The organism is Actinokineospora alba, assembly GCF_004362515.1.
Classification (GTDB): Bacteria; Actinomycetota; Actinomycetes; order Mycobacteriales; family Pseudonocardiaceae; genus Actinokineospora; species Actinokineospora alba.
Map to the genome: position 1 here is coordinate 4,163,981 of NZ_SNXU01000001.1, position 57,147 is coordinate 4,221,127.

52 protein-coding genes are annotated in these 57,147 nt (G+C 70.6%); 28 read left to right on the plus strand and 24 right to left on the minus strand.

The features are described from left to right. Positions 1 to 4 precede the first annotated feature (4 nt). The 3 genes from C8E96_RS19225 (at position 5) to C8E96_RS19235 (ending at position 3,975) form a co-directional block, all read left to right on the plus strand. Positions 5 to 1,840 carry a Xaa-Pro dipeptidyl-peptidase gene (locus C8E96_RS19225; RefSeq protein WP_091371587.1) on the plus strand — a complete coding sequence of 612 codons (1,836 nt, stop codon included), beginning with the start codon at positions 5 to 7 and terminating at the stop codon, positions 1,838 to 1,840. 115 nt (positions 1,841 to 1,955) lie between these two features. Beyond that, positions 1,956 to 2,798, plus strand: a complete 843-nt coding sequence (locus tag C8E96_RS19230) for a M23 family metallopeptidase (RefSeq protein WP_091371586.1) — start codon at positions 1,956 to 1,958, stop codon at positions 2,796 to 2,798. Positions 2,799 to 2,925: 127 nt separating this feature from the next. Continuing rightward, on the plus strand, positions 2,926 to 3,975 hold the full coding sequence (locus C8E96_RS19235) for a DUF4192 domain-containing protein (RefSeq protein ID WP_091371583.1): 1,050 nt from the start codon (positions 2,926 to 2,928) through the stop codon (positions 3,973 to 3,975). A 263-nt stretch (positions 3,976 to 4,238) separates the two neighbouring features. On the opposite strand, the gene galE is transcribed toward C8E96_RS19235, so the two are convergent. Then, on the minus strand, positions 4,239 to 5,195 hold the full coding sequence (gene galE / locus C8E96_RS19240) for a UDP-glucose 4-epimerase GalE (protein ID WP_091371582.1): 957 nt from the start codon (positions 5,193 to 5,195) through the stop codon (positions 4,239 to 4,241). Between the two features lie 110 nt (positions 5,196 to 5,305). Next, positions 5,306 to 6,436 (minus strand): galactokinase, encoded by a 1,131-nt coding sequence (galK, locus tag C8E96_RS19245; protein WP_091371580.1) that lies wholly within the window; start codon positions 6,434 to 6,436, stop codon positions 5,306 to 5,308. A 313-nt stretch (positions 6,437 to 6,749) separates the two neighbouring features. Here galK and C8E96_RS19250 point away from each other — a divergent pair, with 313 nt between their 5' ends. Next, positions 6,750 to 6,932, plus strand: coding sequence for a hypothetical protein (locus C8E96_RS19250; RefSeq protein WP_091574724.1), 183 nt, complete (start codon positions 6,750 to 6,752; stop codon positions 6,930 to 6,932). A 34-nt stretch (positions 6,933 to 6,966) separates the two neighbouring features. Here the strand turns inward: C8E96_RS19250 and C8E96_RS19255 are convergent, their stop codons facing one another. Next, positions 6,967 to 7,659, minus strand: coding sequence for a metal-dependent transcriptional regulator (locus tag C8E96_RS19255; protein ID WP_091371577.1), 693 nt, complete (start codon positions 7,657 to 7,659; stop codon positions 6,967 to 6,969). Between the two features lie 100 nt (positions 7,660 to 7,759). Here C8E96_RS19255 and C8E96_RS19260 point away from each other — a divergent pair, with 100 nt between their 5' ends. From C8E96_RS19260 to C8E96_RS19280, 5 genes are all read left to right on the plus strand, one after another. After that, positions 7,760 to 8,623 carry a sulfurtransferase gene (locus C8E96_RS19260; protein ID WP_228769740.1) on the plus strand — a complete coding sequence of 288 codons (864 nt, stop codon included), beginning with the start codon at positions 7,760 to 7,762 and terminating at the stop codon, positions 8,621 to 8,623. Positions 8,624 to 9,112: 489 nt separating this feature from the next. Beyond that, entirely contained in the window at positions 9,113 to 10,288 is a 1,176-nt protein-coding gene (locus tag C8E96_RS19265) for an acetoin utilization protein AcuC (RefSeq protein ID WP_091371574.1), read from the plus strand. Between the two features lies 1 nt (position 10,289). After that, on the plus strand, positions 10,290 to 12,971 hold the full coding sequence (locus C8E96_RS19270) for a bifunctional acetate--CoA ligase family protein/GNAT family N-acetyltransferase (RefSeq protein WP_091371572.1): 2,682 nt from the start codon (positions 10,290 to 10,292) through the stop codon (positions 12,969 to 12,971). 238 nt (positions 12,972 to 13,209) lie between these two features. Next, positions 13,210 to 13,953: a GntR family transcriptional regulator gene (locus C8E96_RS19275; protein WP_091371569.1), complete on the plus strand. Its 744-nt coding sequence runs from the start codon at positions 13,210 to 13,212 to the stop codon at positions 13,951 to 13,953. A 14-nt stretch (positions 13,954 to 13,967) separates the two neighbouring features. Then, positions 13,968 to 14,735, plus strand: a complete 768-nt coding sequence (locus tag C8E96_RS19280) for an SGNH/GDSL hydrolase family protein (RefSeq protein WP_091574726.1) — start codon at positions 13,968 to 13,970, stop codon at positions 14,733 to 14,735. A 215-nt stretch (positions 14,736 to 14,950) separates the two neighbouring features. Here the strand turns inward: C8E96_RS19280 and C8E96_RS19285 are convergent, their stop codons facing one another. Then, the gene (locus C8E96_RS19285) at positions 14,951 to 16,141 is read right to left on the minus strand and encodes an acetyl-CoA C-acyltransferase (RefSeq protein WP_091371565.1); all 1,191 of its coding nucleotides are present in this window, start codon (positions 16,139 to 16,141) and stop codon (positions 14,951 to 14,953) included. A gap of 84 nt (positions 16,142 to 16,225) precedes the next feature. Here C8E96_RS19285 and C8E96_RS19290 point away from each other — a divergent pair, with 84 nt between their 5' ends. The 5 genes from C8E96_RS19290 (at position 16,226) to C8E96_RS19310 (ending at position 21,072) form a co-directional block, all read left to right on the plus strand. After that, on the plus strand, positions 16,226 to 17,743 hold the full coding sequence (locus C8E96_RS19290; RefSeq protein ID WP_091371563.1) for a carotenoid oxygenase family protein: 1,518 nt from the start codon (positions 16,226 to 16,228) through the stop codon (positions 17,741 to 17,743). After that, positions 17,740 to 18,651, plus strand: a complete 912-nt coding sequence (locus tag C8E96_RS19295; protein ID WP_091371561.1) for a winged helix-turn-helix transcriptional regulator — start codon at positions 17,740 to 17,742, stop codon at positions 18,649 to 18,651. Before C8E96_RS19290 ends, C8E96_RS19295 begins: the two co-directional genes overlap by 4 nt. A gap of 57 nt (positions 18,652 to 18,708) precedes the next feature. Next, a complete protein-coding gene (locus C8E96_RS19300) occupies positions 18,709 to 19,158 on the plus strand; it encodes a hypothetical protein (protein ID WP_091371559.1) in 450 nt (149 codons plus the stop codon). A 95-nt stretch (positions 19,159 to 19,253) separates the two neighbouring features. Next, entirely contained in the window at positions 19,254 to 19,781 is a 528-nt protein-coding gene (locus tag C8E96_RS19305; RefSeq protein ID WP_091371557.1) for a hypothetical protein, read from the plus strand. 454 nt (positions 19,782 to 20,235) lie between these two features. Further along, positions 20,236 to 21,072: a M23 family metallopeptidase gene (locus tag C8E96_RS19310; protein ID WP_091371555.1), complete on the plus strand. Its 837-nt coding sequence runs from the start codon at positions 20,236 to 20,238 to the stop codon at positions 21,070 to 21,072. Between the two features lie 61 nt (positions 21,073 to 21,133). Here the strand turns inward: C8E96_RS19310 and C8E96_RS19315 are convergent, their stop codons facing one another. The 10 genes from C8E96_RS19315 to C8E96_RS19360 all read right to left on the minus strand — a co-directional run bounded on the left by C8E96_RS19315 (position 21,134) and on the right by C8E96_RS19360 (position 32,703). Then, entirely contained in the window at positions 21,134 to 22,795 is a 1,662-nt protein-coding gene (locus tag C8E96_RS19315) for a fumarate hydratase (RefSeq protein WP_091371553.1), read from the minus strand. A gap of 101 nt (positions 22,796 to 22,896) precedes the next feature. Beyond that, the gene (locus C8E96_RS19320; protein WP_407642638.1) at positions 22,897 to 24,129 is read right to left on the minus strand and encodes a YeeE/YedE family protein; all 1,233 of its coding nucleotides are present in this window, start codon (positions 24,127 to 24,129) and stop codon (positions 22,897 to 22,899) included. Positions 24,130 to 24,332: 203 nt separating this feature from the next. Then, positions 24,333 to 24,551 (minus strand): hypothetical protein, encoded by a 219-nt coding sequence (locus tag C8E96_RS19325; protein WP_091371548.1) that lies wholly within the window; start codon positions 24,549 to 24,551, stop codon positions 24,333 to 24,335. Between the two features lie 30 nt (positions 24,552 to 24,581). Then, positions 24,582 to 24,797, minus strand: coding sequence for a hypothetical protein (locus C8E96_RS19330; RefSeq protein ID WP_133794586.1), 216 nt, complete (start codon positions 24,795 to 24,797; stop codon positions 24,582 to 24,584). A gap of 29 nt (positions 24,798 to 24,826) precedes the next feature. Further along, positions 24,827 to 26,539 (minus strand): serine/threonine-protein kinase, encoded by a 1,713-nt coding sequence (locus C8E96_RS19335; RefSeq protein WP_091371544.1) that lies wholly within the window; start codon positions 26,537 to 26,539, stop codon positions 24,827 to 24,829. A 2-nt stretch (positions 26,540 to 26,541) separates the two neighbouring features. Beyond that, complete coding sequence (locus C8E96_RS19340; protein ID WP_228769739.1) at positions 26,542 to 28,371, minus strand: selenium-binding family protein; 1,830 nt, start codon at positions 28,369 to 28,371, stop codon at positions 26,542 to 26,544. Positions 28,372 to 29,007: 636 nt separating this feature from the next. Then, positions 29,008 to 29,982 (minus strand): sigma-70 family RNA polymerase sigma factor, encoded by a 975-nt coding sequence (locus C8E96_RS19345; protein WP_091371542.1) that lies wholly within the window; start codon positions 29,980 to 29,982, stop codon positions 29,008 to 29,010. A 176-nt stretch (positions 29,983 to 30,158) separates the two neighbouring features. Continuing rightward, positions 30,159 to 30,584, minus strand: coding sequence for a D-aminoacyl-tRNA deacylase (dtd, locus tag C8E96_RS19350; protein ID WP_091371540.1), 426 nt, complete (start codon positions 30,582 to 30,584; stop codon positions 30,159 to 30,161). Continuing rightward, positions 30,581 to 32,071 carry a DUF7782 domain-containing protein gene (locus tag C8E96_RS19355; RefSeq protein WP_091372794.1) on the minus strand — a complete coding sequence of 497 codons (1,491 nt, stop codon included), beginning with the start codon at positions 32,069 to 32,071 and terminating at the stop codon, positions 30,581 to 30,583. Before C8E96_RS19355 ends, dtd begins: the two co-directional genes overlap by 4 nt. Before the next feature lie 47 nt (positions 32,072 to 32,118). Beyond that, on the minus strand, positions 32,119 to 32,703 hold the full coding sequence (locus C8E96_RS19360) for a class I SAM-dependent methyltransferase (protein ID WP_091371537.1): 585 nt from the start codon (positions 32,701 to 32,703) through the stop codon (positions 32,119 to 32,121). Between the two features lie 102 nt (positions 32,704 to 32,805). Here C8E96_RS19360 and C8E96_RS19365 point away from each other — a divergent pair, with 102 nt between their 5' ends. Continuing rightward, complete coding sequence (locus C8E96_RS19365; protein ID WP_091371535.1) at positions 32,806 to 33,120, plus strand: DUF3099 domain-containing protein; 315 nt, start codon at positions 32,806 to 32,808, stop codon at positions 33,118 to 33,120. On the opposite strand, the gene C8E96_RS19370 is transcribed toward C8E96_RS19365, so the two are convergent. Next, a complete protein-coding gene (locus C8E96_RS19370) occupies positions 33,102 to 33,971 on the minus strand; it encodes a carbohydrate kinase family protein (protein WP_091371533.1) in 870 nt (289 codons plus the stop codon). The two genes, C8E96_RS19365 and C8E96_RS19370, sit on opposite strands and share 19 nt — an antisense overlap. Positions 33,972 to 34,070: 99 nt before the next feature. Between C8E96_RS19370 and C8E96_RS19375 the strand changes: the two genes are divergently transcribed. Genes C8E96_RS19375 through C8E96_RS19385 form a run of 3 tightly spaced genes read left to right on the plus strand, consistent with a single transcriptional unit; the run spans position 34,071 to position 36,596 of the window. Beyond that, entirely contained in the window at positions 34,071 to 34,859 is a 789-nt protein-coding gene (locus tag C8E96_RS19375) for an ABC transporter permease (protein ID WP_228769738.1), read from the plus strand. Between the two features lie 7 nt (positions 34,860 to 34,866). Continuing rightward, positions 34,867 to 35,652: an ABC transporter permease gene (locus C8E96_RS19380; RefSeq protein ID WP_228769737.1), complete on the plus strand. Its 786-nt coding sequence runs from the start codon at positions 34,867 to 34,869 to the stop codon at positions 35,650 to 35,652. Further along, positions 35,649 to 36,596: an ABC transporter ATP-binding protein gene (locus C8E96_RS19385; protein ID WP_091371527.1), complete on the plus strand. Its 948-nt coding sequence runs from the start codon at positions 35,649 to 35,651 to the stop codon at positions 36,594 to 36,596. Before C8E96_RS19380 ends, C8E96_RS19385 begins: the two co-directional genes overlap by 4 nt. Here the strand turns inward: C8E96_RS19385 and C8E96_RS19390 are convergent. Next, complete coding sequence (locus C8E96_RS19390) at positions 36,581 to 37,525, minus strand: pseudouridine-5'-phosphate glycosidase (RefSeq protein ID WP_166658052.1); 945 nt, start codon at positions 37,523 to 37,525, stop codon at positions 36,581 to 36,583. The two genes, C8E96_RS19385 and C8E96_RS19390, sit on opposite strands and share 16 nt — an antisense overlap. A gap of 169 nt (positions 37,526 to 37,694) precedes the next feature. After that, on the minus strand, positions 37,695 to 38,489 hold the full coding sequence (locus C8E96_RS19395; RefSeq protein WP_091371525.1) for a sporulation protein: 795 nt from the start codon (positions 38,487 to 38,489) through the stop codon (positions 37,695 to 37,697). 66 nt (positions 38,490 to 38,555) lie between these two features. Here C8E96_RS19395 and C8E96_RS19400 point away from each other — a divergent pair, with 66 nt between their 5' ends. Continuing rightward, positions 38,556 to 38,798, plus strand: coding sequence for a DUF3039 domain-containing protein (locus C8E96_RS19400; RefSeq protein ID WP_228769736.1), 243 nt, complete (start codon positions 38,556 to 38,558; stop codon positions 38,796 to 38,798). Here C8E96_RS19400 and C8E96_RS19405 read toward each other — a convergent pair. The 3 genes from C8E96_RS19405 to C8E96_RS19415 all read right to left on the minus strand — a co-directional run bounded on the left by C8E96_RS19405 (position 38,795) and on the right by C8E96_RS19415 (position 43,709). Continuing rightward, entirely contained in the window at positions 38,795 to 39,343 is a 549-nt protein-coding gene (locus C8E96_RS19405) for a GNAT family N-acetyltransferase (protein WP_091371521.1), read from the minus strand. The genes C8E96_RS19400 and C8E96_RS19405 overlap by 4 nt on opposite strands. Positions 39,344 to 39,409: 66 nt before the next feature. Beyond that, complete coding sequence (locus tag C8E96_RS19410; protein WP_091371519.1) at positions 39,410 to 42,517, minus strand: efflux RND transporter permease subunit; 3,108 nt, start codon at positions 42,515 to 42,517, stop codon at positions 39,410 to 39,412. Positions 42,518 to 42,647: 130 nt separating this feature from the next. Next, positions 42,648 to 43,709 carry a YihY/virulence factor BrkB family protein gene (locus C8E96_RS19415; RefSeq protein WP_091372784.1) on the minus strand — a complete coding sequence of 354 codons (1,062 nt, stop codon included), beginning with the start codon at positions 43,707 to 43,709 and terminating at the stop codon, positions 42,648 to 42,650. Positions 43,710 to 43,881: 172 nt separating this feature from the next. Here C8E96_RS19415 and C8E96_RS19420 point away from each other — a divergent pair, with 172 nt between their 5' ends. The 5 genes from C8E96_RS19420 (at position 43,882) to C8E96_RS19440 (ending at position 50,409) form a co-directional block, all read left to right on the plus strand. Beyond that, a complete protein-coding gene (locus C8E96_RS19420) occupies positions 43,882 to 45,618 on the plus strand; it encodes a DEAD/DEAH box helicase (RefSeq protein ID WP_091371517.1) in 1,737 nt (578 codons plus the stop codon). Between the two features lie 202 nt (positions 45,619 to 45,820). Then, positions 45,821 to 46,945 (plus strand): sugar ABC transporter substrate-binding protein, encoded by a 1,125-nt coding sequence (locus C8E96_RS19425; RefSeq protein ID WP_091371516.1) that lies wholly within the window; start codon positions 45,821 to 45,823, stop codon positions 46,943 to 46,945. Between the two features lie 62 nt (positions 46,946 to 47,007). After that, a complete protein-coding gene (locus C8E96_RS19430; RefSeq protein ID WP_091371515.1) occupies positions 47,008 to 47,781 on the plus strand; it encodes an ATP-binding cassette domain-containing protein in 774 nt (257 codons plus the stop codon). Between the two features lie 8 nt (positions 47,782 to 47,789). Continuing rightward, positions 47,790 to 49,217, plus strand: coding sequence for a sugar ABC transporter permease (locus tag C8E96_RS19435; protein ID WP_091371512.1), 1,428 nt, complete (start codon positions 47,790 to 47,792; stop codon positions 49,215 to 49,217). Between the two features lie 25 nt (positions 49,218 to 49,242). Then, on the plus strand, positions 49,243 to 50,409 hold the full coding sequence (locus C8E96_RS19440) for an ROK family transcriptional regulator (RefSeq protein WP_091371510.1): 1,167 nt from the start codon (positions 49,243 to 49,245) through the stop codon (positions 50,407 to 50,409). Positions 50,410 to 50,474: 65 nt separating this feature from the next. Here C8E96_RS19440 and C8E96_RS19445 read toward each other — a convergent pair whose 3' ends face one another. Continuing rightward, the gene (locus C8E96_RS19445) at positions 50,475 to 50,657 is read right to left on the minus strand and encodes a DUF7455 domain-containing protein (RefSeq protein WP_091371508.1); all 183 of its coding nucleotides are present in this window, start codon (positions 50,655 to 50,657) and stop codon (positions 50,475 to 50,477) included. A gap of 525 nt (positions 50,658 to 51,182) precedes the next feature. Between C8E96_RS19445 and C8E96_RS19450 the strand changes: the two genes are divergently transcribed. Then, the gene (locus tag C8E96_RS19450) at positions 51,183 to 51,698 is read left to right on the plus strand and encodes an ATP-grasp domain-containing protein (protein ID WP_228769774.1); all 516 of its coding nucleotides are present in this window, start codon (positions 51,183 to 51,185) and stop codon (positions 51,696 to 51,698) included. Positions 51,699 to 52,037: 339 nt separating this feature from the next. After that, complete coding sequence (locus C8E96_RS33745) at positions 52,038 to 52,460, plus strand: hypothetical protein (protein WP_176926736.1); 423 nt, start codon at positions 52,038 to 52,040, stop codon at positions 52,458 to 52,460. 4 nt (positions 52,461 to 52,464) lie between these two features. Here C8E96_RS33745 and C8E96_RS19460 read toward each other — a convergent pair whose 3' ends face one another. The 3 genes from C8E96_RS19460 to C8E96_RS19470 are packed head-to-tail and all read right to left on the minus strand — an operon-like array spanning position 52,465 to position 54,718. Next, on the minus strand, positions 52,465 to 53,262 hold the full coding sequence (locus tag C8E96_RS19460) for a DNA-formamidopyrimidine glycosylase family protein (protein WP_091371506.1): 798 nt from the start codon (positions 53,260 to 53,262) through the stop codon (positions 52,465 to 52,467). Next, a complete protein-coding gene (locus C8E96_RS19465; RefSeq protein WP_091371504.1) occupies positions 53,262 to 53,876 on the minus strand; it encodes a LysE family translocator in 615 nt (204 codons plus the stop codon). Before C8E96_RS19465 ends, C8E96_RS19460 begins: the two co-directional genes overlap by 1 nt. Further along, positions 53,873 to 54,718 carry a ParA family protein gene (locus C8E96_RS19470; protein ID WP_091371502.1) on the minus strand — a complete coding sequence of 282 codons (846 nt, stop codon included), beginning with the start codon at positions 54,716 to 54,718 and terminating at the stop codon, positions 53,873 to 53,875. Before C8E96_RS19470 ends, C8E96_RS19465 begins: the two co-directional genes overlap by 4 nt. 34 nt (positions 54,719 to 54,752) lie before the next feature. On the opposite strand from C8E96_RS19470, the gene C8E96_RS19475 reads away from it, so the two are divergent. Together C8E96_RS19475 and C8E96_RS19480 are read left to right on the plus strand one after the other, a co-directional pair. Further along, positions 54,753 to 55,478: a methyltransferase domain-containing protein gene (locus C8E96_RS19475; protein ID WP_091371500.1), complete on the plus strand. Its 726-nt coding sequence runs from the start codon at positions 54,753 to 54,755 to the stop codon at positions 55,476 to 55,478. Positions 55,479 to 55,508: 30 nt separating this feature from the next. After that, the gene (locus tag C8E96_RS19480; protein ID WP_091371498.1) at positions 55,509 to 56,786 is read left to right on the plus strand and encodes a DNA polymerase IV; all 1,278 of its coding nucleotides are present in this window, start codon (positions 55,509 to 55,511) and stop codon (positions 56,784 to 56,786) included. Positions 56,787 to 57,147 lie beyond the last annotated feature (361 nt).

The window sequence follows — 57,147 nt, forward strand, 5'->3', positions numbered from 1 at the left end:
AACCATGAGACGTGCGCGACCCGCCGTCACGGCCCTGGCCGCCTTACTCGCCGTTCCCCTGCTCACCAGCAGCGCCTCCGCCCAGGTCGACCCGCCCAAGCCGGTCTTCGCCGACGGACAGGCGCAGCCGGTCTTCGACCCGAAGGACGTCGTCCGCCAGTCCCTCTGGGTCTCCGCGCCGGTCGACTCCGACTTCGACGGCAAGGACGACCTCGTCCACGTCGAGGTCGTCCGGCCCAAGGCCACCGAACTCGGTATGAAGGTGCCGGTCATCTACCAGGCGAGCCCGTATTACGCGGGTGGCAACGACGTGCCCAACCACGGCGTCGACCAAGAGTTGTACGTCCCCGGCAAGCCCGGAAACGGCGGCCACAAGACCGCTTCGCGCGGGTTGTCCGACGAGCGCGTCACCGCCGCGATGGGACCGAACGCGCCGATCACCTGGCGCTACGAGTCCTACTTCACCGCGCGCGGCTTCGCCGTGGTCTACGCCGAGTCGCTCGGTTCCGGGCTCTCCACCGGCTGCCCCACCAGCGGCGGCCGCAACGAGACCATCGGCGCCAAGTCGGTCGTGGACTGGCTCAACGGCCGTGCCCCCGGTGCCGACGCGGCGGGCGCACCGGTCGCCGCGGACTGGACCACCGGCAAGGTCGGCATGATGGGCGTGTCCTACAACGGCACCCTGCCCAACGCGGTCGCCACGACCGGTGTCGAGGGTCTGGAGACCATCGTCCCGATCGCGGCGATCTCCAGTTGGTACGACTACTACCGGGCCGACGGTCTGGTCGTGGCGCCCGGGACGTTCCAGGGTGAAGACCTCGATGTGCTCGCGGACTACGTCTACACGCGCGAAGACCGCGAGATCTGCAAGCCGGTGATCGCCGAGATCCTGACCGAGCAGGACCGGGTGACCGGTGACTACAGCCCCTTCTGGGACGAGCGGAACTACCTCAACGACGTCGGGAACGTTCGGGCTTCGGTGTTCGCCGTGCACGGGCTCAACGACTGGAACGTCAAGATGACCCACGTCGAGCAGTGGTACACCGCGCTCAAGCGGCACGGGGTCGAGCACAAGATCTGGCTGCACCAGTCCGGCCACGCCGACCCGTTCCGGCTGCGCCAGGCCGAGTGGATGGTGGCGCTCAACCGGTGGATGTCGCACTACCTCTACGCGATCGACAACGGCGTCGAGGACGAGCCGAAGTCGACCGTCCAGCGTGAGGACATGACCTGGCACGACGAAGCCGACTGGCCCGCGCCGGGGACCATGTCCGCCCGGCTCTACCCGTCCGTGGGCGGTTCGGCCCACGGTGGGCTGAGCGCGCGTCCGTCGTTCGGTCGCCCGGTGGTCGAGTCGCTGACCGATGACGTGGCCAAGACCGCGGAGGAACTCGCGGCCGCGGCGGCGTCGGACAACCGGCTGTCCTACGTGACCCGCCCCGCCGCGCAGCCGCTGCGGATCAGCGGCGTCGTCCGGGCCGACCTGCGGCTGTCGTTCAGCAAGCCCGCGGCGAACGTGACCGTGCTGCTGGTCGACCGCGCGCCGGACGGCAAGACGTCGATCGTGACGCGTGGATGGACCGACCCGCAGAACCGGCAGTCGCCGAGCCAGACCAAGCCGATCCAGCCGGGCAAGGCTTACGACATCCAGGTGGACCTCGTCCCGGACGACTACGTCCTGGCTGCGGGCCACAGCCTCGCGGTGGTAGTCATGTCCAGCGACTACGACTACACGCTGCGCCCACGCCCGGGTGCGGGGATCTCCCTGGACCTGTCGCACAGCTACCTGACCCTGCCCGCAGTGGGAGGTCAGGCGGCCGTCCGCGCCTCCGTTGGATAGTCCCCTAATGAACCCCTAGCCAGGAAACTGTTCACCGTCGAGTCGTCTGTCGAGCCTTTCGCGCCGACATACGTCGTGGTCCGATCGATGTATCGGATCTTCGCGGAGGTGTCAGATGAACAGGTACTTATCCCTGGCGTGCACCACAGTCGTCGCGGCGGCGCTCCTCGTGTTGGGCGAGGGCGTCGCCGCGGCCGCTCCGGGCTTCCAAATGCCATTCCCCTGTGGGCAGGTCTGGTCCGGGCAGACCCGCAGTGACCACAGTCCGGCGAACGCGGTCGACTTCAACCGCACCGACGATCTCAACGACCCGGTGGTCGCGTCCGCGGGCGGCACGGTCAGCCGCTCGGAGAGCGAAGGCGACGTCAGCTACGGGCAGTGGATCGAGATCGATCACGGCTCCGGCTGGCGGACCCGCTACGCGCACCTGTCGGTGCGGCGTGTCTCGGTCGGGCAGTCCGTCTCGATCGGCCAGCTCATCGGCAACGTCGGCAGCACGGGTGGGTCGTCCGGGCCTCACCTGCACTTCGAGCAGCGGCTCAACGGAGTCGCGCAGAAGATTGTGTTCAACGGCAGCCAGATCTTCTACTGGGGCACTCGCAGCTACACGAGCAACAACCGGTGCGGTGGCGGGAATCCGTACACGCCGCAGGAAGTGTGCGGCAGCGGCTACAGCGTGATCGACTCCGCGGCGCTGGGCACGTCGGGTCGGACCTACCTGCTCTACAACTCCGGCAACGGGTACAACTGCGTCGCCACGATCAAGTCGGTCAACATCGGCACGGCCTCCGCGGTCTCGGCGTTCCTCGAGGTCGCGGGCGGTACGCGAACCACGGACTCCGGGTCGTACAAGTACTACGCGGGACCGGTGAAGCGGTCCGCGCCGGGCAAGTGCGTGAAGTGGGGCGGGTCGGTCGGGTCGGCGTCCTACGCCAGCCCGTTCGAACACTGCGGCTGAAGAGGGTAACGCGGGGGCCCGACGAAACCACGGTCTCGTCGGGCCCTTGTCCACAGTGGTCAATGCGCTATCCACAGTGGAATCACGGTGGGTGTCCCGGCGGCCGGATCCGCCGCACAGTGGTCCCATGACGCACCTCCACGCCACCATCACCCTCGCCGACGAAGGCGACTTCGTAGCGGCCGTGCCGACGCTGCTCGGCTTTCACCCGGTCGACTCGATCACCATGCTCACGGTCGTCGACGACGGTCCGCGCTGCCGGATCGGCCAACTGATGCGCTCGGACCTTCCCGAGCCGGGCGACGAACTGCCGCTGGCGCGGTACCTGAGCCAGGCGTGCGCCCAGAACGGCGGCCGTCGCGTCTTCGTCCTGGTCACCGGAGGCGGTCCGGGCCCGTTGCCGCGGAGCCCTTTCGTCGACTTGGTCCGCGCCGCGTTCGAGGAGGAAGGGGTGGCGGTCGAGCGGGTCGTCTGGGCCCAGTCCGCCAAGGTGGGGGAGAAGTGGTGGTGCTACGACGATCCTGAACGGTCGGGGGACGTCCCCGATCCGGACAGCGCTCCGGTCGCCGCCGCGCTGGCGGTCGCGGGACTGGTGAAGTACCCCACCCGTGAGGCCCTGGCCGCGACGCTGGCACCCGACCCTCCCGACGCCATACGCCGCCGCGCCGTGCTGATCCACGCTCTGGCCCAAGACCACGCCGGGAAGTGCGATCCCGAAGCCTTCTCCCGGGACTGGACCCTGGTCGAAGCGGCGCTGGAGGACTTCGCGCCATCCACAGTGGACTCATCAGGCCGCGCTGTGGAGCCTCGCTGGGACGACGAACGCATCGCCGCGTTGGCGTTGGCCCTGTGCCACAGCGACGTCAGGAGCGAATGCCTCAAGATCGCGCTGTCCGCCCGGGCGCCCGCGGCGGTACGCCTGTGGACCCGGCTGACCCGGTCGACCCCGGCTCCTGAACGCGCGCAACCCGCCGTGCTGCTGGCGATCGGCGCGTACCTCGGCGGGGACGGCCCGCTCGCGCAGATCGCCTTGGACGTCGCGATGGAGGCCAACCCCGGCCACTCCCTGGCCGTCCTCCTGCGCGCGGCGATCGGCCACGCGATCGCCCCGACAGAACTCCGCGAGATCATCACCCGCGCCGGCCAACACGCGACCCGGACCAGGGCGGCACCGTGAAACCACTGCGCGCCTGCAGCCGCTCGGCCCCCGAACCCGCGCGAACAGCAGTGCGGGCAAACATGCGACCCGCATCAGGGCGACGCCATGAATCCGAGACCTGGCGGCGTTCGTTGGGGTTCACCGTGGCGGCGGGCAACGCCCTGCTGGGCCCGCACCAGCCCATGAGCATGGCGGGCACCCGCAGTCAGTGCACCAGGTTCGCCGCGCGCGACATGGTTGACCGCGTTGGCTGCTTCCCGGGGACGGGCATCTGCGCCGGGTCAGCCTCGGGCGCGGGTGAACTCCCAGGCGTCGCTGACAATGGTGCGCAGGTCGGGGCGTTCGGGCTTCCAGCCCAGTCGCGTGCTCGCGGCGTCCGACGAGGCGACGAGGATCGCCGGGTCTCCCGGCCGTCGGTCGGCGAACTCCGCCGGGATGGCGTGGCCGGTGACCTCGCGGCAGGTCTGCACGACCTCGCGGTTGGAGAAGCCGGTGCCGGTGCCGAGGTTGAAGATCTGGTGCTCGCCCGCGACGGCGTGGCCCAGGGCGAGGAGGTGGGCCTCGGCGAGGTCGAGGACGTGGATGTAGTCGCGCACGCAGGTGCCGTCGGGGGTCGGGTAGTCCTCCCCGTAGATGGACAGCTTGTCCCGCTTGCCCATGGCGACCTGCAGCACGATCGGGATCAGGTGGGTCTCGGTGGTGTGCCGCTCGCCGAAGGAGCCGTACGCGCCCGCCACGTTGAAGTAGCGCAGGCTCACCGCGGCCAGGCCGTGGGCGGCGGCGTAGGAGGTGATGGCGTGGTCGATGGCGAGCTTGGTGGCGCCGTAGGTGTTGGTGGGGCGGGTGGGGGCGGTCTCGAGGATCGGGACCTGCTCCGGCTCGCCGTAGGTCGCGGCGGTCGAGGAGAACACCAGTCGAGGGGTGCCGTGCTCACGCATGGCGTCGAGCAGCCGAAGGGAGGTGAGGACGTTGCCGTTCCAGTACTTGCCGGGGTCCTGCATGGACTCGCCGACCAGTGACTTCGCCGCGAAGTGCAGCACGCCGTCGAACCCCTCGGCGAGCAGCTTGGGCGCCACCTCGGCGAGATCGCCCTCGACGAACCGGGCGCCCTCGGGGATGGCGTCCGCGTGCCCGGTCGACAGGTCGTCCACGACCACGACCTCGTGCCCGGTCTCCACCAGCCGCGCCGCGCAGACGCTGCCGACATACCCCGCTCCACCGGTCACGAGCAGCTTCACCGTGGTCCTCGCCTTCCTCGTCCTCGCGACGGCGTGTCTCGCCTTCGCGACGACCCTAGTGTCGCGCACGGCACACTCCGGCCGACGCCCCGCCTACCGCACAGCGACGCTCAGAAGTCCCGGCCCGCGCCCGCGGACGGCACCGCCGGGAACATTCGCGGCGGGACGAACGACCGGTCCGCGAACGCGGCCAGCACGGCCGACCGGACCCGCGCGACCCGGTCGACGGGCACCAGTGCGATGGCCGTGCCACCGAACCCGCCACCGGTCATCCGGGCGCCCAGGGCTCCAGCACCGACCGCGGCCTCCACCGCGACGTCGAGCTCCACGCACGACACGCGGTAGTCGTCGCGCAGGCTGCGGTGCGACTCCGTCAACAGGGCACCGATCCGCTCGGGGGCGTCCGCGCGCAGCGCCTCGACGGTTCGCAGGACCCGTTCGTTCTCGGACACCACATGCCTGGCCAGCGGCAGCAACTCGGGTGGAAGCCCGGACACGTCACTGGCATCACGGAGAGAAGGGAGGCCCAACAGCTCGGCCGCGTGCTCGCAGCCCTTGCGCCGGTCGCCGTAGGCCGAGTCGGCCAGCGAGTGGCTGACCCGGGTGTCGATCGCCAGGACTTCGAGGCCATGGGCGGACGCGTCGAACGGGATCTGTTCCTGCTCGCCGGAGCGGACGTCGACGAACAGGACGTGCGCGTCCACGCAGCACAGGGACGCGGTCTGGTCGAGCAGGCCGGTCGGGGCGCCGACGAAGTCGTTCTCCGACCGCTGGACCCAGCGGGCCAGTTCGGTCAGCGACGGCCGCTCACCGGACCCGAGGTCGAGCAGGGCGAGCGCGACCGCGCACTGCAGGGCGTGCGACGACGACAGCCCGGCGCCCGTCGGGACGTCGCCCGCGATGACCAGGTCGGCGCCGGTGTCGAAACCGTGGTCGCGCAGCACCCAGGCCACACCGCACGGGTATGCGGCCCACCCGGTCACCCCGCCGGGACGCAGATCCGCCACCGCGACCGGGCCCGCGTGCTGGGCGACACCGCCCTCGCCCACGGTGGTGGCGGTGAGCAGCCCGTCATCCCGCGGCGCCGCGGCGACGGCGATACGGAAGGGAAGGGCGAAAGGGAGGACGAAACCGTCGTTGTAATCGGTGTGCTCACCGATGAGATTCACCCGGCCGGGCGCGGACCAGACACCGGCAGGGGCACGGCCGTGCTCCCGCCGGAACGCGTCGGCCGCTCGCATGGCTGGGGTCGCCCCGACCGGACCGGCCGCAGTCGGACCGGTCCCGACCGGACCGCCTGCGTTCGGACCGCCTGCGTTGGGACCGCCTGCGTTGGGACCGCCTGCGTTGGGACCGCCTGCGTTGGGACCGCCGGCGTTCGGAGTGCCCGCGTTGGGACCGCCTGCGTTCGGAGCGGCCGCATTCGGCGCGGCCGTCGGACCGGCTGCATTTGGAGCGCCCGCCCTGGGAGCGCCCGCGCTCGCGCCTGGCTGCTCGCCGCTGGGGCGGTTGGGGTCGGAAGCCGATGACGACCGGTGGGATCCACTGGTCGCGGTGGCTCCCGGTGCTTCGCCGGTTCGGCTGCCGTCGGGCACGGCGCTGGACGTGCCAGTGCCGTGGCCGTCGGTGCTGGCGGCCACTGGCGTGTGCGGCATGCCCTCAGGTTCGACCGTGCCCCACGGTGGCGAGCTGCGGGGTGGGTCGAGCGGGCTGACCGGGGTGGTGCTGTGCCTGTAGTCGGGCAGGTTGGTGCCCTGGTCGAAGCCTCTGGTCACGTCGAGCGAGCCAGCACCGCGTGCAGGACGATCGGGGCCAGCTGGGCGGTGTTGCCCGCGCCGGTGATCTCGATGTTGCCTTCGCCCTTGGCCGCGCCGACGGCGATCATCTCGCCGGGCATCATCCCCACGGCCTTGAGCTCGCCCATCAGCTGCGAGTCGAGCTGCACGTGTTCGGCGATGCGGCGGACCTCCACGGTGCCGCCGCCGCGGCGGGCGACCTCGTCGAGGCGGACCAGGCCCGCTTCGACCGGGGGAGCGGGCTCGCCCTCGCCGAGTTCGTCCAAGCCGGGGATCGGGTTGCCGTACGGAGACGTCGTGGGGTGGCCGAGGAGCTTGACCAGCTTGCGCTCGACGGCCTCGCTCATCACGTGCTCCCAGCGGCACGCCTCGCTGTGGACCTGCTCCCACTCCAGGCCGATGACGTCGACGAGCAGGCGCTCGGCGAGGCGGTGCTTGCGCATCACGGCGATGGCCAGGGAACGGCCGTGGTCGGTGAGTTCGAGGTGGCGGTCGCCCGCGACGATGAGCAGCCCGTCGCGCTCCATCCGGCCCACGGTCTGGCTCACGGTGGGCCCGCTCTGGCCGAGGCGTTCCGCGATGCGGGCACGCAGGGGGACGACGCCCTCTTCCTCGAGTTCGTAGATCGTCCGCAGGTACATCTCTGTGGTGTCGATGAGATCGTTCACGCCGTTCCCCTTCGTCGGCTCCAATGGTAGTCGCTGCACCCGACAGGGCTGCGGCTATGTAGCCGTGAGTGATCACACGGCGGTGCGGCAGGATGGCGGGGTGACCGCACTCACCGGGCCCCTCATCTCCGCCGCCGACCTTCTGTCCTGGCTGGACAGTCCGAATTCGCCGGTGCTGCTCGACGTCCGCTGGCGCCTCGGCGGCCCTCCCGGGCGGGAGGACTACGCCGAGGGACACCTGCCGGGCGCCGTCTACCTCGACCTCGACGCCGATCTCGCCGCCGCGCCCGGCGCGGGCGGAAGGCACCCTCTACCAGCGGAGGAAGACCTGCAGCGGGTGCTGCGGGAAGCCGGTGTGCGCGCCGACCGCCCGGTCGTGGCCTACGACTCCGACAACGGCTCGATAGCCGCCCGAGTCTGGTGGCTGCTGCGCTGGGCGGGCCATGAGGACGTCGTTGTGCTCGACGGCGGCTACGCGGCCTGGGTGGCGGCAGGCAACCCGGTGACCACCGATGAGGTGACGCCCGAAGAGGGCGACATCGAGGTCCGCCCCGGCGGGATGCCGGTAGTCGACGCCGACGGCGCGGCCGACCTCGCCCGCGAAGGCGTGCTGCTGGACGCCCGCGCGCCCGAGCGGTACCGAGGTGACATCGAGCCCATCGACCCGCGCGCCGGACACGTGCCGGGTGCCCGCAATGCCCCGTTCACCGAGCACCTGCGCGACGGCAGGTGGAAGCCCGCCACCGAACTGGCCGAACGCTTCGAGGCACTGGGCGTGCGCCCGGGCGAGCCTGTCGGCGCGTACTGCGGCTCCGGGGTGACCGCGTCATCGGTGGTCCTCGCGCTGGAGGTCGCGGGCGTCACGACCCGCGAGCGGCCTGCCGCGCTGTACGCGGGCTCCTGGTCCCACTGGTGCGTCGACCCCACCCGCCCCGTGGCGACTGGCGACCAACCGGGCGAGTAGCCCCAGCGCGCCGCGAAAGGCGACATGGGGGGCGGCGAGGTGTGGGTGGTGTGGCTACCAGGCCACCACGCCCAGCCCGCGGTCGCCGGTCGCCGGACGGTCAAATGGTGGCGTGGACATCCGGGCCGCCACGCCTACGGACGCCGGTTGGGCCAGGTGGTGGCGTCGATACCCGGGTCGTCATGCCCAGCCCGCGGTCGCCGGTCGCCGGACGGTCGCGTGGTGGCGTGGACACCCGGGTCGTCATGCCCAGCCCGCGGTCGCCGGTCGCCGGACGGTCGCGTGGTGGCGTGGACACCCGGACCGCCATGCCCAGCCCGTGGCCGCCGGCGGCCGGACGACCACATGGTGGTGGCCCGGTGAGGTTCCCGCGGGTCCACCGACCGCGGCGACGCGCGGCGCGGGCCGGTCGATCGCGGCGGCCCGAGTGCGGCGGATCGCAGGGCTTCGGTGGCGACGGGAAGCGTGTCGGGACACTAGGGTCGGCATATGGGTGATCGAGCCGCCGTCGTCTGGGACTCCTCGCTGCTCGGTTACGACCTCGGCGGTGAGCACCCGTTCAATCCGATCCGCCTCGAACTCACCATGCGCCTGGCCTCGGCGCTCGGCGTGCTCGACGGGGTGGAGCTGCGGGTCCCCGAGCCCGCGACCGAGTCCGATTTGGAGCGGGTGCACGAACTCGGCTACGTGCGGGCCGTGCAGCAGGCGCCGACGGTGACGTGGGATGTCGGGCACGGACTCGGCACCGATGACAACCCCGTGTTCGACCAGATGCACGCCGCGTCCGCGCTGGTCGTGGGCGGGTCGCTGCTGGGCGCCCGGGAGATCGCGTCGGGCGCGGCCACCCGGGCCGTGAGCATCGCGGGCGGGCTGCACCACGCGATGCGGGACCGCGCCGCCGGGTTCTGCGTCTACAACGACTGCGCCGTGGCCATCTCCTGGCTGCTCGACAACGGCTTCGACCGCATCGCCTACCTCGACGTCGACGTCCACCACGGCGACGGCGTCCAGGCCGCGTTCTACGACGACCCGCGGGTCCTGACCGTGTCCCTGCACCAGAACCCGGCGACGCTGTGGCCGGGCACCGGGTTCGTCAACGAACTCGGCGGCCGCGAGGCCATGGGCTCCTCGGTCAACATCCCCCTGCCGCCGCACACGCGCGACCCGGCGTGGCTGCGCGTGTTCACCGCGGTCGTCCCGTCGCTGCTGTCGGCGTTCCGCCCGCAGATCCTGGTCACCCAGTGCGGCGTGGACACCCACGAGGAGGACCCGCTCGCCGACCTGTCCCTGTCGGTCGACGGCCACCGCGAGATCTACCGGACACTGCGCGGGCTGGCCGACCGGTACGCGGGCGGCAAGTGGCTCGCCACCGGCGGCGGCGGATACCAGCTGCTGCGGGTGGTCCCGCGCTCCTGGACCCACCTGATCGCCACCGTGCTCGACCGCGACGTCGCCCCCGAGACCCGGGTGCCCGCGGACTGGACGGCGACCGTGCGCAAGATAGCGCCGCACGCCGATCTGCCGACGACCATGAGCGACGGGCGCGACACCGCGTTCGACCCGTGGGGCGGCGGGCTGGACCGGCCGATCGACGCCGTGATCCGGGACGTGCGGCGGGCCGTGTTCCCGCTGCACGGGCTCGATCCGGACGACCCGAGGGACTGACGTGGCCGACACGCCCGCGTACGACCCGTACGACTATCCGCGCCGCTGGGAAGCCGATGTCGTGCTCTCCGACGGCCAGACTGTCCACTTGCGACCCATCGTGCCCAGTGACGGCGACGCGCTGGTCGCCTTCCACGCCAAGCTGTCCGACCGAACCCGCTACTTCCGTTATTTCTCACCGTATCCGCGCATCCCGGCGCGCGACCTCGTGCGGTTCAGCACGGTCGACCACCGCGACCGGGTCGCGTTCGTGGCCCTGCTCGGCGACGACATCGTCGCCGTGGGGCGCTATGAGCGGCTGCCCGGCCAGGACTCCGCCGAGGTCGCCTTCGTCGTCGCCGACGACCACCAGCGCCGCGGGCTCGGCTCGATCCTGCTGGAGCACCTGGCCGCCGCCGCCCGCGAGCGTGGGCTGAGCCGGTTCGAGGCCGAGGTGCTCTCCGAGAACGCCCAGATGGTCCGCGTCTTCCGTGACGCCGGCTACCAGGTGAGCCGCGAGTTCGAGGAAGGCGTGCTGCACCTGGAGTTCGCGATCGACCCGACCGAGGACTCGGTGCGCGTCGCGTGGGCGCGCGAGCAAGCCGCCGAGGCGCGCAGCGTGCACAACCTGCTCCATCCCCGGTCGGTCGCGGTGATCGGCGCGTCGACCGACCGCACCAAGGTCGGGTACGCCGTGCTGGGCAACATGCTCGGCGCCGACTTCGCCGGTCCGGTGTTCCCGGTCAACGCCGAGCACCCGTCGGTGCGCGGCGTCCGCGCCTACGCCACCGTCCTCGACATCCCGGACCCGGTCGACCTCGCCGTCGTCGCCGTCCCCGCCGCGCGGGTCGACGACGTCATGGACGCCTGCCTGGCCAAGGGGGTCAAGGCCCTGGTGGTCGTCACCTCCGGTTTCGGCGAGACCGGCTCGGAGGGGCGCGGCGCGGAGCGCAAGCTCGTCGACGAGGCCCGCGCGCACGGAATGCGCGTGGTCGGCCCGAACGCCCTCGGCGTGGTCAACCTGGACCCGAAAGTCCGGCTCAACGCCAGCCTCGCGCCGAAACTGCCCGGCCGCGGGCGCACCGGCTTCTTCTGCCAGTCCGGCGCCCTGGGCACCGCGATCCTCGCCGACGCGGCCGCGCGCGGTCTCGGACTGTCCACTTTCGTCTCGGCGGGCAACCGCGCCGACGTGTCGGCCAACGATTTGCTGCAGTACTGGGAAACCGACCCCAACACCGATGTGGTGCTCCTCTACCTGGAGTCCTTCGGCAACCCGCGCAAGTTCGCCCGGCTCGCCAGAAGGCTCGGCCGCAGCAAGCCGATCGTGGCGGTGAAATCGGGCCGCCACGCGGTGCTTCCCGCGCTCGCCGCGACCGGGGTCGCGATCGACGAGTCGAGTGTGCAGACGCTCTTCGAGCAGGCGGGCGTGATCCGCGTCGAGTCGATCGCGCAGCTCTTCGACACCGCGATCCTGTTGGCCCACCAGCCGCTGCCGTCGGGGGATCGGGTCGCGGTGGTCGGCAACTCCTCGGCCATCGGTGTGCTGGCAGCGGACTCGGCTTTGGCAACTGGGCTGGCCCTCGCGGGCGACCCGGTCGACGTCGGCGCGCAGGCGGGGCCGGAGGACTTCGCCGCCGCGGTCACCGACGCGCTTCGTCGCGACGATGTCGACTCGCTGATCGTCGTGTTCGTTCCGCCGCTGGCGATCCCGGGGACGGCGTACGCCCGTGCGCTGCGGGAAGCGGCGCTGGCCGACGCGAACGCCAAACCGATCGTCTCGACTTTCCTTGCCGCCGAAGGGATCCCCGCCGAACTGGCGGTCGCGGGCCCCGGCGGCGGACCGGGCCGCGGGTCGATCCCGTCGTATCCGAGCCCGGAACGCGCGGCGCTGGCGCTGTCGCGGGCGACGCGGTACGCGCGGTGGCGGTCGGCTCCGCTGGGCGAGTACCGCAGGCCCGAGGACGTCGACCCCCGCGAAGCCGCGGAGATCGTCGCCGCGGCGCTTGCCTCCGGCGGCGGGTCCGAAGTGGAGCTCACCGACGACCAGACCCGCCGGGTGCTCGGGTGCTACGGCATCCAGGTGATGCCCTACCGGGTCGTGGCCCGCGCGGCCGACGCGGTCACGGCCGCGACCGAGCTGGGTCTCCCGGTGGTGATGAAGACCGCCGACCGCCGGTTCCGCAGGCGCAACGACCTCGTCGGCGTCCGGCTCGACCTGACTACCGAGGACGCCATCCGCACCGCCTACGACCAGCTCCGCGAGGTGTCCGGCGTGGACGAGGTGTTCGTGCAGCGCATGGCGCCCAAGGGGAACTCCTGCTCCATCGGCCTGCAGGACGACCCGTCGTTCGGCACGCTGCTGTCCTTCGGGCTCGCGGGCATGATCAGCGACCTGCTCGGCGACCGCGCGTTCCGCGCCGTCCCGCTGACCGACGCCGACGCCGCCTACCTGGTCCGCGCGCCGCGCGCCGCGCCGCTGCTCGCCGGGTATGGGGGCGGCGAGCCCGCTGACCTGGCCGCCTTGGAGGACCTGGTTCTGCGGGTCGCCGCGCTGGCCGAGGACCTGCCGGAGATCCGGTCGATGCTGGTGGAGCCGATCCTGGCCTCGGCGGCGGGTGCGTTCGTCAGCGGCGGCCACGCGACCGTCGGCCCGCCGCCGTCGCGTCACGACGGCGGCCCACGCAGGCTGCGCGCGATGCTGTGACATGGCGCCGGCCCGCCGGCGCGGCTCGGTCGCTTTGATGGTGACGTTTCGGGGGTCCCGCACGAACACTGCCAACTTCGATGGCGTGTTCGTGCGGGACCCCCGAAACGTCACCGCGACCGAGCGGGGTGGGTCAGTCCGGGTTCGTGCGGGACTCCCGAAACGTCACCGCGACCTCGCGGATGATCGCCCGGTGAGATCTCCCGCCGGCGCGCTCGCGGGCCTATGCTCGTCGACCATGTCTGGCGAACGGCGTCACCCGAAGCAGGGCGAGGCGGTGCACGCGGGGATTCCCGAGCACGGCCGCGTCCCGCTGTATTTCGCCGTGCGGTCGCGCCTCCTCGACCTCATCCAGACCCTCGGCGAGGGTTCGGCGCTGCCCTCGGAGCGCGACCTCGCCGACCTGTTCGACGTCTCACGTCTTGCCGTCCGCCAGGCCGTTGGCGAGCTTGTGCTGGAAGGCAGGCTCACCCGCAGGCAGGGCGTGGGGACCTTCGTCGCGCCGCCGAAGCTGGTGCGGCGGATGGCCTTGTCGAATCTGGGCTTCGAGCCCACCCGCGCGCTTGTCACCCTCGAACACCTGCCCGCCGCCAACCCCTTGGCCGCCGAACTCGGGGTGCGGGTCGGCGCGATGATCGTGCACCTCGAACGGGTCGTCTCGGCCCACGGCGACCGGATCGGGCTGGAGTCCACTTACCTTGCCGCGGAACGGTTCCCCGGTCTCGCCGACCGGTTCGACCCCACCGGATCCCTGCACGACCACCTGCGCGAGGTGTTCGACGTGACCGTGGCCGACGCCGAGGAACGGGTCGAGACGATCTTGGCCACCCCGCGCGAGGCCCAGCTCATCGGCGTCAGCCAGGCACTGCCGATGCTCCTGCTCAACCGCCTCACCCGCGACGCCGACGGCAGGCCCATCGACCGCGCCAGGTCGCTGTTCCGCGGCGACCGCTTCAGCATCATCGCGACCCTGCGCGAGTGATCTACCGTGGGCACATGAACCGACGGTGGACGAAGTTCGTCGCGCTGGGGGACAGCCTCACCGAGGGCGTCGGCGACGAGGACGAGACCGGCAGGCCCCGCGGCTGGGCCGACCGCTTCGCCGAGGAGATCGCCCGCCGCCAGGGCGGCCTGCGCTACGCGAACCTCGCCGTGCGGGGCCTGGTGACCGCCGAGGTCCTGACCACCCAGGTCCCCGCCGCGGTGGCGCTGCGCCCGGACCTGGTCAGCGCGATCGTCGGGATGAACGACCTGGTCCGGCCCAACCTCAGCCTGCGCACGGTGCTGCGCGACTACGACACCCTGCTCGACCAGGTCGGTTCCACCGGCGCCACCATCCTCACCGCGACCCTGCCCGACCCCGGCGCCGTCCTGCCCCTGCCACCGGTGGTGCGGTCCCGGTTCGCGTCCCGGTTGAGCCGGTTCAACGACCACATCCGCGGCAGCGCGAGGAACAGGCGCGCCCACTGCCTCGACCTTGCCCGCCTCGCCGACGGCGACACCCACGCGTGGAGTGCTGATCGCCTACACCCGAGCCCTTACGGCCACCAGGTGGTCGCCGACGAGTTCCTGGCCCTCCTGACCGGAGTTCGGTCGGATCGCCCTGAGCCACGACCGGCCGACCCACCGCACGAACTCGCGGGCCTGGCCCCAAGCTTGCGCTGGCTCACCACCACCGCCGCGCCTTGGCTGCGCAGACAGTTCGGCGCTCCCGTGTCGGTGCCCAACCGTGCCAAGGCCCCGGACTACCTCGCCCTGACCTGACCGCGACAGATACCGATGCCACCCAGCGAAACGTAAGGGGCCCAACAGAACGGCCTGTTTGGGTGGTTCGCCTTGATTCGGGGGAAATGGGGCTAAACTCGCGGTGCGGGTGGGGTTCCTTCGCCCCGCCTTTTGACCCGCACAGCCCCATTTCGAGGGGTCCCCGAATCAAGGCGAACCACCCAAACAGGCACCCACCCCGAGTCAGCAGGGCATCACACCATCCGGGACATCACGAGACCGGCTCCCAACCCACCCGCCCCACTGACCCCAGCCACCCCAACCCGCCCAGAACACCGCTCCAAATTCTCCACACACTCCCCGACCATGATCGCCCCCGTGGCCCCCAACGCGTGCCCCGCCGCGAGCGTCCCCCCACACAGATTGAGCCGGTCCGGCCCAGCACCCAAGTCCCGCCGTAATCGCAGGCACAACGCCGCGAACGACTCGGCGAATTCGAAGACGTCCACCTCCCCGGGCCGGATCGCGGCCCGGCGCATCGCCGTGACCATCGCCTCCTGGCCCGCGGTCAGCATCGTGACCGGATCGTGTGCCACCACCGACGACGACACGATCCGGGCCCGTGGCGTGATGCCCAGCCTGCGGGCGGCGAGGGCGTCGCCGATCAGGAGCAGGGCGGCGCCGTCGGCCACCGAGGGGGAGGTGCCGACCGTGTGCCCGTGCTCGATTCGCTCCGGCCAGGCCCGGCTCGACAGGGCCAGCGCGTCCTGACCGTCGGCGCCGATCGCGGCGAACGCCGGTGTCAGGGCCGACAGTGACTCGCGGCTCACCCGCGGCCGCACCTGCTCATCGCGGTCGAGTCCGCCCAAGGGGACCAGCGACTGCGAGAACGCTCCAGCACGGTTGGCCGCCGCCGCTTTGTGGTGCGATTCCAAGGCATACGCGTCGAGGTCGGCGCGGGAGAACCCGTCGATCGTCGCGTTCAGGTCCGCGGCGACTCCCATGTGGACGGACCCGGCGGCGGCCACCACCTCCGCGTCAGTCCACAGTGGAGCACGGTCGCTGAACATCGGCACTCGCGACGTGCTCTCCACGCCGCCCGCGACCGCCAGGCTGAGTTCGCCCACCCGCACCCTGGCCGCGACCTGGGCGACCGCCTCCATCCCGGAGGCGCAGGACCGGTTGACCGTCATCCCGGGCACCTGGTCGCCCCAGCCCGCGAGCAGCACGGCCGTCCGGGCAAGGTTGCCGCCCTGTTCGCCGACCTGGGAAGCGCACCCGATCACCACGTCCTCGACCGTGCCCGGGTCGAAGTCCGTGCGCTCGACAAGGGCCCGCTGCAGGCCGGTGACCAGGTCCAACGCGCTCAGATGGTGCAGGCCACCCACGGTGGAGCCCCGGCCGCGGGCGGTCCGGACGTAGTCGAGCACGTAGGCCTCGTTCACCGGTTCCCCCTCCCGAGCGCCCCCGTTCTAGTTGTAGTCTCGTTTTCCCAGCGCAGGCAAGGGCTCGGCAAGGGGGGAACGCGCGTGGACGTCGAGATCCTCGGGCGCGCCCTGAGCACGCTGCCCGCGGGCGACGACCATCCCTACCGCAGCGGCCCGTGGCGGCCGCAGACCGTCGAGCGATCCGCGACCCGTCTCGACGTCGTCGGCGAGCTCCCGGCCGACCTGGACGGCGTCTACCTGCGTAACACCGAGAACCCGGTCCACCCGGCGCTCGCCGCCTACCACCCCTTCGACGGCGACGGCATGGTCCACGTAGTGGGATTCCGGGGCGGGGAAGCGTTCTACCGCAACCGTTTCGTCCGCACCGACGGCTTCGTCGCCGAGCAGGAGGCGGGCCGCTCGCTCTGGGCGGGCATCGCCGAGCCGCCCGAGGTGGCCCAGCGACCCGGGTGGGGCGCTAGAGGAGCGATGAAGGACGCCTCCAGCACCGACATCGTCGTGCACGCCGGGGTCGCGCTCACCAGCTTCTACCAGTGCGGCGAGCTCTACCGGCTGGACCCGCTCACCCTGGACACCCTCGGAAAGTCCACTTGGGAGGGACGGTTCCCCGGCCGCGGGGTCTCAGCGCACACCAAGGTCGACCCGGCCACCGGCGAGCTGCTGTTCTTCAACTACGGCAAGGAGAAGCCGTACCTCAACTACGGCGTCGTCGACGCGCGGAACCGGCTGGTCCACTACGGCGAGGTCGAACTGCCCGGCCCCCGGCTGCCGCACGACCTGGCGTTCACCGAGAACTACACGATCCTCAACGACTGCCCCCTGTTCTGGACCCCGGAGCTGCTCGCCCAAGGCAAGCACGCCGCCCGCTTCCACCCCGACCTACCACTGCGCCTGGGCGTGATTCCACGCCACGGCGGGAAAGTCACGTGGTTCGAAGCCGAGCCGACGTTCGTGTTGCACTTCGTCAACGCCTACGAGGACGGCGACGAGATCGTCCTCGACGGGTTCTTCCAATCCGACCCGGAAGGCCGCGACGCGACGTTCCCCGGCGATCAGCGCTACGCGCGGATGTTCCGGATGCTGTCCCTGGACGGCATGGGAACTCGGCTGCACCGCTGGCGGCTGAACCTGGCGACCGGGCGGGCCACCGAGGAACGCGCCACGGACACGATCACCGAGTTCGGTATGGTCAACCCTCGCAACGCTGGACGTCCCTACCGCTACACCTATGCCTCCACTGGCGAGCCCGGCTGGTTCCTGTTCGACGGGTTCGTCAAACACGATCTCCTGACCGGTCGTGAGGAGCGCTACCGGTACGGCGCGGGGGTGTTCGGCAGTGAGACGGCGTTCGCGGCGCGCGCGGGTTCCCAAGGTGAGGACGACGGTTACCTGATCACCATGACCACCGACATGAATGCCGACCGCTCCGAGTGCCTGGTCTTTGACGCGCGGCGGGTCACCGATGGGCCGGTGGCCCGGATCCGCCTCCCGGAACGGGTTTCCAGCGGGACGCACAGCACCTGGGCGCCGGGTGCGGCGCTGCCGGGGTGGGCCGACGCCGAGGATCCGGCGGTCGCGGTCGGGCTCGCCCAAGCATGATCCATCCGCCCGATCAGCCCACCGCGCTGCACGCCGGTGGCGACAACTCGATCGCGTTCCTCATCGGCGTCACCGCCGACGAGTGGACGCTGCTGATCCTGCGGCACGCGCTGCAGGGCGTCGACAGCTTCGACCAGTGGCTGGAGCTGCTGCCGATCTCCCCGCCGGTGCTCTCCGGCAGGCTGCGCCGCATGGCCGAACTCGGCATCGTCGCGGTGTCGGGGGACACCTACCCGCTGACCAGGCGCGGCGCCGCGCTGTGGCCGATGATCGTCACCCTCGCCGGGTGGGAGAAGGTGTGGGGCGACGACCACGTCGAGCCCCTCCCGCGGCTGCGCCACCTGCGCTGCGGCGCGGACTTCACCCCACTGATGGCTTGCGGCGCCTGCGGTGAGGTCGCCGCCGCCCGCGACGTCGTCGGCGAGTTCGGCCCGAGCGGCTCGTGGCCGAGGTCCGCGCCCAGCGCCGCGACCCGCAGGCCCGCCGGGGGGTCGGCGAACCTGGGACCCAGCTTCTTCCCGCAGAGCCGCGCCCTCATCGGCAACCGCTGGGCCGCGGCCATGCTCAGTGCCGCCTACCTGGGGGCGACCCGCTTCTCCCAGTTCCACCGCCAGGTCGGCGCCCCGGCCACGGTGATCGCCGACCGGCTGCGCGTGTTCCGCGAGGTCGGCGTGCTGCACGCCGAGGGCGACCAGGACCGCGCCGACCGGGCCACGTTCAGGCTGACCGACAAGGGACGCGCGTTCTTCCCGGTCGTGATGTCGGGCGTCGAGTGGAGCCAGCGCTGGTACGTCGCGCCGGAAGGCCCGGCGCTGGAGTTCCAGCACCGCGACCACCGGTTCTGGATGCTCCTGCTGTGTGCGGAGTGCGAGAAACCGCTGGCTGGTCGCGATATCGAGGTCGGTTAAGCACACGGAGTGAGATTTCCGTGCAACCCGCGGGGCGGTGGTGTCCGTCCTCCGGACATGAACCGAATCGGAACCGTGCTCGGCGCCGGCGCCCTCTTTGTCGCGTTGGCCGCCTGCGGCACCAGCGACAGAAGTCCGGAAATCCAGCCCGCGCCGTCCACCGCTCCGGTGGGCCAACCCGGCCGGACCCCGCCCGCGGACGCCAAACCCGTTGCGGGCCCGCAACTCGACGGCAGCGCGCTGCCCGCCGAGTTCCCCACGAAGGTCTGGACGGAGTCGGGCGGCAAGACGCTCGGCGCCACCGCGCAGGAGGGTGGCTGCGGCAAGGCGAGCGCCGAGGTGGCCGAGCAGTCGGCCGCGAAGGTCGTGCTCGTCCTGGTCGAGACCACGCCCGCCAACGCGGAGATTTGCACCATGGACATCCGCTTCCCGACCGTGACAGCGGAACTCGACCAGCCGCTCGGTGAACGCAAGGTCGTTCTGCGCGCCGAGCAACGCAAGTCCTAAAGATCCCTGTGCCCCCGGGTCGGCTCTGCCCCAGCCGCCCGGGGGCACCTTCTTGTTCATGCAACCGCGCACGTGCCTAGTAACGTCCTGACACCATGAAGACCTCGTTGTTTACCGCTGGAGCAGCCCTGGCCCTGCTCGCCCTGACGGCGTGTGGCCAGCAGCCCGAACAGGCCGGCGCCGCCCCGTCCAGCACGCCTGCGAGCACGACCGCGCAGCCCACCACGACGCCCTCGGCCACCCCCGGGACCTCGGTTCCGCCCACCACCGCGCCCACTGGGGCACCGACCGGCACCGCCGTCCCGCCGGACTTCAAGGAACTGCCGCCGGGGCAGGTCGAGTCGAAGTCGCTGCCGGAGGAGTACACCGAACGCCGGGTCTGGGCGTCGCCGGACGGCAAGACGCTGCAGCTCATCGGCTTGGCCCGCGACTCATGCGGCGGTGTGGAGGGTGAGGTGCTGGAGTTCTCGGCCTCGACCGTCCGCATCGGCCTGCGCCCGATGGCGCAGCCGCAGGGTGGCCCCGAGAGTCAGGCGTGCGCCATGGTGATCACCCCGCGGCCCGTCGTCGTCCCGCTGCGCGAGGCGCTTGGTAACCGCACTGTTGTCGTAATCGAAGGCTGACCGACGCGGCGCGAGCGGGTTGGTTGCCCGTTCGCGCCGCTCTGAAACAGTGGCCTTGGTCACACAGATCGCCTGTTCGAAACAGGCTTGATCGCGGCGCTTTCGTCGCCGCAGACGTGAGCCAGGTTGTTACTCGTGGGTAATTTTCCCGTTTCGCCACGACTTTGATCCCCGCTGGTGAGCCCGCGTTTCGGCCGGAATTCACCGAAGAGTTGATCATTAAACGATCTTCGCTTGGATCTTGCGAACACTCTGCGTAGTCGATCTCCAGGGCTTGTTCGCCCATTTCCTGCGGTTATTGACCCAGGTCACATCGTGTTTGCCTTCCTCGGTTGCGCACGGTTAGCGTCGCCGTCGAACGTCACGGTTCGGTTACGAGGGCTGGCCACTTGGCCGCCGGGATCCCCCGCCCGGTGCCCGACCGGATCTCCCCGAGACGGAAGGCACTACACGCATGTCCAGCTCCGACGGCTCTAAACGCGTCCCGGCACCGATTCCCGGTGTCGGGGGCGAGTTCATCCCGGCGCGGTCCAAGCCGCGCAAGCACCTCATGGCGGCCGCCCTGGCCGCCGGTGCGGTCCTGACGGTCGGTGCCCCGCTGATCTCAGGTTCGCCCGCCGAGCAGTCCGACACGCGGGTCCAGGAAGTCCTGCGGATGGCGTTCAGCGCGCCCACGGACAAGATCACCTCCGCGTACCCGGTCCTGGTGCCGCCGCGCGCCGCCGCGGCCGACCCCGGCGCCGAGGCCCGCAAGATGCAGCTGGCGCTGCAGCTCCAGGAGCAGCGCGCCAAGGCCGCCGAGGCCGAACGGCAGCGCGTCGCCGCCGAACAGCAGCGGCTGGCCGAGCAGAAGGCGGCCGAGCAGAAGAAGGCCGCCGCGGCCGAGGCGGCCCGCAAGGCGGCCGCGGGCTTCGCCCGACCCGCCGTCGGCAGGCTCACCTCCGGGTTCGGCGCCCGCTGGGGCACCACGCACTACGGCATCGACATCGCCAACAGCATCGGCACGCCGATCGTGTCCGTCGCGCCCGGCACCGTCATCGAGGCCGGACCGGCCAGCGGCTTCGGCCTGTGGGTCCGCGTCCAGCACGACGACGGCACCGTGACGATCTACGGCCACGTCAACGAGATCAAGGCGGGCAAGGGCACCCGGGTGGCCGCCGGTCAGCTGATCGCGACCATCGGCAACCGCGGCCAGTCCACCGGCCCGCACCTGCACTTCGAGGTGTGGCTCGGCGGCTCGAAGAAGGTCGACCCGCTCTCCTGGCTCCGCCAGCGCGGCATCTCGATCTGACACTGACGCGAAACGAAACGCGGTCCCAGGACTCCTGGGACCGCGTTTCGGCGTTGTCGGGCTAGCGGCGGAAGGTGACCTGGAGGGTCGGGGCGGAGGTGCCCGCGAAGAAGTCGTTGCCCTTGTCGTCGACGACGATGAAGGCGGGGAAGTCCTCGACCTCGATCTTCCAGACCGCCTCCATCCCCAGTTCCGCGTACTCCAGGACGTCGACCTTCTTGATGCAGTCCTGCGCGAGCCGTGCGGCCGGGCCGCCGATCGAGCCGAGGTAGAACCCGCCGTGGCTCTGGCAGGCGTCGGTCACCTGGCGAGACCGGTTGCCCTTGGCCAGCATCACCATGGACCCGCCCGCCGCCTGGAACTGCTCGACGTAGGAGTCCATGCGGCCCGCGGTGGTCGGGCCGAACGAGCCCGACGCGTACCCGGTGGGTGTCTTGGCCGGTCCGGCGTAGTACACCGGGTGGTCCTTGAGGTACTGCGGCATCGGCTCGCCCGCGTCGAGGCGTTCCTTGATCTTGGCGTGGGCGATGTCGCGGGCCACGACCAGCGGGCCGGTCAGCGACAGCCGGGTCTTCACCGGCAGCTTCGCCAGCGTCTCCCGGATCTCCGACATCGGCAGCGTCAGGTCGATCTTGACGACCTCGTCGGACAGGTCCTCACCGGTGACCTCGGGTAGGAACCGTGCCGGGTCGCGTTCGAGCTGCTCCAGGAACACGCCGTCCGGGGTGATCTTCGCCTTGGCCTGGCGGTCGGCCGAGCAGGACACGGCGAGCCCGACCGGGCAGGACGCGCCGTGCCGGGGGAGGCGGATGACCCGCACGTCGTGGCAGAAGTACTTGCCGCCGAACTGGGCGCCGATGCCGAACTGGCGGGTCATCTCGAGGACCTGCTGCTCGAGGTCGACGTCGCGGAAGGCGTGGCCCGCCGCGGAACCCTCGGTGGGCAGGTTGTCGAGGTAGCGCGCTGAGGCCAGCTTGGCGACCTTGAGGTTCTGCTCGGCCGACAGCCCGCCGACGACGATCGCCAGGTGGTACGGCGGGCACGCGGCCGTGCCCAGCGACCGCAGCTTCTCGTCGAGGAACTTCGCCAGGCGCGTGGGGTTCAGGACGGCCTTGGTCTCCTGGTAGAGGAACGTCTTGTTGGCCGACCCACCGCCCTTGGCCATGAACAGGAACTCGTACGACGGGTCCGTGCCGGGCTTGGTGTGCAGGTCGATCTGCGCGGGCAGGTTGGTGCCGGTGTTCTTCTCGTCCCAGAACGTCACCGGGGCCATCTGCGAGTACCGCAGGTTCAGCTCCTGGTAGGCCTCGAAGATCCCCCGGGAGAGGGCCTCCTCGTCGGTGCCGCCGGTCAGCACCGTCTCGGTGCGCTTGCCCATGATGATCGCCGTGCCGGTGTCCTGGCACATGGGCAGCACGCCGCCCGCGGCGATGCACGCGTTGCGCAGCAGGTCCATGGCGACGAAGCGGTCGTTGCCGCTGGCCTCCGGGTCATCGATGATCGCGCGCAGCTGGGCCAGGTGGGAGGGGCGCAGCAGGTGCTGGATGTCCTTGATGGCTTCCTTCGCCAGCAGGGTCAGCGCCGCCGGGTCGACTTCGAGGAACCGGCGTCCCGCGGCCTCGACGACCCGCACACCGTCCCGGGAGACCAGCCGGTACTCGGTGGTCCGGTCCGGGGCGAGCGGCAATACGTCGGTGTACTCGAAATTCGTGGTGGCGGTCACGATGTGCGGGCTCCCTTGCGCGCGTCCAAGTTGCCCATGAACGTACCCCGCCGCCGTCGCGAGCTTCGCCATTCCCCACGTGGCACTGACCACCTTCCGGCTCAGCAGGCGCTGTCGGCGGGCTTCGGGTTCGCCAGGCCGAACACGGGCCGCAGCGCGAGACCGATCCAGGTGCCGCCCAGGGCGAACACACCCCACAGCCAGCCGTGCAGGCTGCCCACGGAGATGCCGCCCAGGTAGGCGCCGATGTTGCAGCCGCCCGCCAGCCGGGCGCCGACGCCCATGAGGATGCCGCCGAGGACCGCCGCGAGGGCCGTGCGCCAGGGGATGCGGCGGTGGATCCGCCACACACCGGCCGCGGCGGCGGCGATGGCGGCGCCGATCATGATGCCGATGTTGGTGAGGCTGGTCTTGTCGACCCAGATCGGCGCGGCCAGCGCCTTGGCGTTGCTCGCGCTCTGCCAGAACTCCCACAGTTCCGGGTGCAGGCCGAGTGCCTGCAGGAGCTTGGCGCCCCAGAGGGCGAAGGCGAACGTGACACCCCAGATCCCGCCTGAGACGAGGAAGACCGCGGCGGCGAGCGTGCCTAGGACGGCGGCGCCGACGAGCATCGGCCAGGAGCCACGAACTATCCGGGCGAGGCCTTTCGCGGTGGGGACGCTGTCGACTGGGGGAGGGGTGCGTCGTTTCTGGACGACTTGGGTGACCGCGACGATCGCGGCGAGGGCGGCCACGGTGATCAGCCAGGAGCCGAGCCAGCCGACGTGGTCGGCGAGGACGACCGGGGCCAGCTGGGGCCAGCCGTCGAAGATCGGGAATGCCCACGTGTAGGCGACCGATCCGGCGATGAAACCGCCCAGGGTGAGCACGATCGCCGACTGGCCTGCGCCCACGGCGAAGAGGGTGCCGGAGGCGCAGGCGCCGCCGAGTTGCATGCCGATGGCGAAGAGGACCGCTCCGGCGAAGAGCGCCAAGCCGATGGGGCCGCCTTTGGGGGTGGGGCCTGAGCTGGTGACGACGATCAGGGCGATCAGGGTCGCTGCTGTGCCTAGCAGGAGGGTGTGGGCTCGTAGGCCCTGGCCGTTGCCTACCGCGATCAGTTGGCGCCAAGCCGAGGTGAAGCCGAAGCGGGAGTGGAAGAGGGTGATTCCCAGTCCTAGGCCGAGGATGAGGAGGGTGCCGGATTTGGGGCCGAAGGTTGTCCAGACGTAGGTGCTCAGGATTGCCGCCAGCAGCAGTGCTGTTGCCAGGGGAATCGCTCGCACTGGGTCCGGCTCGGGGGCGATGGGGGCGGGTCGTGAGGTCGGGAAACTTGATTTGGTGGGCGCCGACACCGGGTCCTCCGGGGTTTGGTGGGGTGCCGGTCGGGTGGTTCAGCTTGATCTGGGGACCCCGGAGAAGGACCTGCGCGGGTAAAGCGGGCAGGGTGAAGAAACTGCCCCGCGCCACGCGAGTTTAGGTCCTTCTCCCCCCAGATAAAGCTGAACCACCCGACCGGCGCTTAGGTGGGAATGTTCGGTGTGGTGGGGGGTGGTGGTCAGACGGGCAGGATGTTGTTCGGAGCGCGCACGATTGACTGGACGAGGCCGAGGACTGGCACGCCCAGGACTGGGGTGAAGGTCCAGACGTTGTTGAGGTTGCTGGTGTCGGGTTCGTCGACGATGACTGGGTCGGCGAGTGCCGGCGCGGCTGCTGCGGTGACGGCGAGGCCGGCCAGGGTGGCTGCCAACAGTGTGCGGGTGATTGTGTTCTTCATGGGGTTTCCTTTCCTGGTATGCGAATTAGGTCAGGCGCCGATCAGGGAGAGCAGGCCGAATACCGGGGCGAGGGCTTCCGGTAGTCCGGTTGTCGGGTCGAGTAGAGGGCCGAGGTCGACGCCGGGGATGAGCCAGATCGGGGTGTTCTGCGGGGTTTGCTCGGCGGCGCCGGCTACGCCCGCCGCCGTCAGGCTCAGGGTCGCCACCGCGAAGCCGGTGGCGAGCACTCGGGACACTGTCTTCACTTCGTCATCTCCTTGGTGTGTAAGGGTTCTCAGCCGAGCAGCACTGCGCTGACCGGCACGATCGTGGCCTTCGGAACCCACTGGCCCGCGAGTTCCTCCGACATCGGCATCCCAGGTGTGTGGACTTCACCCGGGCCCATCGGCATCACGGTCACCTGGGCGGCGGCGAAGATCTGGACTTCACCGGTGACCTTTCGGTTGCCCAGCCAGGCGTCGAATCCAGCGACCGTGGGGTTTTCGCCGCCGAAGCCGTTGCCCACCGCTATCGCGTAACTGACCGGCAGTTGCTCGCGCGGGTCGAATCGCAATGGTGCGGACACGGTGGTGACCGAGGTGGCCAGCGGGGTGTTCAACAGCCACGGCGCCAGGTACAGGCCGTAGCCGAAGACCGGGGCATCGGCCTGCTGGGCGGCGGCCGTGGTCAATGCCGCCGCGGCCGTCGACCACCCGGCCACGACCACCAACGCGTTGTCCGGCAACGGTTCCGGGTCGATCCGCAGACCTGCCTCAGCTGCTGCTGACCTGACCGCCTCGGCCGCCTGGCTCGCGCGGGGTGAGTCGTCGCCGCGGATCGTGAGGCCGGTGACGCCGCGCGAGCCGAGAAAGCCGACTAGTTTGCGCAGCGCCGTCTCATCCTCTGTGGACAGAACATCCGACGGGCACCTCGTCAGTTGCTCCCGGCGCCCCGCGAGCAGACCGCCGAGTGCGGCGCTCGCGCACTCGGGGCCGTCGACTCCGGCCGCTTGGGTCGGGCCGGCGTCGGTGCCTGGGTCGACCTCGACGGTGTCGCTGTCGCCCCCGGAGACGACGGAGACCTCGCCGACTCCCGAGGGGAGGTCGACCTCGGCCCACGTGCCCTCGGCGCCAGCCCTGGGGGTGGCGGGCACCGCCGGACCGTCCGCGACCCGCACTTCCAGGCGGTTGCCCGCACTCGCCGGGAAGTGCACCAGGTTGCGACCGGGCCGGTGCGGACTGATCAGCACCGGCACCTTCGCCTCACCGAGGGCGGCCTCGGCGAGAACGGGGACGCCCGCGATGGGCAGGTCCGCGGGCCGCGGGATCGCGACCAGCGAACTCCACGCCACGAACGCCGCGACGATTCCCGCCGTGCCGAGCCGAAACGCGCGGTCCGTGCCCCGAGGCAGTGCCGCGAGCACGGTCACCAGCAGCGGCAGCGCCACCACCGCGACCAAGGCCAGCCCGTAGCCGCTGGTGTGGACGCGCCGGTCGAACGCGACGCCGGAGGTGCCGAGCCGGGCCGCGCCCGCGAGCACCAGAATGCCGCCGAGTGTCAGCGCGAGTTGTCCTCGCCTGCCCGGCGCGGACCCGGCCAGGGCGTGCACCGCGAGGCCGAACCACGCGACCGCGGCGGCCACGTAGACGGTGTCCGCGGCGAACTCGACGCCCGAGCGCCCCATGGCGGTCTCGATCACCAGCAGCAGCACGACCGCGGCCGACGCCCACCGCGCGGCGGGCCTGCCCAGCAGCGCAGGCACCAGCGCGACGAGCACCGCGTGGGCCACCGCGCCGAGGACGGCGACGTCGGTGACGAACACCGACAGACCCGCGAGCACGGCGGACACCGCCGCCAGCAGGGCGGTCAGGATCCAGACCCGCCCGGTCGCCCGCGGCTGGACCAGGCCGACACCGGCGACGAACGCGGTGACCAGCAGCAGCGCCAGCCGCAGTGCGACCGGCCACGCCGAGGCCTCCGCCACGAGACCGCCATGGGGATGCTCCATCGCTACTTCACATCCGCGTCGGCCACGACGAACAGCTCCGAGTGCGGCTTGGCGTTGCCGAAGTCGCCGTGCGGCCACTTGCGCCGGTTGAAGTTGATCCCGACCTGGCCGCTGAACTCGTCCTTGAACTCCGTGTCCAGCGTGGGTTTGCCGTCCGGGCTCAGCTTGAGCACGTTGACCTTGTGGTCGCCGTCGAGACCCGAGCGGGCGACGAAGTAGTTCGACACCGCGAGCCGGTCCGGAGAGGTGGTTTCGCGGTAGAAGCCGTCCTCACCCAGCTCGAAGTTGTCGTACGCGCCCCAGTGCGGACCGGCCGCGGGCTGGCCGGGGTTGATCGGCACCGCGCCCGCCACCGTCGGGCAGTCGGACTCGGCGCCGCCGACGCGGGCCTCGGCCGGGGTGTCCACGCGGCAGGTGAAGTTCGGGCCCGCCGCCAGGAGCTTGCGGATGTCGAGGACGTAGACACCGCCGGTGGTGCCCGGGTCGTTGGGTCCGAGCGCGCCCTTGCCCCGGCCGGTGATGGCCCGGTACAGGAACTTGTCGTCCGGGCTGGTCTGGATCCAGCCGCCGTTGGACCCGCCGCCGTTGGTGTCGTTGCCCGCGTGGATCGCCTTGTTGGCCGAGCCGTCGTCGAACACCTCCACCCACTTCGGCTCCGGCGCGGTGATGTCCGGCGTGTAGTGCACGGCTCCGCCCTGCATGGTCTGGGCGAAGGCACCCTTGTGGCCGGGCAGGTTGGTCACCGTGGTCTCCATGACCGCGCGGCTCTCCGCGTGCAGCGGGTCCGCGGGATCGGCCCGCGGACCGTCCTGCAGGTACGACACCGCGCGGAGCTTCGGGTTGTCGCGGTCGGAGATGTCCCAGGTCCGCACGGTCGGCCTGCGCAGATACGGTGACGGCTGCTTCACCGGGTCGAGGATGATGTTGCGCGGCTCGGCGTAGTCGCTGGTCACCAGCGTGTTCAGGTCCTCGCGGGCCTGGATGCCGTGCGGGTTGGCGCAAGTCGGCTTGCCCAGCCGCGGGAGGTTGGCGCACAGCTTCTCGTTGTCGCCCTGCGGGGTCGCCGCCGAGGTCTGCGAGAGCACCTTGCCGTCGCGGTCGAACCGGATCAGCGCACCGGGACTTCCGGCGAAACCGTTGCCCACGGCCACTTGTCCGTTGGCGTAGGCGTACGGACCGGGCAGCACGGGGCCGCCCATGTAGGTGCCGTAGGCGGTGCCGTCCTTGAGCGTCCAGTACGCGTCGGGCACCGAGCCGCCGAGTGTCTGGGTGGGCAGGCTGATGCCCCTGAGCTTGAGCTGCGGCAGCGCGCTGACGTCGAAGGCGTAGGTCGCCGCGGCGAACAGCGCGCCCGCGTAGACGGTGTCGCCTTTGTGCCACACGTACTGCATGTGGTGCGGCTCGTTCTCCACCAGCGGGCCGACCGTGGCGGTGTTGACGACCTTGCCGTAGGTCTCGGAGCCCTCGGTGGCGTCGATGACCGCGAGGAAATCCGGGCCCGGCAGGGCGTTGACGACCTTGCCGAGCCCACCCGCGATCGAGCCGGGCAGGTTCTTGACGTCCTTGACCAGGGTGTCGGCGATGTTCTCGTCGCCCGCCCACACCAGCAGCCACTTCTTGCGCGGCCCCGCGGCGCGGGCGGCGACCCCGCCGACCAGGTGGTTCTTGACCCAGTAGGTCTTGCCGTCGGCGGCGGTCTTGGTGTCGGTGAAGGTCTGCACGTCGGCGTAGGCGACGGCGGACTCGCCGCCGTAGGTGACGGTGCCCGCGGCGAGTACCGCCGCTATGGCCCCGATAAGGGTTTTCCGCCTATACGGCGAATTCCAGGACATGGTTCTCCCCGAATACGTTCGCGTGCGAAAAAGGGCGCGTCGAACTCCCGGCGCGCGAATTCGGCGCGACGAGTCCTTCCAGCGCACGCTGGATGTCTTGCGAAATGGGATTGGGTGAGCTGAAGCGAGACGCCCTCAGTGGGCGTGCGGGAACGTCAGCGGCTCAGACAGAGCGCGCTGGCCTGCTGACGCAGGTCCACATGCAGTCGTCCGACGAGGACGAGAAGGGTGCACATGCGGAAATGATCTAACCGGGGCAGATGGGTGTCAACCGGTCGCCAAAGAATGAGACGCCGCCTGTCGCAACGCCCGTTCACCCATTCAGTCCAGGGGGCGGTCGCGTTCCGTGGCGGGGAAAAATAGTCAGATAAAGCGAATATGGTGAATTGTTTTTGTATTTCCGGCCGCTCGGGAGTCGTTCACCAAGCCCTGGAAAGCCGGAAGGCCGGGGCGGCCCCCGGCCGTCCCGACCTCCCGTCGAATGCGATCACGGAACACCGAAATGGTGTTCCGTGTCGCGCGGTCTGTGCTGAACGTTGCCGTGACTGGCGTCACATGTCAACGCTGCTGATTAGGTGACGTAGCGGGCGGCCAGGAGGTTGCTCAGGGTCGCCGACTTTCTTCGGAAAGACCTTGTCAGCTGGCGTAGGCCCGCAGCTTCTCGGCCCGCTCGCCCTGGCGCAGCTTCGACATGACCTCGCGCTCGATCTGGCGGACACGCTCGCGGGAGAGCCCGAAGCGCTTGCCGATCTGGTCGAGGGTGCGCGGCTGGCCGTCGTCGAGGCCGTAGCGCAGCCGGATCACCGACTGCTCCCGGTCGTCGAGGGTGGCGAGCACGCGGCGCATGTCGTCCTGCAGCAGGCCGGAGATGACCGCGCTCTCGGCGTCGGTCGCCTCGCCGTCCTCGATGAAGTCGCCCAGCGGGGCGTCTTCCTCGGCGCCGACCGGCATGTCGAGGCTCACCGGGTCACGCGCGTGGTCGAGCAGGTCGCGGACCTTCTCCGGGGTCAGTCCCGCTTCGCGGGCCAGTTCGTCCTTGGTCGCCTCGCGGCCCAGCGCCTGGTGCAGGTCGCGCTTGATCCGGGCCAGCTTGTTGACCTGCTCCACGAGGTGGACCGGGAGCCGGATTGTGCGTCCCTGGTCGGCCATGCCGCGGGTGATCGCCTGGCGGATCCACCACGTCGCGTACGTGGAGAACTTGAAACCCTTGGTGTAGTCGAACTTCTCGACCGCGCGGATCAGGCCGAGGTTGCCCTCCTGGATCAGGTCGAGCAGCGGCATCCCGCGGCCGGTGTAGCGCTTGGCCAGCGACACGACGAGCCGCAGGTTCGCTTCCAGCAGGTGGTTCTTGGCGGTGTGCCCGTCGGCGATCAGCGCGCGCAACTCGGCGCGGCGGCCGTGCGAGAGCTGTGGCGCGGTGTCGAGCATGTGCTGCGCGAAGACCCCCGCCTCGATGCGCTTGGCCAGCTCCACCTCCTGCGCCGCGGTGAGAAGCGCCGTGCGTCCGATCCCGTTGAGGTACACGCGGACCAGGTCGGCCGCGGGCCCTTGGGCGTCGAGGTCGGCGGCTTCGTAGGTGACCTCGGGTTCGCGCTGCTGCGGGACCGTCATGGTGCTCCTCCCCCTGTCGCTGTGGTTCTGTCTTGCAAAACGTCGGTGCACCGGATTTCGTTCCCGGGTTCTCACCTATGAAGACGCCAGCCAAGAACAGGGGGTTGCTCGTGCTTACCTGAGCTTTCCCTGAGAACCGCGACCGTCCACGGACGACGCAACGGGATAGGCGTGGATCAGGTTTCCACGAGCACGGTGAACGGGCCGTCGTTCACGCTCTCAACTGCCATCATGGCACCGAAAACGCCGGTTTCGACGTGTGCTCCACGCTTGCGGAGTTCGGTCACCACAGCGTCGAAGAGTGGCTGGGCCATCTCCGGTCGTGCGGCGGCGGTCCACGTCGGACGCCTGCCTTTGCGCGTCTCTCCGTAGAGTGTGAATTGGCTCACTAGAAGTAGTGGGGCGCCCGCGGACGCGCACGACTCCTCGTCTCGCAGGATGCGCAGTTCGTGCAGTTTCCGTGCCATCGTCGTGGCCTGTTCGGGGGTGTCGTCGACGTGGACCCCCACCAGCGCCAGCAGACCTGGCTGATCGATCTTGCCCACCGTCTCGCCCTCGACGACCACGCTCGCGCGCGTGACCCGGGCCGCCACGGCCCTCACGCCAGCTCCACCGGCAGCACCATGCCGTGCTGGATCAGCTCGGCGACCACCGGCAGCGCCGCGTTGACGACCTCGTCGGCGGACAGGCCGTTGCCCGCCGCCAGCAGCGCCAGCAGCTCACCGAGCGGGAGCTGACCACGACAGCCCGCCAGCAGGGCCGTGACGAGCTCGTCGGTCTCCTGCTGCCAGCCCGGGCCGTCCGTGCGGTGCAGCCTGCGCACCAGCTCCGACCAGCCGTTCTCGCCCGGTTCGGACACCTGCTCCAGGACGACCGTCGGCGGCACGACCAGCCGTGCCGACAGCAGCGCCTTCGGGTCCTGGTGGGCCCGCAGCCACGCGACGCGGTCGAGCCAGGCGCCGGTCTCGGGCCCCAGCGGGTCGTCGTAGGCGTGGCGCAGGTCTTCGCAGGCCACCTCGGTGTCGCTGTCGGTGGCCCGCATGGTGACGAAGCCGAACCCGATGCCGACCACGTCGTTGGCCTCGAACCAGTCGAGCCATGCCGCCGCCTTCGCCGACCCCTCCGGCGAGCGCGGGTCGACCCCGGTGTCGCGCAGCCAGGTGCCCACGTAAAGCGCGGGCTCGGCGACGTCGCGCTGGACGAACCAGGCGTCGAGGCCCTCGTCGGGCAGCCAGCTCGCGACCCGGTCGCCCCAGTCCTCGCCGCGTCGGTGCAGCCACGACGCGAGCAGCTGGCCCACGCCGCCGTCGGCCAGCACGTCACGCATGCCGCGCACCACCAGCGCGCTGGCGTCGTCGCCGCCGAGGCCTGAATCGCGGTAGACGAAGTCCACGCGCGGCGGCCCGACCACGAACGGCGGGTTGCACACGACCTGGTCGAACTTGCGTCCAGCGACCGGCTCGAACCACGGTCCGCGCAGCGTCTCCACGCTCAACCCGTTGAGCCGGAACGTCGCCTCGGCCAACGCCAGCGCCCGCTCCGACAGGTCGGTGGCGGTGACCCGGTCGGCGTGGCGGGACGCGTGCAGGGCCTGGATGCCGCAGCCGGTGCCCAGGTCGAGCACCGAGCCGACTTTCCGGCGCATGGTGGCGCGGGCCAGGCTCAGCGAGGCGTGGCCGATGCCCAGGACGTGCTCGGTGTCGACGGGCTTGCCGAGCCGGTCGTCGCCGAGGTCGGCCAGCACCCACCAGTTGCCCTGGTCGTCGCCGTAGGGGCGCAGGTCGAGGGCGGCCCGCACGTCGTCGCCGTCGACCCGCACCAGACCCGCCGCGGCCGCCTCGTCGACGTCGCCGAGCGCCTGCTCGGCCTTCGTACGCGGTGCCGGGTCGCCGACCAGGAACAGCCGGATCAGCGTGTCGAGCGGGGAGCCGCCGCGGGTGGCCCGGCGGGCGGGTTCGGGCTCGAAGCGGCCGAGGGCGGCGTGCGCCTCGTCGCCAAGGGTCGCCACCACCCCGTCGGCGTCGAACCCGCTGGTCCGCAGGGTGTCCCGGAGGCGGTCGCAGAACTGGTCGGTCAGACGCGGAAGCACCCGGGAATGGTCGCACGGGCCCGCCGCGTCCGCGCAGCCGGACAAGATCAAACGTTGCGGGCGATGATCTGGAAGTAGGACAGCGGATGCCCGCTCTGCACGTCCACGCCGTAGTGCGCCAAGACCTCCGCGCCCGCGGCGCGCAAGTCGTCGAGCACGTCGCTCGCCGGGCAGACGAACAGCGCCCCGCTCGCCGGTCCGACGACCGAGAGCAGGCCGCCCTCGCGAAGCGGCGCGGTGAGCGCGCGCAGCAGGCCGACGCGGTCCTCGGCGAACTGGAGCAGGTTGTGGCACAGCACGACGTCGAAGTCGTGCGGGCCGAACAGCTCCGGGGCGTCCTCGGCCATCGCCTGCACCACGTGCACCCGGTCGGCGACCCCGTGGTCGTCGGCGCAGGCCATCGCCGCGGTCAGCATCGCGCCCGCCGGGTCCAGGACGGTCACGTCGTGGCCGCGCAGCGCGAGCCGCACCGCGTCGTGCCCGGTGCCGCCCGCCGCGTCGAGCACCCGCTGGGGGCCGTCGAGGTGGCGGGTCAGGTTGGCCTCGGTCACCGCGTGGCGCCTGCGCGCCGCCGGTGAGTCCTGCCAGTCCCGCCGTGAATCCGGCAGGAATTCGACGCCTTGAACCGTCATGCGTCTGTTTCTACCGGTGCGTTAACGAATACTCACCGACTTCCACCCGGATGGCGCAACTGCGTCCCGACGGTGGGAGGATGGGGGCATGGAGGTGGTGTCGTGAGAGGCGCCGAGCGGGACGACACCCCGGTTCTCATCACCGAGGCCCAGCCGTCGTACGAAGAGCAGTTCGCCGCGCGCAAGCGCAAATACATGATCATGATGGGCCTGCGCATCCCGTGTCTGCTGCTCGCGGGCATGTTCCACGAGACGTGGTGGCTGGCGCTCGGGTTCGTCGTGCTGTCGATCCCGCTGCCGTGGGTCGCGGTCCTCATCGCCAACGACCGGCCGCCGCGCCGGGCCGAGGACGTCAACCGGTTCCAGCGGGACAAGGGCGCCATCGAGCCGTCCCAGCGTCACGTGATCGACGGCTGAGCACCGACCCGACCGATCGCGTCCGAGCCCGCCGCGACGCCTGCCAGCAGCGCGTTTCTCGGCGAGGCACCACTGACCCATGCGGTGATCAGCCCAGCGTCGAACGCGTCGCCCGCGCCGGTGCTGTCGACACACGGCGCCGGGGGAGCGGTCACCGATTCCACTCCGTCGGGTGACACCCAGGACGCGCCCAGCGGGCCGTCGGTCACCGCGACCGCGCCCACCGCGCGCAGCAGATCGCGCGCGTCGCCCGCGCCCGTCAACTTCCGCAGTTCGTCGCGGTTGGGCAGGAGCAGGTCGACGCCGCGCACCCAGTCCAGGAACGCTGACGGGTCGTCGATGAGGGCGGCCGCCTGCGGATCCACCGAGGTCGTCAGGCCCGCGGCTCGGGCGGCGGCCAGGGCGTCGAGGCCTGCCTGCCGTGAGGACGCGTCGAGCAGGACGTAGCCGGACAGGTGCAGGTGGCGCTTGCCGGTGAGGTCGAGGTCGGCGGTCCGCAGCCGGGCGTTGGCTCCCCGGTCGGGCAGCATGCTGCGCTGGCCGGTGTCGTCGACCAGCACCACCACGCAGCCGGTGGCGGCTTCGGGGTCGACGGTGAACTCGCAGCGCACCCCCGCCGCGGTCAGCGTGGCCCGCACCTGAGCCCCGGCCGGGTCGTCGCCGATGTTGGACACCAGCGTGGTGTCGCACCCCAGGTGCGCGAGCCAGGCGGCGGTGTTCGCCCCGGCGCCGCCCATGGTCAGCGAGATCCGGGCCCGGGTGTCGTCGCCGTGGGCGATCGGACCCGAGTGCCGGGCGACCACGTCGAGCGCCGCGTCGCCGACGACCACCACGGCCGGTCGAACCGCCATGCGTGCCTCCTGGGGTTAATGGGTCGCGCGACGATCGTGCCTACGGTAGAAAACCACTCCCGCCATTCCCGCCACCGAACCCCTCGAGGAGGTCGGTTCATGCTGTCTGCCTCCTGGGCGCTGGCGGGCGCCGGGTTCCGCCGTTATGCCACCTACCGGCAGGCGACCGTCGCGGGCATCTTCACCAACACGGTCTTCGGGTTCCTCCGCTGCTACGTGCTGCTTGCCGTCGCCGCCGGCACAGCTGCGGGGGTCGCCGGGTACACCGGCGCCCAACTGGCGAGCTACGTATGGCTTGGCCAGGGGATGCTCGCCGTGGTCAACAGTTGGACGATGCTCGACCTCGCCGACCGAGTTCGCTCCGGCGACATCACCGCCGACCTGCTGCGCCCAATCGATCCACTGTGGACATACCTGTGGACCGACGTCGGCCGGGCCGGATTCGCCATGCTGACCAGGTTCTCGGCACCACTGGTCGTCGGCGCACTCGCGTTCGAGCTCTATGTGCCCGCGCGTGCCGTCACCTATGTGCTGTTCGCCGTGTCGATCGTGCTCGCGGTGGTGGTCGGGTTCGCGTGTCGCTACCTCTTGGGGCTGACCGCGTTCTGGCTGCTCGACATTCGGGGCGTGACGATGTTCTGGGTGTTCCTCGCCGGGACCGGCAGCGGCCTGTACTTCCCGCTGACGCTGCTGCCGGACTGGCTCAGCACGTTCCTGTGGATCGGCACGCCCTTCGCGTGCCTGCTGCAGGGTCCGGTCGACATCGCGGTCGAGCGCGGCGGCCCGGAGATCCTCGCCCTGCAGCTGTTCTGGGCCGTCGTGCTGCTGTGGGCGTGCCGGGTCGTGCAGGCCAGGGCGGTCGCGAAGCTGGTGATCCAAGGTGGGTAGGGCGGCGGTGTACGGACACGTGCTTCGCGCGCAGATCCGCAGCCAGACGCAGTACCGGACGTCGTTCGCGGTCGAGGTCATCGGCAGCGTGATGCTCAACGGGCTCGACCTCGCCACGGTGTTCGTCCTGTTCTCGGTCGCGGGCAGCCTCGGCGGCTTCGGCGGCACGGAGGTCTTCCTGCTCACGACGCTGTCGGCGTTCGCTTTCGCGGTCGCCGACCTGGTTGTCGGCAATGCCGACAAGCTGCGCGACTACGTCCGCACCGGCCTGTTCGACACGCTGCTGCTGCGTCCGCTCTCGGCCCTGTGGCAACTGCTCGCGGTCAACTTCGCCCCACGCCGGGTCGGCCGCGCGGTGCAGGGACTCGTTCTCTACGTCGTGGCATTGGCTATCGCCGATATCGACTGGGATCTCGCCCGGGCCGTTTACGCGGTCGGCGCACCCGTCGCGGGCGCCGTGTTCTTCGGCAGCTTCTTCATCGCGGGTTCCACCTTGGCCTTCTGGTGGGTGGAGTCCGGCGAGATGGCCAACGCGTTCACCTACGGCGGCAGGGATTTCAGCGCCTATCCGTCCACAATGTACGGCGGCTGGTTCCGCACTGTCTTCGCGAGCGCCCTGGGGTTCGGCTTCGTCGCCTACCTGCCCACGCTCGCGCTGGTCGGCCGCGCCGACCCGCTCGGCGCCCCGGACTGGCTGCGTTGGTGCTCGCCTGCCGTCGCGCTGATCGCCGCCGGGCTCGCCGCCTTGTTCTGGCGCACGGGCGTCCGCCACTACCGGAGTACGGGGTCATGATCATCTCAGCGTCGGGGCTGCGCAAGGACTTCACGGTCAACCGGAAGGTCGGCAGGCTGCGCCGAGAGCGGCACGTGGTGTCCGCGGTGGACGGCGTCGACCTCACCGTGCGCGAAGGCGAGCTGCTCGGCTACATCGGGCCCAACGGCGCGGGGAAGTCCACGACGCTCAAGATGCTCACCGGTGTGTTGACACCCAGCGCGGGGGAGGTGCGGGTGTGCGGGCTTGAACCGGTCGCCAAGCGCACCACCCTCGCCCGGCGCATCGGCGTCGTGTTCGGCCAGCGGTCCCAGCTGTGGTGGGACCTGCCGCTGGCCGAGTCGTTCGACCTGCTCCGACACATCTACCAGGTGCCCGCCGCCGACCACGCCGCCCGCCTCGCCCGGTGCACCGACCTGCTGGGCTTGGCCGAGTTCGCGCGCACCCCGGTCCGCCAGCTGTCCCTGGGGCAGCGGATGCGCGGCGAGCTGACCGCGGCCCTGCTGCACGGCCCCGAGGTGCTGTTCCTCGACGAGCCGACGATCGGCCTCGACGTGCTCAGCAAGCAGGCCGTCCGGGAGTTCCTCGGTGAACTCGACGAGCGCGGCGACACCACCGTCGTGCTCACCACCCACGACCTCGCCGACATCGAGAAGCTCTGCAAGCGGCTCGTCGTGATCGACCACGGCCGGGTCGTCCACGACGGCACCCTCGACGCCCTGCACGCCCGCTACGGCTCGCGCCGCACCATCGTCGCCGACCTCGATGCCGACTGGCCCGCGGACGTGCGCCTGCCCGGCGCGTCCGTCGTATCGGTCGAGGGCAGGCGGGTCACCCTGGAGCTGAACGGCACCACCGCGGGCGAGGTCGTCGCCGCGCTGGCCAAGGCCGTGCCGCTGCGGGACCTCTCCGTGCGGGAACCGCAGATCGAGGACGTGGTGGCGCGGCTCTACCGGCGGGACTGAGCCAGCTCGACGGCCACCTCGGAAGCCACCCGGGTGTTGTCGGCGACGAGTTCGATGTTCGCGGTGAGGCTCGCGCCCTCGCTGGCGGTGTGGAAGTGCTCCAGCAGCACCGGGGTGACGTCCTTGCCGCGGATGTCGCGCTGCTTGAGCAGGTCCATGCCGTCCTGCAGCAGCCGGTCGTGGAGTTCGCGGTCGAGTTCGTGCTCCACCGGGATCGGGTTGACCAGCAGCACACCCGCGCCGCCGGGGACATGCGTGCGGTGGGCGTCGATCACCGCGGCCGCGTCGGCGGGGTTGTCGACCCGCCACGGGACGGGGAAGGCCGAGACGCGCAGGTAGAACGCGGGGAAGGCGTCGGTGCGGTAGCCGAGGACGGGGACCGAGCGGGTCTCCAGGACCTCGACGGTCGCGGCGATGTCGAGCACCGACTTCACCCCGGAGCACACCACCACGACGGGGGTCGTGGACAGGACGTCCAGATCGGCGGAGACATCCCAGGCCGCCGCGCCGCGCGGGAGGGTGAGGTGCACGCCGCCGAGGCCGCCGGTCGCGAACACACCGATGCCCGCCTGGTGGGCGAGGGTCGCCGTGCTCGCCACCGTCGTCGCGCCGTCGCGGCCGAGCGCGAGGGCAGGGCCCAGGTCGCGGCGGGAGAGCTTGACCAGGCCGGAGTCCTTCGCGCACACCCGGTCGAGTTCGGCTTCGCTGAGCCCGATCCGCGCCTTGCCGTCGAGCACCGCGATCGTCGCGGGCACCGCCCCCGACTCCCGGACCACCCGCTCCAACCGGACGCCTACTTCATGGTTGCGCCCCGCGGGCAGCCCATGCGCCAGCAACGTGCTTTCCAGCGCCACCACAGCGCGCCCCTCAGCCAGCGCGTCGGCGACCTCATCGGACAGAACCAGATGATCAGTGCTCAGTTCACTCACCCACAGATCATCCCACCCCACCGCGAGTCGCCCCTCCCAGCAAACGAGTCGCCCCTCCAGGCGAGTGAGTTCGACATTCGCCTCGCGCGAAGGTCGGAGTCGCTCGCGCGAATGTCCAACTCACTTGCTGGAAGGGGCGACTCGTTTGCCTGGCGGGGCGACTCGCGGGTCAGTCGAAGATGCCGCGGGGGGCGGCTACCTGGTGGAACCAGGCTTCGAGCTGCTTCTCCCAGTTGTTCTGCGCGAGGGTCGCGTTCTGCACGACGAAGCTGCCGAGCATCGACTGGCTGCGCGACCCGAGCCCGCCACCCTTGGCGACCCGCACCTTCTTCACCACGTCGAGCACCACCTGCACGTCCTGCGGGCGGGCCAGGAAGGTGACCGTCACCTCGGCGAAGGCCTGCGCGAACGCGGGGGAGGGGGTGAAGGTGATCTCCTGGAAGAAGGGGAGCTGCTGGTCGACGCCGTCGAGCCGGTTCTTCTCCAGGTTCGCCCCGCGGAACTGGAACCCGATCCGGCTCATCGCGTCGAGGATGCGGTGCTGCGCGGGCAGCGGCTCGACCGGAATCGCGTCGACGTCCTGCGGGTCGACGACGCTGCCCGCGAGGTCGAGGTTCGTCTGCAGGCCCACGGCCATGCCCGTGAGGTGCTTGCCCAGCACCGAGGTGACCGGGGTCTCCCAGGGCAGCTGCACCTCGAAGGGGACGGTGATCTGCGAACCGGCTCGGATCAGCTCGCGGCCCGCCAGGTGCACCGACTGAACCGGCAGGTCGGCGGTCGTGTTCCCGGTCTCGACCCGGGCCAACACCGACACCCCGAGCGACTCGACCTGCTGGTCGACCTGCCCGCCGGTCAGCAGCACCTCGCCACGCAGCGTGCCACCGGGACGTACCGCCGGGTCGATGATGCGGGCGTCCACCTTCGCGCCACCCGAGCCCAAGCTCGCCAACACCTTCTGGAACATGCGCGCATCCTGCCGGCCCGCGGACCGTGTACGCATGATTTTGACCCGATGTTGCATCATGGACAGGTGAGCGCACCCACCCAGACGCGGCCTGATGTCGACACCACGCCCGAGGGCACCGACACCACCAGCGACGACACCCCCAAGATGTTCCACTACGTCAAGAAGAACAAGATCGCCGAGAGCGCGATCATGGGCTCCATGGTCGTAGCGCTGTGCGGCGAGGTGTTCCCGGTGACGAAGGCGGCCAAGCCCGGTTCCCCGGTCTGCCCCGACTGCAAGAAGATCTACGAGCGGATGAAGGGCTAAAGCTCCCACCCGTCGCGGTCGACCGACTGGCCATGGGGCCAGTCGGACAGCCCCGCGCCGACCGGGATCACCATCGACGCCTCGCCGTAGACCACCGTCTCACCGCGGCTGTCGATCATTCTCGTGACCTGGCCGTCGAGCCGGTGCCAGCCCGCGGACCGGTAGACCGGCACGACGTGGTTTCCGCAGGTCAGGAAGCCGAAGGGCACCTCCAGTTCAGCCAACTGAGCCGCCGCGCGGTGTAGCAGCTGACCCCCGATGCCCTGGCGGTGGAGGTCGGGGTGGACCGCCAGCAAACCCACATCGCCGACCAGCACGCTCCCGCCGTCACCGGTGCGCAGGAATCGGCGCAGGACGCCCAAGTGGGCCACGGGCCTGCCGTCGAGGACGCCGACGATCCGGCGTTCCGGGCGGGCGTTGGACCAGCTCCTGGCTCCCGTGAACTTCGCGGCACTGCGTGGGTACGCGTGGGCGAACAGCTCGGCCAGGCCTTCGTGGGTGTCGCGGGGTACGTCGGACTCCCAGAACCTGCTCCACGTGATCATGCCGCCGTTGTACCCGAAACGCGGCGAGCCCCGGCACACTGCCGGGGCTCGCCGCGTTGCCAGACCTCAGACCTCGCTGGGGACCTGTGCCTCTTCCTTGAGGGCGTGCTTGGCGGTCCGCTTGGCCTTGCGCCGCTCCTTGCGGTTCTCGACCATCGTGTAGAGGGTCGGGACCAGCACCAGGGTCAGCAGCGTCGAGCTGAGCAGGCCGCCGATGACCACCAGGGCCAGCGGCTTGCCGATGAACCCGCCCTCGCCGGTGAGGCCCAACGCCATCGGCAGCAGCGCGAAGATCGTCGCGGCGGCCGTCATCAGGATCGGGCGCAGTCGCCTGCGGCCGCCCTCGATGACCGCGTCGCGAACGCTCATGCCGTCGGCCCGGTACTGGTTCACCAAGTCGATCAGCACGATCGCGTTGGTGACCACGATGCCCACCAGCATCAGCATGCCGATCAGCGCGGGCAGACCCAGGGCCGTTCCGGTGAGCAGCAGCAGACCGATCGCGCCGGTCGCCGCGAACGGGATGGACACCAGCAGGATCAGCGGCTGGATCAGGCTGCGGAACGTCGCCACCATGATCAGGAACACGATCGCGATGGCGGCGAGCATGGCCAGGCCCAGGTCGCCGAACGTCTCGGCCTGGTCGGCGCTGACGCCGCCGATCTCGTAGCTCGCGCCGCCGGTGAGGCGCACGCCGTCGAGCTTGGCCGTGAGGTCCTTGGTGACCTTGCCCAGGTCGGCCTCGGTCGTCTTGGCGGTGACCGTGGCGCTGCGCTCGCCGCCGATGCGGCGGATCTGCACCGGGCCGTCGACCGTGGAGACCTGGGCGATCTCGCCGAGGGTGACCACACCGGTCGCACTGGGCAGTGGGAGCGCCCGCAGTGCGGCGACGTCGGTGGGCGCCGTGCCGGTGCGCAGGACGATGTCGTGCCGGGTGCCACCGATCGGCAGTTCCGCCACCGGCACCCCCCGAAGCGCCTGCGCGGCGAACTGCCCCACCGTCTGTGTGCTCAGCCCGCGGGCCGCCGCGGCCTGCTGGTCGATCGCGACCTGCACCCGAGGCGAGCTCTTGGCCAGGTCGTTGGTCACCTCGGTCAGCCCCGGAACACCCCGCACCGCCTGCTGGACGGTGTCGGCCGCGACCCGCAGGGACTCGGCGTCCGGCGCCTTGACGACGATCTGGACGCCCTCGGCGGAGAAACCGGTGGCTTCCGCGCCGAACTTCACCACGCCGGTGTCGGGAACGGCCTTGAGCCGCTCGCTGAGCTTGGTCTTCAGGGCGGCGAGGTCGGTGCCCTCGCGGACGGTGGCGTTGATCGTGTTCGTGCCGTTGCTGGAGAAGCCGAACCCGGCGAAGGTGTCGTCGTTGCCGACGGTGACCTGGTAGACCTCGATCTCGTCGGCCTCGGCGAGCACCGCTTCGAGTTTCTTGGCCGCTTCGTCGCGGGTCTGCAAGCTCGACCCCGGCGGCAGTTCCTGCGACATCTGCAGGGCGGTGCCGTTGGAGTCGTCGAGGAAGTTGGTCTCCAGCCTGCTCGCCAGCCCCAGCGTGCCGCCGAAGATCAGCACGGCGATGAGCAGCGTCACCCACCGCCGGGTCGTGGCGAAGTTCAGCACCGGCACGTACGCGCGCTGCAGCGGGCTGCGCCGCTCCTTCTCCACCGCCGCGACGCGAGCGGCCTCGGCGATCTCCGGGTCGGAGGAGACAGCGGGACGGCGCAGGAACCAGAACGCGAGCACCGGAACGATCGTCAGCGACACCAGCAGCGAAGCCAGCAGCGCCACCGTGACCGTGATCGAGAACGGCCCGAACAGCTCACCCGCGATGCCGCCGACGAACGCGATCGGCAGGAACACCGCCACCGTGGTGAGCGTGGACGCGGTGACCGCGCCCGCGACCTCACGGGTGCCGTCGAGCACCGCGCGTTCCTTCTCCTCGCCATAGGCGAGGTGGCGTTTGATGTTCTCCAGCACGACGATCGAGTCGTCGACCACCCGGCCGATCGCGATCGTCAGACCGCCCAGGGTGAGCAGGTTCAGCGACAGGTCCCCGGTCCACAGCGCGAGCAGCGCGACGAGCACGGACAGCGGGATCGACACCGCGGTCACCAGAGTCGACCGCAGCGACAGCAGGAAGAGCAGGATCACCGCGACGGCGAACAGCAGCCCGAGCAGGCCCTCGGTGGTCAGGCCGCCGATCGCCTTCTCCACCTCCGGGCCTTGGTCGTAGGCCACGGTCAGCGGTGCTTGGGCCGCCTTGCTCAACTCGTCGAGCTTGCCCCGCACCGCCTTGGAGATCTCCACGGCGTTGCCGTCGGCGGTCATCGTGACCATCACGCCGAGCGTGGGCTTGCCGTCGGTGCGTGTGATCACCGTGGTGTCCGCGAGACCCGGCTGCACGGTCGCTACGTCGGCGAGCTTGACCGGGGCCCCGCGCGAGGGCAGGACGAGCGCCCGAAGGTCGTCCACGGACTTGATCGGTCCGCCGATCTGCACGGTGAGCGTGCGGTCGTTCTCGGCCACCGCGCCCGCGGGGAACGGCTTGCCCGCCGCGGACAGCGCGCCGGCGAGCGCGGTCGGATCGACCTGCGCCGCGGCCAGCTTGGCGTAGTCGACGGTCACCGTGACCGTCTCCGACCGGGTGCCGGTGACGGTGGCGCCCCGCACGCCCGGGATCTCCTCGATGCCCGGGAGGACCTCGGTGCGCAGCCTGCGCGCCGTCGCGGCCTCGTCGCCGCCGGATTCGGCGGCCAGGATCACGACCGGGATGTCGTCGGTGCTGCCTTGCGCGACCGTCGGTTCGACCCCGTCGGGCAGGATCGGGCGCAGCCGGTTGACCGTCTGCTGCATCTGGCTCACCGCGGCGTCGATGTCGGTGCCGTAGTCGAACTGGACCGAGATCGACGCCGAGCTCTCGGCGGACCGGGTGGTGATCGAGTCCACTCCGGACAGTCCGCGCAGCGCGCCCCCGATCGGCTCGGCGATCTCACTGTCCACAATGTCCGGCGAGGCGCCAGGGTACTGCGCGATCACCACCGCCGCGGGCAACTGGATCGACGGGAAGAGCTGCTGTTTGAGCGATGGCAGCGCGATGGCGCCGAAGCCGATGATCAATAAGCTGAGCAGGCCGACCAGACCGCGGTTGGCCAGGCTCAGGCGAGCGAGCGCTGACATGGAATCCCCTCGTGATCACGCACCGGCACCCCCGCGCCGGAAGACGGGATCATCGTGGCACGAGCGGACACGAAGCGACTCGGTCCAAGGTCTGACGTCACCTCATACTTTGGGATGACAGACCTCGGGGTCAGAACGTCGAGCGCTGCGTGCTCTCCGCGCTGTCGTCGGTCTGGGCGTCGGACTTCGTGTCCTTGTCGGACCGCAGTTGGACCGCCGCGCGTTCGATCTCGAGCCTGCGCCACTTGCGGCGCTGCCGCCGCGTCATGTGCGCGGGCCACATGTCCTGGATCGCGGCGTTGAAGTACGCGCCGATCACCACCGCGAGCCCGATGAAGAACGCGAACAGCAGGAACGCGATCGGTGTGGCCAGCGCGCCGTAGGTGTAGCCGGTGGTGGTGATCCAGCTGATGTAGAGCCGCAGGCCGATGCTGGTGAGCAGGAAGACGACCATCGCCAGGATCGCGCCCGGCAGGCCGCGGTGCCACGGCAGCTTGCGCGGCAGGGCCAGCTTGTAGAGCGTGGCCAGCGCCAATACGATCAGCAGGCCGATGATCGGGTAGTAGGTGAGGTCCACCCACGACGAGATCGTCGACCGCCACGACGTCGGGAACAGCTTGGGCAGCAGGTCCGGGCCCAGCGCCAGGACCGGCAGGCCGATGACCAGCAGCACCAGGCTCAGCACGTAGAGCAGCAGGGCGAAGATCCGCTGCCACACCTCGTTGCGCACGCCGTACTGCCCGTGCGCCACGGTGATCGCGTCGACGAACGACGACATGGCCGACGATCCCGCCCACAGGGATATGAGGAAGCCCACGGACACGATCTCGCCGCGGCCGACGGTGAGGATGTCGGAGACGGTCGGCTGGATGATCTGGGTCACGACGCTCTCGCTGAACGCTGTGCGCGAGATCTCGATGATGTCGGCCTCGACGGCGTCGATCACGTCCTTGCCGAACCACTCCGCGACGAAGCCGAGGCTGCCCAGCAGGCCCAGCAGCAGCGGCGGCAGTGACAGGACCTGCCAGAACGCGGCCTCGGCCGCCTCGGAGAACAGGTTGCCGCCCCATGCCTTGGACAGCGTCCGGGAGATCAACCGCCACGCGCCGCGGCGCTCGTCGGTCGCCGCGGGGACGTCGTTCCCGCTTGGGGTGGCGGAGTTCCCGCTTTGGGGTATGGGCTGGTCACTCATGGCGGTGCCAAGCATGGTCCATCCGGGCGCGATCGGCGGTATCACTCGCCGATCGTTACCTCTGTGTCGCGTGGTGAGCGATCTTGGTCGGGCGGACGGTATTCTCGCGGTCGCCCTCAACGTCGTCCGCTGAGGGCATTCGTCTGTTCACGGAAGGGGGCTGGGGGATCTCGTGACCCGGGCCGAGGTGCAACCGGAGTCTCAGGCGACCTCTTCGGCGCGACCGCTGCGCGACTGGCAGCGCCGTGCGCTGACGAAGTACCTGGCCCGCCGCCCCAAGGACTTCCTCGCCGTGGCGACGCCGGGCGCGGGCAAGACGGTCTTCGGCCTGCGGGTCGCCGCCGAGCTGCTCGCCGACCGCACGGTCGAGCGGCTCACGATCGTCGCCCCCACCGAGCACCTCAAGCACCAGTGGGCCCAGTCGGCCGCCGCCGCGGGCATCCCGATCGACCCGAACTTCACCAACTCGATGGGCCAGACCTCCACCGACTACGTGGGCGTGGCGGTCACCTACGCGCAGGTCGCCGCCCACCCGAGCCTGCACCGCGTGCGCACCGAGCAGCGCAAGACGCTGGTGATCCTCGACGAGATCCACCACGGCGGCGACGCCAAGAGCTGGGGCGACGCGGTCCGGGAGTCCTTCACCCCGGCCGTGCGCAGGCTGAGCCTGACCGGGACCCCGTTCCGGTCCGACGACTCGCCCATCCCCTTCATCGACTACGAGCCCGACGGCGCGGGCTTCCTGCGCAGCAAGGCCGACCACACCTACGGCTACGCCGACGCCCTGCGCGACGGCGTCGTCCGCCCGGTGATCTTCCTGGCCTACTCGGGCGAGGCGAGCTGGCGCAACAGCGCGGGCGAGGAGTTCACCGCCCGGCTGGGCGAGCCGCTGACCGCCGAGCAGACCGCCCGGGCCTGGCGCACCGCGCTCGACCCCGACGGCGAGTGGATCCCCGCGGTGCTCGGCGCCGCCGACATGCGGCTCAACCAGCTGCGCGAGGGCGGCGTCCCGGACGCGGGCGGCCTGGTGATCGCCTCGGACCACCTCACGGCGAAGGCGTACGCCAAGATCCTGCACACGCTGACCGGCGACGAGCCGACCCTGGTGCTCTCCGACGACCCGAAGGCCTCCGGCCGCATCGCCGAGTTCGGCGAGTCGACCGACCGCTGGATGGTCGCGGTCCGCATGGTGAGTGAGGGCGTCGACGTGCCGCGCCTCGCTGTCGGGGTCTACGCGACCAGCGCGTCCACGCCGCTGTTCTTCGCCCAGGCGATCGGCCGGTACGTGCGCGCGCGCAGACCGGGGGAGACGGCGAGCGTGTTCCTGCCGTCGGTCCCGGTGCTGCTCGACCTGGCCAGCCAGCTGGAGGCCGAGCGCGACCACGTGCTGGGCAAGCCGCACCGGGAGAAGGAGGGCTGGGACGACCAGCTCCTCGCCGACGCCAACCGGACCAAGGACGAACTCGGCGAGGAGGAGAAGGCGTTCACCTCGCTGGGTGCCTCCGCCGAACTCGATCAGGTGATTTTCGACGGCTCGTCGTTCGGCACGGCCGCGTTCGCCGGGTCCGCCGAGGAGCAGGAGTACCTCGGGTTGCCGGGTCTCCTCGAACCCGACCAGGTGCGCGCGCTGCTGCGAAAGCGGCAGGACACCCAGCTCGACACCCGCTCCAAGCAGGCCGCGGCCAAGGGGCCCGCGGAGCCGAAGACGGTCAAGCCGCAGAGCGTGCAGGAGCGCCTCGCGACGCTGCGCAAAGAGCTGAACGCGCTGGTGGGGATGGCCCACCACCGCACCGGCAAGCCGCACGGGATCATCCACGGCGACCTCCGCCGCACCTGTGGCGGACCGCCCACCGCGATGGCCACCGTCGAGCAGCTCGAAGAGCGAATCGCGACGCTGCGTTCCTGGTAGTTCTCCCGCCGGTAGTCCCGCTCCGCCGTCCCGCGGATGTCGGGTCCGTTGCCAAAACGTGTCCGTGAATGTGCACTGAATCGATCCAGTGTGGTTCACATCACCGCAGGGTTCGGCATATGTTGTGAGCCGCAACATTTACCTCAGACGGTTGCCGCCCGGGCCCTGGCGGTGCGTCGACGGATTCGAAAGGGACGACCGAATGCGCAGCAAGACGCTGGCTCTGTTCGCCGCTGGTGTGGGTGTCTCCCTCGCCATGACGGCCTGTGGTGCCAATCAGGAAACTCCGTCGGGCGGCTCAGGGCAGCAGACCTCGGCAGCTCCGGCGGGCGGGATCAAGGTGGGTGTGATCCTGCCCGAGACCGCCACCTCGGCTCGCTGGGAAGGCTTCGACAAGCCGATGCTCGAAGCGGCCATGAAGGCCGAGGGGCTCGCCCCGGACATCCAGAACGCCCAGGGCGACGTGCAGAAGTTCTCCACCCTGGCCGACGGGATGATCAGCCAGGGCGTCAAGGTCCTGGTCATCGCGGCGATCAACAGCGAGGTCGGGGCGGCGGTCGCGGCCAAGGCCAAGGCCCGCGGCATCCCCACGATCGACTACGACCGGCTCAACCTCGGCGGCAGCTCCGAGTACTACGTGTCCTTCGACAACGTGAAGGTCGGCGAATTGCAGGGGCAGGGCCTGGCCACCGCGCTCAAGGACAAGCCGGGCGCGCAGGTGATCGAGATCGAGGGCGCGCCGACCGACAACAACGCGACGCTCTTCCACGAGGGCCAGCAGAAGGTCCTCAAGCCGCTCTACGACGCGGGCACGCTCAAGCTGGTGCGCAGCCAGGCCATCGACGGCTGGGACAACCAGAAGGGCGGTGTCACCTTCGAGCAGATCCTGACCGGCAACGGCGGCAAGGTCGACGGCGTCGTCGCGGCCAACGACGGTCTGGCAGGCGCGGTGATCACCGTGCTGCGCAAGAACGGCCTCAACGGCAAGGTCCCGGTCACCGGCCAGGACGCCACCCCGGACGGCCTGATGGCCGTGCTGCGCGGCGACCAGTACATGACCGTGTTCAAGCCGATCAAGGACGAGGCCGAGGGCGCGGCCAAGCTCGCCGCGGCGCTGGCCAAGGGGGACAAGGCGGCGGCCGACAAGATCGCCGGACAGTCCAGTGAGGACACCAAGGGCAGCCGCACGGTCAAGTCGCTGCTGCTCGAGCCGAAGCTGACCACCAAGGACGGGGTCAAGGAGGTCGTGAGCCAGGGCTACGTCAAGGCGAGCGACATCTGCGGCGGCGAGCTCGCCGCGGTCTGCACCCAGCTCGGTATCAGCTAGTTCGACCACCAGCCCCGGCGCGGCAGAAGTGCCGCGCCGGGGCCCGGCTAGGAGACCTCTCCATGAGTGAACCGATTCTCGAAGTGACGGGGCTGAATAAGAGCTTCGGACCCGTGCATGTGTTGCACGACGTGGATTTCACCGTCCGCGCGGGCGAAGTGACCGCCCTCGTCGGCGACAACGGCGCCGGTAAGTCCACTTTGGTCAAATGCGTCGCGGGCATCCACCCGATGGACTCAGGTGTGGTGCGCTTCAACGGCGACCCGGTGTCGGTGCACGGACCGCGTGACGCGGCCAAGCTCGGGATCGAGGTCGTCTACCAGGACCTCGCGCTCGCCGACAACCTCGACATCGTGCAGAACATGTTCCTCGGCCGCGAGCGCGGCGGACCGTGGCTGCTCGACGAGGCATCGATGGAGAAGGCCGCGCGCGACACCCTCGCGTCGCTGTCGGTGCGCACGGTCAAGTCGGTGCGCACACCCGTCTCCTCGCTCTCCGGCGGCCAGCGCCAGACCGTCGCCATCGCCAAGGCAGTGCTCTGGGAAAGCAAGGTCGTGCTCCTCGACGAGCCGACCGCCGCGCTCGGCGTGGCGCAGACCCGGCAGGTGCTCGACCTGGTCCGCAGGCTCGCCGAGCAAGGCCTCGGCGTCGTGCTGATCAGCCACAACATGGCCGACGTGTTCGAGGTCGCCGACCGGATCGCGACCCTCTACCTGGGTCGCATGGTCGCCGAGGTGCCGACCCGCGAGGTCACCCACGGCCAGGTCGTCGAACTGATCACCGCCGGCCGCTCGGGCGATCTCGGCCTCGCCCGCCCCGAGACCGCAACCGTCTGAGGATTCCCATGACCAACCAGCCTGTCGCCGCCAAACCTGACTCCGGCGGCGCCATCTCCGACTTCGGCATCGACACCACCACCCAGTCCACCGGCGAGGCGGTGCGTGACTTCTTCGTGCGACTGCGCTCCGGCGACCTCGGGTCGATGCCCGCGGTGCTCGGCCTCGGCGCGCTCGTCCTCTACTTCTGGACCCAGTCCGAGAGCTTCCTGACGCTGGACAACACGGCGAACCTCATCGCCCAGGGCTCCGGCAAGATGATCATCGCCATGGGCCTGGTCTTCGTCCTGCTGCTCGGCGAGATCGACCTGTCCGCGGGCACCGCGTCCGGCGTCTGCGCGGCGGTCATGGCCATGCACTACGTGCGCTCGGGCAACCTCGTCGGCGGGATGGGATCGACGGTCTTCTACGTCTTCGTCGGCGGCATGCTCGTGGCCGCGGTGCTCGCGGTGATCATGCGGATCTGGGCGGGCGCCGTCTTCGCCATGGTCGCCGTCACGATCGCGATGCTCGGCGTGGGGCCGAACCCGTGGATCGAGATGCTGCTCGCCCTGTGTGTCGGCACCGCGATCGGTGTGATCACCGGGTTCCTGGTGTCCAAGATCGGCATGCCGTCGTTTGTGGTGACGCTGGCGCTGTTCATCACCTGGCAGGGCGTGATCCTGCAGTTCATCGGCCAGGGCGGCGTCTTCGGCATCGGCACCCAGCCGGTCCTGTTCTCCGTCGCCAACGGCAACCTGTCGGTGCTCGGCAGCTGGATCCTGTTCGCGGTCGGCATCGTCGGCTACGCCGGCGTGGTCCTCGGCGAGCACTACATCCGGGTCAGCAAGGGCCTGGTCACCGCACCGACCCCGATCGTGGTCGGCAAGGTCGCGGCGGTCACCGTGATCGCCGCGCTCGCGACGTTCGCCTTCACCCTCAACCGGTCGCCCAACGACTTCGTGGTGATCGAAGGTGTCCCGTACGTCGTGCCGATCGTCCTGGTGCTGCTCGTGATCGGCACCTACGTGCTGAACCGCACCCGCTACGGCCGCCACATCTACGCCGTCGGCGGCAACGCCGAGGCGGCCCGGCGCGCGGGCATCAACGTGCCCAAGATCCGGGCCAGCGTGTTCGTGGTCTGCTCATCGGTGGCCGCGCTCGGCGCCATCGTGTACTCATCGAAGGTGGGGTCGGTCGACCCGCAGGCGGGTGGCCTCAATACGCTCCTGTTCGCCGTGGGGGCGGCGGTCATCGGCGGGACATCGCTGTTCGGCGGACGCGGGAAGATCATCCACGCGGTCATCGGCGGCCTGGTCCTCGCGGTCGTGGAGAACGGGCTCGGCCTGCTGCAGCAGCCCGCCGCGGTGGTCAACATCGTGACCGGTCTCGTGCTGCTGCTCGCGGCGAGCGTCGACGCGCTGTCACGGCGGCGGGCCGCGGTGGCGGTCAGGTAGGGGAGGCGGCAAGGGAGGCAGCACGGTGAGCACACCCACGGCGGGCGCACGGCCCGACGAGGTGCGCAGGCACAACCGCACCGCGCTGCTGCGCCGCCTGCACGTCGACGGGCCGAGCACCCGCGCCGAGCTGGCGACCGAACTCGGCCTCAACCGCAGCACGATCAAGGCGCTGGTCGACGGGCTGGCGGAGTCGGGCATCGTGCTGGAGCGGGTGCCGCGGGCGCGGTCCGGCGCGGGCAGGCCCTCGCTGCTCGTGCTGCCGCAGCCGCAGGCCGCCGTGGTGCTCGCGGTCGACATCCGGGTCGAGCAGGTGGCGATCGCGCTGGTCGGCCTGGGTGGGGAGATGCTCGGCCGCAACCGGTGGAACCTGCACCGGCGCTCCGGCGAGCCCGACGAGGTGATCACCCACATCATCGAGTCGACCCGGGTGCTGGCCGACGAGCTCGACCTGAAGATCTACGGCGTGGGCGTGTCGGTGCCCGGCGTCGTGCGGCGGTCCGACGGCTTCGTCCACGAGGCACCCAACCTGCGCTGGCGCGACGTCCCACTGGGCGACCGGCTCCGCGCGACGCTGGGCGTGCCGGTGCGCGTGGCCAACGACGCCGAGGTCGGGGCCCTGGCCGAACACCTGCGCGGCGCTGCGCGGGGCTCGCTCGACGCGGTCTACGTCTCCGCCGACATCGGGATCGGCGGCGGGGTGATCTCCGACGGCTCGGCGCTGCGCGGCACGGGCGGGTACGTGGGCGAACTCGGCCACATGATCATCAACCCGACCGGCCGCGACTGCCACTGCGGCAGCCGGGGCTGCTGGGAGACCGAGGTGGGGGAGCTGGCCCTGTGCCGGGCCCTGGCGCTGTCGGAGGGGACGCCCCGAGGGGTCGTCATCGCCGAGCTGCGCGGCCTGCGCGCCGACGAGGTCGGACCGCGCCTCGGCGAGTTCCGCGAGTGGCTGACCCTGGGCCTGGTCAACATCGTCAACGCGTTCAGCCCGGAACTCGTGGTGCTCGGCGACCTGTTCACCGCGCTGCCGCCGTCGCTGATCGCGGCGGTGGGGGCCGAGGTGGGCAAACGCAGCCTGGTGTCCCGCGCGATCGGCGGCACCCGCGTCCAGGCGTCGACACTGGGCACCGACGGCAAGCTGGTCGGCGCGGCCGAGTTGGCGTTCGAGCCGGTCCTCGACACGGTCTGAGACAGCGAACGGGCGGCACCCCGCTGGGGGTGCCGCCCGTCCTGGACGAGATTCAGGGCGCGGGATCAGCCCTTCTGGAGCTCGGCCGCGATCTCGCGCAAACGATCCTCGTGCGCGCGAGCGTGGTGGCCGCAGAACAGCAGCTCTCCTCCGGAGGGAAATACGGCGCGAACCTGTGCGGCGGCGCCGCATCGGTCGCAGCGATCGGCAGCGGTCAGCTCGGGGCGGGTGAGCGTCGTTGTCGTCATGGGAGTTCTCCCTCCGTCCCGGTGCCGGGTGAACCCGGCACCATCATCGGCCGTGGACTCGGAGGCTGAGAGCTCCACCGGTTCACGATTCCTACTCTTACAGACGCGCGGAGGAATAGCAGTGTTCCCGCGCCCACATAGCAATCGAGTAACCCTTGATTAACCCGGTTGGCCCAAGCTCAACCCTGTTTTTGTAGGTTTAACAGGCGTTCTGTCCCCGCGGATCGGGGCGTGGAGACCCGCCCCGGCCACCCCGTGTTCACCACGGGCGAACGCCTAATGTGACGTGGTGCACACTGCGGCATGGCGCCAGCTCCGCCGGCGCGGCTCGGTCGCTTTGATGGTGACGTTTCGGGGGTCCCGCACGAACACTGCCAACTTCGATGGCGTGTTCGTGCGGGACCCCCGAAACGTCACCGCGGCCTCGCGGGTGTTGCTTGACATCGAGCGGCGATACGCAGAGCCGTTGCGGTGGACTGCCACGCTCGGTCGAGAGCCGTCGCCGGGGCGGGCGACTTGCCCGACGTGCGGCCGCTCGGGCCGGGCGCGGGGATCGTCAAGGACTACGTGAAGTCCCGGAAGCATGACTGGGACACCGCCTGCTTTGTCCCCGATCTCGCCGATCGCGGGGGACTGAGGGCCGTGGTCGACGCCTTCCGTGCGCTCCAGGGCGAGTTTCTGGCGGGCGGGATCGTCGTGCGGGCGTTCGAGCGTTTCGTGGGCCCTGAGGCGCGCGTCTGGTGGCTCGACGGGCAGCCGGTTCACGTCGGCCCGCACCCCGACACGCCCGGCGCGAGGGTGGAGCCCGACTTGGCGGGTATCGCCGAGCTGGTCGCGAAACTGGACTGCCGGTTCGTCACCACCGATGTGGTCCGCCGTGCCGACGGCGCGTGGCGGGTGGTGGAGGTCGGCGACGGGCAGGTGAGCGATCGGCCGGCGACCCTCGATCCCGAGGTTCTCATCGGCGCGCTGACCCCGGACAGGGTGCAGCCCTCGGGCCGTTTCCCGACCGCCGCGGACGGTCGGGCCGGGGAGGACTGATTCCCGGGGGCCCGAGGGCTGGGTGACTGCCTGGTATTCGCCGACCACACGCCGCGCCTACGGGGACTGACGTCGGTCAGCCCGGCCGTGTGCGAGCCGGCTACCATCTCCTCGATGGGCGGTCCTAGCGGACAGCCACCTCACGAGTCCTCTGAGACTTCACCGTTGGACCACCTCCTCTCTCGTGTACGGCGACCGTAAAGTCTCCGGCCGCTTTCGACAACGAGGTTTTGTATCTCCCCCATTCGGGTCACTGATAAGGTCCCGACGCACACGCAGCGTGGGGTTGGTTCACACACGTGGTTGACCGGAGTCGGCTGATCGGGCGCGGAGGGGACCTTGCGGAACCAGCAGGACCAACCCCGAAGAATCGCGCTCGGCGTCGTCATCGGAGCCGCGGCCGCCGCGCTGTTCTACGAGGGTCTGATCTCCGGCCCGGTGCTGCGCGCGCCCGCCGAGGCAGCGCCGCGGGTGGTCACCGACGAGGCCGACGAGGACCCGGCGGGCCGGGCGACGCCCCCGGAGCAGACCGGCACCACCACGATGCTGAGCACGTCGACGTCGACCACCACAACCACGACGACGACCACGACAACGACGACCACCACCACCGCCCCCGGGTCCACGACCACGGCCGTGTCGACGACGACCACCACGCCTAGGCCGAAGCCGACGACCACCACGCCCCGGGCGACAACGACCACCCAGCGTCCGACCACCACCACGACGAGGCCGGACGAGTGCTGGCTGTTCTGGTGCTGACCGCTCAGCCGGTGGGTCCGGGCTGGCACTTCGGGCAGAAGTAGGCGACCCGCTCGCGCACCCCGGATCCCTGCGTCCCGGCCACCACCCGCGATCCGCAGCGCAGGCAGCCGGACCGGGTGCGGCCGTAGACCCACAGCCGCCGGTCCCGCCGAGGATCCCCGGTGGTACACCGGTCCGGGGTCATTTTGTTGCGTTCCAACAGGTCTCGACTCAGCTGGACCGCGCGTTCGCTGTCCACATCGGACACGGGGGTCCACGGCGAGACGCCGAGCAGGTGGCAGATCTCGGCTTTGAACACGTTGCCTATCCCCGCCATGACCCGCTGGTCGAGCAGCGCGAGTCCGATCTCTCGCCCGGGTTCGGCGGTCAGCCGGGCGAGCGCCTCGGCCGCGTGCGCGTCATCCCAAGCTGGGTCGAGGAGATCCGGGCCGAGGTGTGCGACCAGTCGGCTTTCCTCGGCGGTGGGCACCAAAGCCATCTCGTGCAACAGGAACCCGACCGCCTGGTGCTCGTCAGTGGTGAACACGGCGCGGGCTTGGTGGGCGGGCCGCCGCCAGCGCGCGCCGCGTGGCTGGACCTGCCAGGTGCCGTCGAGACCGAGGTGGCTGTGCAGGCTGAGGTCGCGGTCGAAGCGGAGGAACAGGTGCTTGCCCACGGTGCGCGGCCCGAGGACGGTGCGCCCCTTGAGGTCCACAGTGGACAATCGAGGATGGCGGAGCTCGCCGGTGGTCAGGACGCGATCGGTCAACGCGGAGGCCAGTCGAGCCGCCGCCTGGTAGACGGTGTCGCCTTCAGGCATCAGCGCCCGCCCAAAGCGACCTTCAACCCGAAGGCGAGCAGCACGCTCGCCGCCACCCGCTCGGTCACCCGACGCAGCGCAGGCCTGGTCAGTGCGGTGCGCGCCCGGCCGCCGAACCAGATGAGCCCCGCCTGCCACAGCAGGCCCAGCCCGACATGGATCGCCACCAGCAGCGCCGCCCAGGCCGCGCTCGCGCTGCTCGCGGGCACGAACTGGGGGAGCAGGCTCACGTAGAACACGCCGATCTTGGGGTTGAGCAGGTTCGTCATCAGCCCGGTGCGGAACGCGCCGGATACCGGGACGAATGCCTCGGGTTCCTCTCGGCGCCGCCAAGACCGCCAGAGTCCGGACGCGCCGAGCCATAGCAAATAGGCCGCACCCGCGTAGCGGACGATGTCGTAGGCGAGGGGAGAGGCCGCCAGCAGCGCGGTGAGACCGGCGATGCTCGCCGTGCCCCACACCACGCAGCCCGCGGTGATCCCCATTCCCACGGCGAACCCGGCCCGACGGCCGCCGGACAGGACCGACCGCAGGATCAGCAGGGTGTCGAGGCCCGGCGTGATGGTCAGCAGGAACGCGGCCAGGGCGTAGCCGAGGAGGGCGGCCGAGCTCATTCGGTGACCGCCTCGGCCTCATCGGTCGGCCAGGTGACGGCGTTGTGCCTGCCTCGGCTTCCAGTGCGCAGGACGCGCGCGAGCAGGAGGTTGAACGCCAAGGACACCTCCCGCGCCCCCGGCGTCTGCCACTGGTGGATCGGCATGCACGCGCCCTGTGCCTGCTGGACCGCGAGCCGGTCGGGCAGGGCGACCGGCATGACCAGCCTGCCGAAGCTCTCACGAAGCTCCTGGATGCGGAACTGGTGCTCGTAGGAGTGCGTGCGGACCTTGTTGACCACCACGCCCAGCGCGACCAGGTTCGCGTTGTGCTCGTCGCGGGTGTTCTCCACCGCCTCGAACGCGCGCTGCGCGCCCGCGACCGCGTACATGGTCGGTTCGGTGACCAGCAGCGCGCCCTGGGCCGCGACCAGCGCGGAGCGGGTCAGCCTGCCCAGCGACGGCGGGCAGTCCATCAGCACCAGCTGGTAGGGCAGCTCGCCGTCGGCCAGCAGGTGCCGCAGCTCGGCGAGCGCCCGCCCGAGCTTCTCCAGCCTCCGGGCCCCCGGATCAGGTTCGTTGAGGGTCTCGAGTTCCTCCGAACCGACCATGACGTCGACCTCGCCGTCCCAGGAACTCGGCGCGATCGCGGCCTTGAGGACCGACGCCGTCGGGTTCTCCAGGACGTCGGCGAGTGTCGCCTCGGTCTCGTCCGGGTCGAGTGTCTGTGTCGCGTTGCACTGTGGGTCTAGGTCGACCACCAGCGTGCGGGCCCCGCGCCGCAGCGCGGCCGATGCGAGGCCGAGCACGACCGTGGTCTTCCCCACGCCGCCTTTGAGGCTGAGCACTGCCACCGTTTGCACGCCCTGAACCTTAGAGTCTCTAGAGTTCAATCTCATGCGACCGGATGCCGTACGCCGTGTGCTCGACCTCGAGCTGACCGCTGCCCGCGAGCGGCGCGGCGGCCTAGCGCCGAGGGTGGTCGATGTCGGAGGCGGCAGCGGGGTGTTCGCCGTGCCCATGGCGGCCGCGGGCTGCGACGTCACCGTCGTCGAGCCGAGCCCCAATGCCCTGGCCACGCTGCAGCGCCGGGCCCAGGAGGCCGGGGTGGCCGACCGGATCACCGCCGTGCAGGGCGACAGCGATGCCCTTGACCAGCTGGTGGAGCCCGGTTCGGCCGAAATGGTCCTGGCCCACGGGCTGCTCGAGGTCGTCGATGATCCCAAGGTGACCGTCGCCGCCATGGCCGCCGTCGTGGCCCCGGGCGGCGTGCTGTCCGTGCTGGTCGCGAACAGGTTCGCGGCGATCCTGCACCGTGCGATCTCCGGCAAGCTCGTCGACGCCCGCGCCCTGCTCGACGACCCGGCCGGGGCGATCAGCGGCCCGACCGAGGCGCTGCTGCGCCGCTTCGACACCGAGGGCCTGCGCACCCTGATCAGTGACGCGGGACTCACTGTCGAACTGGTCCAGGGCTACGGCGTCGTCGCCGACCTGGTGCCCGGCTCGGTCCTGGAGAGCAACCCGGGCGCCCAGGAGGCGCTCGCCCAGCTGGAGCTGGTGGCCGCCACGACACCGCCGCTGCGCGACGTGGCGACTCGCCTGCACGCCATCGCCAGGCGCTGACTGTCGGCTCCCTGTGGTTGGCTCAGGGCCATGGGGAGAAGCGGCGACCTGCCCAGGGGGCTGGTCGAGAGATTCAAGGCGCGCGATGGGGAGTGGCCGGACGACACCGGCTGCCCGATGCTGCACGCCGATATGGACGCCTTCTACGCCTCGGTGGAGATCCGCAGGCGGCCGGAACTGCGTGACCGGCCGGTCATCGTCGGCGGGGTGGGCGCCCGGGGTGTGGTGTCGGCGGCCAACTACATCGCCCGCACCTTCGGGGTGCGCTCGGCCATGCCGACCGGCCAGGCCCGCAGGCTGTGTCCGCAGGCGGTGTTCCTGCCGCCGAGCTTCGACCTCTACCAGGAGGTCTCCACCGGGGTGCTGGCGATCTTCCGCGACCTCACCCCACTGGTCGAGCCGCTGAGCCTGGACGAGGCGTTCCTGGATGTCTCGGGTTCGCTGCGCAGGCTGCGCACCACTCCCGCCGCCCTGGGTGCGGAGATCCGCCGCCGCGTCCAGGAGGAGTTCGGCATCACCTGCTCGGTCGGCGTCGGCCCGACGAAGTTCGTCGCGAAACTCGCGTCGGGCCTCGCCAAACCCGACGGCATGCTTGTAGTCCCACGCGACCAGGTCACCGAGTTCCTACACCCGCTGCCCGTCTCGGCGCTGTGGGGAGTCGGGAAGAAGACAGCGGAACGCCTCTTCGACGTCGGCCTGGAAGCGGTCTCGGACGTCGCCGCCACCCCACTCCCGCGCCTGAAGCGCATGCTGGGCGTGGCCCTCGCCGAACACCTCCACGCCCTGGCGAACGGCCACGACAGCCGCGCGGTGGTGGCGGAAACAGCGGAGAAGTCAGTCGGCGCCGAGGAAACCTTCGAAACCGACCACTGGGACCGCGACCTGCTCAAACGCGAACTCCTCCGCCTCTCCGAACGCACCGTGGCCACCCTGCGCGCACGCGGCCTGCGCGGCAGAACGGTCTCGATCAAGGTCCGCTACGCCGACTTCACCACGATCACCCGATCCCGCACCCTCCCCGTCCCAACAGACGTCACGCGCGAGGTCTACCAAACCGCCTGCAAACTCCTAGACGAACAGACCCCACCGGGCGCGGTCCGGCTCATCGGGGTCCGGATGGAACAGCTCGGACAGGGCGAGGGCGGCCAACTGCTGCTGGACACCCCGGAACAGGGCTGGCGGGAGGCCGAACAGGCGGCGGACAAGGCCCGTTCGAAGTTCGGCACGGCAGCCGTTCGCCCAGCCGCCTTACTGGGCGCAAGACCGGAGCGGGCAGGCGCCACGGAACCCAAACCCGCCAAGTCCTAGATAGACCACCCCGATTCGCGACCAGTGGTCCCAGCGCACGGCAGAGCGGGGCCTGGGTGGCTGGGGGTTGCGAGGCGCCAGGGTGCCCAAGGGTGCGGACGATGCCGAGTTGCCGAGGGTGCCGGGCGAGCCGGGCGAACCAAAGGTGCCAGGCGTGCCGGGCGTGCCGGGCGTGCCGGGCGTGCCGGGCGTGCCGGGCGTGCCGGGCGTGCCGGGCGTGCCGGGCGTGCCGGGCGTGCCGGGCGTGCCGGGCGTGCCGGGCGTGCCGGGCGCCGGGCGAGCCAAGGGTGCCGGGCGAGCCAAGGGTGCCGGGCGAGCCAAGGGTGCCGGGCGAGCCAAGGGTGCCGGGCGAGCCAAGGGT

Coding starts and splice junctions, on each gene's coding strand:
- C8E96_RS19225 (WP_091371587.1), top strand. CDS start 5: ATGAGACGTGCGCGACCCGCCGTCACGGCCCTGGCCGCCTTACTCGCC.
- C8E96_RS19230 (WP_091371586.1), top strand. CDS start 1,956: ATGAACAGGTACTTATCCCTGGCGTGCACCACAGTCGTCGCGGCGGCG.
- C8E96_RS19235 (WP_091371583.1), top strand. CDS start 2,926: ATGACGCACCTCCACGCCACCATCACCCTCGCCGACGAAGGCGACTTC.
- galK (WP_091371580.1), bottom strand. CDS start 6,436: ATGCGAGCGGCCGACGCGTTCCGGCGGGAGCACGGCCGTGCCCCTGCC.
- C8E96_RS19265 (WP_091371574.1), top strand. CDS start 9,113: ATGGGTGATCGAGCCGCCGTCGTCTGGGACTCCTCGCTGCTCGGTTAC.
- C8E96_RS19275 (WP_091371569.1), top strand. CDS start 13,210: ATGTCTGGCGAACGGCGTCACCCGAAGCAGGGCGAGGCGGTGCACGCG.
- C8E96_RS19280 (WP_091574726.1), top strand. CDS start 13,968: ATGAACCGACGGTGGACGAAGTTCGTCGCGCTGGGGGACAGCCTCACC.
- C8E96_RS19295 (WP_091371561.1), top strand. CDS start 17,740: ATGATCCATCCGCCCGATCAGCCCACCGCGCTGCACGCCGGTGGCGAC.
- C8E96_RS19300 (WP_091371559.1), top strand. CDS start 18,709: ATGAACCGAATCGGAACCGTGCTCGGCGCCGGCGCCCTCTTTGTCGCG.
- C8E96_RS19305 (WP_091371557.1), top strand. CDS start 19,254: ATGAAGACCTCGTTGTTTACCGCTGGAGCAGCCCTGGCCCTGCTCGCC.
- C8E96_RS19310 (WP_091371555.1), top strand. CDS start 20,236: ATGTCCAGCTCCGACGGCTCTAAACGCGTCCCGGCACCGATTCCCGGT.
- C8E96_RS19325 (WP_091371548.1), bottom strand. CDS start 24,551: ATGAAGAACACAATCACCCGCACACTGTTGGCAGCCACCCTGGCCGGC.
- C8E96_RS19335 (WP_091371544.1), bottom strand. CDS start 26,539: ATGGAGCATCCCCATGGCGGTCTCGTGGCGGAGGCCTCGGCGTGGCCG.
- C8E96_RS19340 (WP_228769739.1), bottom strand. CDS start 28,371: ATGTCCTGGAATTCGCCGTATAGGCGGAAAACCCTTATCGGGGCCATA.
- C8E96_RS19345 (WP_091371542.1), bottom strand. CDS start 29,982: ATGACGGTCCCGCAGCAGCGCGAACCCGAGGTCACCTACGAAGCCGCC.
- C8E96_RS19360 (WP_091371537.1), bottom strand. CDS start 32,703: ATGACGGTTCAAGGCGTCGAATTCCTGCCGGATTCACGGCGGGACTGG.
- C8E96_RS19370 (WP_091371533.1), bottom strand. CDS start 33,971: ATGGCGGTTCGACCGGCCGTGGTGGTCGTCGGCGACGCGGCGCTCGAC.
- C8E96_RS19375 (WP_228769738.1), top strand. CDS start 34,071: ATGCTGTCTGCCTCCTGGGCGCTGGCGGGCGCCGGGTTCCGCCGTTAT.
- C8E96_RS19385 (WP_091371527.1), top strand. CDS start 35,649: ATGATCATCTCAGCGTCGGGGCTGCGCAAGGACTTCACGGTCAACCGG.
- C8E96_RS19395 (WP_091371525.1), bottom strand. CDS start 38,489: ATGTTCCAGAAGGTGTTGGCGAGCTTGGGCTCGGGTGGCGCGAAGGTG.
- C8E96_RS19405 (WP_091371521.1), bottom strand. CDS start 39,343: ATGATCACGTGGAGCAGGTTCTGGGAGTCCGACGTACCCCGCGACACC.
- C8E96_RS19410 (WP_091371519.1), bottom strand. CDS start 42,517: ATGTCAGCGCTCGCTCGCCTGAGCCTGGCCAACCGCGGTCTGGTCGGC.
- C8E96_RS19415 (WP_091372784.1), bottom strand. CDS start 43,709: ATGAGTGACCAGCCCATACCCCAAAGCGGGAACTCCGCCACCCCAAGC.
- C8E96_RS19425 (WP_091371516.1), top strand. CDS start 45,821: ATGCGCAGCAAGACGCTGGCTCTGTTCGCCGCTGGTGTGGGTGTCTCC.
- C8E96_RS19430 (WP_091371515.1), top strand. CDS start 47,008: ATGAGTGAACCGATTCTCGAAGTGACGGGGCTGAATAAGAGCTTCGGA.
- C8E96_RS19435 (WP_091371512.1), top strand. CDS start 47,790: ATGACCAACCAGCCTGTCGCCGCCAAACCTGACTCCGGCGGCGCCATC.
- C8E96_RS19445 (WP_091371508.1), bottom strand. CDS start 50,657: ATGACGACAACGACGCTCACCCGCCCCGAGCTGACCGCTGCCGATCGC.
- C8E96_RS19460 (WP_091371506.1), bottom strand. CDS start 53,262: ATGCCTGAAGGCGACACCGTCTACCAGGCGGCGGCTCGACTGGCCTCC.
- C8E96_RS19465 (WP_091371504.1), bottom strand. CDS start 53,876: ATGAGCTCGGCCGCCCTCCTCGGCTACGCCCTGGCCGCGTTCCTGCTG.
- C8E96_RS19475 (WP_091371500.1), top strand. CDS start 54,753: ATGCGACCGGATGCCGTACGCCGTGTGCTCGACCTCGAGCTGACCGCT.
- C8E96_RS19480 (WP_091371498.1), top strand. CDS start 55,509: ATGGGGAGAAGCGGCGACCTGCCCAGGGGGCTGGTCGAGAGATTCAAG.